Source organism: Arsenophonus sp. PmNCSU2021_1 (assembly GCF_036919435.1).
GTDB classification, from domain to species: Bacteria; Pseudomonadota; Gammaproteobacteria; order Enterobacterales; family Enterobacteriaceae; genus Arsenophonus; species Arsenophonus nilaparvatae.
On the sequence record NZ_JAZHPL010000011.1, the window covers coordinates 307,482 to 358,390 of the forward strand.

Genomic DNA, 50,909 nt, shown 5'->3' on the forward strand with positions numbered 1-50,909 from the left:
CAAGCATTTTTGAACTAGAGAGAAAACTATTTAATCTTCAATCTGACTGTTTCGGTCTCGGTGAGGTAATTCAATCGCAGAAAGAACAAATAGCGCATCTCAAAGCAAAAATTGCCGAGTTCGAAAACTTTGCGCGCGAGGCTGAAGGTTATATTTTGAATCAACTTGAATCGGGTACGTTTGTATATTCTAAGAAGGAAACCATGAATGGCACCGAGACAACAGTGCATCTTTGTCCAAATTGTTTTACACGCAAAGTAATATCGATACTTCAGCCGCACGAAAATCATTTTTGTGATAGCGAAAAAGAAAGATATTTTTCTCAATGTTGTTGTCATTCTTGCCGCTCCGTTTTTGCAATGCACAGGTCTTCTTGTGATCCAATGCGAGGCTTTACTGTCTAAATATAGTGAACGGGAATGTTCAGATTGTTAAGGATCGAAGCGTCTAGGGGGCGCTTGTCTTACTTTTCGTTTTCGGCGGCTCAGGTAACGGCATCCAATGGCTAGCTCTGCAAGTTTTCTGAATACCCTGGCAACAATCTGCATAGTGAAACTGAGAATTACCAAGATAAACACCCACCAGATATTCTTTTCTATCCTTTCGATAAATAAGTACTTTATTGTTTATCTCTGGCATACGTATACAACAATCAATCCAGTTCATTTATTCTTCGCTTCGTGTTGATGAGACAAGACGACTTGCCGCACATAGTTTTGCAAGCCGTTTATCTGCTCTTCCGCAACTTCGATTCTTCGTCTGAGGGTGAAATAATTTCGTTGAGCGGTGTAGTCAAGTCTGGCGCGGGTTGCATCATCCAGGCTGGAGGAGGTGGTATTGGCGGACACATTGGAACAGGTTGTGTTGACGCGCAACCGGCGACGATTAGCAGCCACATCGCGCTCAAGCTGGGCAATAAGGTTCTTGTCATGTTCAAGCTCTTTGGTGTGTTGTGTATCCAATGCTGAGATGGTCTGCATTTGATGGCTTAACTGCTCAAATGCAACCTGTTGTTTTTCCCTATCAGATACAGCAATCTTTCGTGCTTTTTCAGTGTCGTAATACAGTGTTCGATAATACAAGGTTGCACCTAGTACCGAGACAATGAGTCCAGCTACAATAGGGAATTGCCAACGCATCATGCTGCCAACCTGTGTTGCTCTTCAATCAATGGCTGGCGATGATTTTTGTCGAATATCCCCATTAACGTAGATTTACGCTGCTCAAAGTCCCACCCCATAGCAATGAATACCGTGTTGGCACGTTGCAATTCGGTAATGCAATGGATCTGCTCTGGTGTTAGATAGTCACGAATGGACTCTTTCTTGCCTATTTCATGGTGGACACGAAATTTTGCAGATGTCATACCAAGTGCAATGCGGTTTATTAAATCAGCCTCGTTACTGAAATGGTGTGGCGCGATGGTTTTCCCTTGTACTTCGCGTTCGTGTTTGATGGCATCGGTCATTGGACGGTACTCAATCCGGGCGGTATTGCGATCCATCTTCTTGCCCGCCAATGCCTTGCGCATACGGAAGAACTCGGAAACCAGCTTCTTCTTGAATACACGAACAGCATCATTGTTGCGCATGTAGGTAATTAAGAGTGTAGTTTGCTGCTCGTTGAGAAATGCAACACGAAGAGGCTTGCCACCGCCTTGGCTTCTCTCAACCATACGGATTTCAAATCCGAGTGGCCCAAACTCTTCCAGATCAGCTTTGTTACGGTCAACAAGCTTGATAATGGTGTCATGATCTTTCTCAACCCCCTCAGCAATCGCCATAGTATTCGCTACAAGATCAAATTTCTTTATTTCCACTAATTGCATTGCTTATTTCCTTTTAGTGATAGAGCCTCGTGCCCAGAAATAGCCAGCCCATGAGTCGGCGCGATGATTGCCACCGGCTATCCTCAAGGCTCTATCCCAAAAGGCTCATGGTTGATATGCACCGGGCATGGTGCGTAGAATGGTTTTGAACTGCTTGATTATTTATTGATTTGAGGCTGATACTTTCCAGCCCAGACTTTGGCAACATACAGACAATCTACAAACATCTTGCCTTTTGCACTGGCGGTATTTCGGCGATAATGTTCTTTCGCTATGTCTGCACTGATTCGTGCCACAGATTGGTCATATCCTTGCTTCATCAATTCAGTTATTACATGTTTTTCAATGAATTCTAGGTTGTTCATAATGATGGCTACTGTGCTTCCTTAAAAAGTTAACAACAATTGAGCTTCTTCAATTAAACCCTTAACCTTCTTCGTATGTGCTGCCTTAATATTTTTCCATTCACTCAATCCGGTACCGAATAAGCTGGCAATCGCCTTATCAGTTTTTAATTCCGCACATGCTGTATTAAGTTCCTGCATGATGCTGCGTTTACGAGGATTGACAACTTGCCCTTTAGTCCAGTATTCATAGAGTACGTCATCACACTCCTCTTGGTACTGAACGACTTTGTCACGGATTTCATGCTTGACCTTGTTGGGGTTAATTGTTTGAAGCCAACCAGCAAGTTTCCGAAGCGGAAGGCAAAGCATCTTTCGTGTTCTACCGTCTTCTGCAACCATTGTGATTTCCGCAATGGTTGTATTAAATCGTTGTTTTAACTTTGTAAATTGAGATGCCCAATCCATCTCCATGCCCTCAACAATAGGTTTCATCGGGGTATACGGTTCTCCGTTGTGGTTAACGATATACAGTGCGTTGCCATGAAAAGGAACAGTGATTGTGTTCATTACGTTTTCCTTAATTTGAAATGAACCTTTGCCGCACAGGAAATCAGTCCATCGAGGCTCGCCAGCACTAACCGACTTCCTCAAAGGCTCATTTCAAATGGTTCAGGTTCGATGTGATGCTTTACGCAGCGGGGCGTATAGAAAAGCCTTGAACGATAACCAAGGCTCATTGAGTTGGATTGATGAGTGCATTTGGATTTAAACAAAGTTCCCGTTCTACCTCCCGGCGTTTAATTAGCCCGTTTGATACCTTTCCTTCATCGTATTTCCATCGTCGCATCTGGTCACAAGCGCCTTGAATATCTCCGGTGTTCAACTTTTTGAGTAGCGTTGAATTGGTAAATGCTCCACTGCCGATGTTATAAACAAATGAAGTCAAGGCGGCTTTTTGTAAATCGGTGAGCGGCACAGTGACATAACGTTCAACGGTAGAGTGTGCTACCTGCAAATCCTGCTTCATCAAATCGTTGCATTCTTCTTCGCTATAAATTTCCCCTGTCGTAACGTCCTTGCCGGTATGACCGTGACAGACGGTGAGCACACCGCCACTATCACGATAGGGCTTATAGCGCTTACCTTCGTGCCACTGCACCAGGACGGCAGCCAGTGCTAATACCCCGCCAGCCGTTGCAGCCACAAGGCGTTTTTTAAGTTGGCTATTCATTAAGATTTCTCGTTCGATAACAATATTCCTTGTGCCGGTAATACCAGTTCAGCCCAACGGTCAACACTGAACAGATAATCCCCGTAACCAGCGCCCATTCACTAAGCGATAGCGCACCGCATAGAAACGTCGTCGCGCTGGCACCATAGGCAGTGCCCGTTGTGTATTTTTCAATATTATTCATAGGTAACTTTATTTATTTTCGAGTGTTTGAATGATGGGGTATGTTTCTTCTGCGCCAAGGTCATTGATTTATGAAAAGATAACAGGCCGCTCTGAGAGTCAAGCCATTTAAGTTATTTGCCAGTTATTTTTTTCTTAAGAAATCCGCGGTACTCTTGCGGATTTCACAACTAGGAAAGGATTTTTCATGCCAGAATTCACTATAAATGTTAAAAATAACATTTCTTCCCTAGATGATATAGACGGCGAGCTTAGAGCGCTAAAACTGGCTATATGTCTGTTAGCAACAAGAATTCCATCTGAGCAAGCTGCGGTAGTTCTTGAGGGTCTTAAGGGAACCAATAATAATTACTGCATTGAATTATCTGAAGTTATCGATAAATTCATAAAGTCGATGGATTCGATATCCTCACAGTCAGTTCTTTCGTTTGGCAAAAACCAGTAACGGGTGTTATCCCTGAAACTACTGCTTCAGCGGTAGTTTTAGCTGCATCAACTACCATCGCTCCCCTAAAACCATTCTTAACGAGATATGTGACGACATCTACCACGGCGACATGAACCGGATTAATTTGGCAGTCAGGGTCTCTTTTGTTTATGAATTTGTTATAAATCATTTTTTCTCCACTTAAATATATTCAGATTGCGTTATAATCGTTAATAACGACAATACACTTGCCGCCTTTTACACCGCCGTTGTTATCCATCTTCTCAACGGTCATCACGCGAACCTGGCTATCATCGTGCCAAATATCCGCTCCCGTTAAAGAATCGAGTACGCCTTTGGAATAATTGTCCACATCACGCTTTATTTTGTTGGGTAGATAGAGTTGCATCAATACGGAGACTTCCCCTTCAAATTTTTGACAGTCAGATTTCTGGCGCATCTCGTTGACAATTTTTGCCGTTGTTGCTTTAAATGCTTTAGCTTTATCACTTAAGTAGGGGCGTTTTGAATTATGTCGCCAATAGGTATTAACGCTGGGCGGGAAAGGGAGTTCGATTATCATGTTTTCATTCAAACCTTACTGGGAAATATTTATCTAAGAATATTTGCAATAATGAAAGGAGCTTTTCAGCCTTGGCTTCCCATCTACCAATAAAAAAACTCAAATCAGTATTTTGAACTACACCCAGGTAAAAAATGATAGGGAGAGCAAGGATAATAAATAAAAACCGGATAAAAATGTTGATATAGTTACTCATGCTTCACGCTCTTTTTAATAGTTTTTTTCTTTGGACATATGTCATTCTGCACCCAAGTCTTCTCCACGGTCGCCAGATAAACAACACACTGCCCTTGCTGTTGCCCGCCTTTCCTTCCTTGCCTGTTTCAGCAGAGATAAATGAGAGTCGCCCCTCGGTGATAAATCGCGCTTCATGAGAGGTTTTTATCGCTTCCTGAAACCATGCCGTAGACGTATCGGAAGGGAGTAACATCACTATCGTTTGATTCTGCTTTCGGTGTTGCTCGGCGGCTTTCTTCACCCAAGGCATAATCTTGCTATAGGGGGGATTGCAGAAAATGGCCCCGTCGCTATTCCAATCGCATCTCAGTGCATCTTGCTGTTCAGTTAAAAAGGCTTTGCATAGCGCGTTATTTTCATCGGCGGCGGCATCCAGTTTAAAACCAAATTCGGCATCCAGTGTGTTAAACACTTCAATAGGGGTACGCCACCTGTCTTTGAAAGACTTTGGTGTATTACTGATTAGCATAATTTTTAAACCACAGTAGGATTTTTGTATAACGGAGAGTTCCAGACTTTGTTAATCATGCAGCGTGGTGTGGGGGGATTATTACCGCTTTCGACCAGTTTAACGGCGACATCCCAAAGTTTGGGGTCAATATTTAGTGTTTTCTCAATATGATAGCCCTTCTCGGTGTATTTCTTAACCAGCCTATTTGCTTGTCGTGTGCTAATGGCTTCATGTCGAAACCAGCTTTTTCTATTGGTTGTCATGGTTGTTTTATCCGGTATACAGAATCAAAATTAACAATAGGTTTAATCTCTTTCTCTCGGCATAGACACGGTAAAATCATGTCTAGCTTAAGGTCTCCATTAGGAAATAACACACAGCATCTCGCCCATGCCATGACAGGATAATAATTTTCTTTGTAATCAGCATACCAACCAGATTCTGCACTGATTAATTCACGAATCTCTATTTTTTCTAATTCCATATTCTGAATCCTGTTTTTAACAAGTAGAAAAGGCGAACACTGCACCGTGTGGTGCTGATAATTTGCATTATTTGTTTACCCTTCTCGTTTTGTGCCGTGACCGACTGACTCGACTGGCGGATGTCGATGAGACCGAATTTATCATGTAAGCTTTTCTAAGCGATTTTCAATCCTATCTGGTACGCGCGGTTTTGGGTGCCTTGTGGTTAGAAAACGCCGTCACGGGCGTTCTAGGTGCCTTAAAATCGATTTATGCAGCCATGCGTGAACGGTAACTGCTCCACGTGAACGTCAAAGTGCAACCGCCCCCGTCGTTCATCCGGTCAATCACGCGCTCTCCGATAAATCCGGCCAGTTCGTTTAATGCCAGATTGCTGATGATTATCGTTGGCTTCATGCTCTCGTAGCGCGTGTTAATGACCTCAAATAAGATCATTTTTTCCGCCTCGCTACCAAACTGAACGCCCACTTCGTCGATGATGAGCAAGTCAGGTTGCGTATAGCGCTTGATAACATCAGCTTCTGAACATTCTGCGTTTTTGCTCCAGGTTGATTTAAATTCGCGGGCAATTCGCAGAACTGTCGTGAATAACGCTGAACTTTGATGTTCGTTGATAACGTGCTTGGCAATCGATAGGGCAAGGTGATTCTTGCCTGTACCGGGCTTACCGCACATTACCAAGCCACCACCCTGCTTAAGGCGTTCAGGCCAATGGGTGGCATAGGCATTGCAGAATTTTAAGCAACGTGCCGCATCAGGATTCACTGGCTCGTAGTTATTCAGGGTGACATCGGCAAAGCGTTCCGGCAGGTTCAGGTTATCCATGAGCATTTTAATTTTGCTGTGCTTGCGGTGTTTTTCCTGTTCTGCTTCGGCTTGCTCCAACTGGGTTAATTTTTCGGTCAGGCAAGCAGGGCATTCGCTTCTTGTTTCAATGCCTTTGCCGTGCAGTGCCATCTTGCGGCAACGCTGTTTGAACATGCCGTGCTTGTCGCAAATGGCTTCCTGTTCCTGGTAAACCGTGTGCTCTAGTGGCTTGGGTGGGGCATTCAGGTCTGCCAGTTTTTGACGCACGGTAGTAATTTCTGCGCTGTAGTTCATAGACCCTCCCTTGCTAGACACTCCCTCGCCCAATCAGGTAGCTGCGGTTCCCCATAGTCCTTGTCAGCAAAGCTATCTGCGACAGAGTGGGCCTTGGCCTGCTGAGTTCTTCCGGGTTGATTAGGCTCGAAGAGTCCTTGCCAACCGTTGGCGATACTGGCGTTAATAATTTCTTCAGGCTGATGTCCGTTATCGCGGCACTTGCCTAGCAGCTTGATAGCCTGAGTTACCGTCATCTGGGATTTAATCGGCTTGTTGATTTCCTTCCGGTACTGTACCCAAGAATCCCAGGTTGGTTTTGGTAGCCAAGAGGGAAGTTCTACCGAACTTGGGTCAAACGATTTTGATTTTTCCGCAAGGGGGACTATAGGGGGTTTATTTGGTTTTAATATATTGTCTTTTGTAGTTTGTCTTTTGTGTTTACCTGATTCGGGTAAACTCTTTTTTCCCGATTTGGGTAATTTTACCTGATTTGGGTATGTCTTTTTCTTACCTAATTCGGGTAAACTTTCTTTACCTGATTTAGGTATGTTGTTGTTACCCGATTGAGGTAAACTTACCTGATTCGGGTAAGATTTTATGTTATTACCTGATTGAGGTAACTTGTCATGACTTAATTGGGATAACTGTACCTCATTTGGGTAATCGTTCGGTTGATTACCTGATTCGGGTAATATTTCATTCAAGCAAGTTTTATCTTTCCACTCACTCAGGCATTGATTTATTCCTACAAACCGTCCTGATGAGATAAGGATTTTTCTTCTAAGTAATGCACCTTTAGCTGTTGAGCATTTATGCGGCAACAACCCTGTTAATTCCGATATCTGCCAATTACTCACCCAGTCTATTTTTTTGTTATAGCCATAGGTTTTTCTGATAATTGCCATAACAACCAAAAGTTGATGTTGTGTTAAACCTGCGGTCAGAATCCCCTCAAGAAGTTCATTGGAGATTCTTGTGTATCCTTCTTCTAGCTCAATAACATTAATTTTATTTTCTTCTTTCTGAGCTTCAAAATCAGCATAAGCAACGTTAGTCATAACAGACTCCTACAATTATTTTAAATCGATGTTGGATAACTTATGGTTCAGCTGTACTTATCAATTTCATGTAAAATGCAATCGATATCCGCACATAAGTAATCCAGTATTTCAGGGAGCCAAGGATTCGGTTTGCTGTAACATTCATTCGGATCAAAATACTTGTAAATGTTAGCAGCGACTTCTCTTGCTCTGATAAGCCTGCTATGACTTTCGTGACTAATTTCTAGCTTTATTTTTTCCTGCTGTGCAGTAGAGATATCAACAATTTTCATGTTAATTTCCCTCCATGCTTGCATGCACAGGTTGACGACCAGCCCAGATTAGGCGGCTGTCTTTGAATAGGGTGGTGAAGGTACGGAAGTCCCTATGCGTGAATGACACCTTGCCATAGGGACGATTTGAATCTAAACGGATAACCCAGTAAGTATCTGTAAATTTAGAGTGAGTATGACTAGGGATAGTCGCCATTGACGCGATCTCCTTGTACTTATTCAGGAAATCACCGCTAGAGGTTCCAATCTCTTTATGGGCGGTGACGCTATCAGGGTTGGAACTACTGGCGTACAAGGAGACCAGCCAATCCGAAGATTGCCCTGACAACGCCACCATTGAATGTTGCGAGGCATTGTCTACGACATAAAAAAAGACGCTATCTTCGGCGTCTATTGTCGCCTTGTACCAATTCAGGGTTCCAAACCTGTCACTAGGATTTACTAGTGCATGATTACTATAGGCGAAATTTGCCAAAATAGGCAAGGGATTTTTAATAAAATCAACACAATTATCGGCAGAGGTGCGGCGATCTTGACGTGTAAACGACACTTTGCCGTAAGGGGTAGTTGAGTATTCTTGGATAATCCAGTAGGTATCAATAAACTCAGGGCGAGTTTGGGTGGTAGCAACCATAGTGGCGGCCTCTTCTGTAAGGTTTTTCAACCTCACCAACCCGCGACTAAACGGGGTGGCGAGACGTATTGGGGTTAGTCGACTGGTACAGAAGAAACCAGCGAGCATTTCTGCTCCCCCGCTACGTCCCACCATAACAGGGGCGTAACGCTGATTTCAGACGTAAAAAAACCGCAAATTTAAGCGGCTTAACGTCCGCTTCTGTACTCGGGCGACTAAACCCGGCACCCGTTTTGTTAAGGTGCTGAGTACAATATAGCTCATTTTTGTCCTTGCCGTCAAACGAGTTCGCTTGCTATTGCTTCCTGCTCAGCAACAAGTATGTCATTGAATTTTTGAAGCGCTTTTTCGTTGTAGTGGAAGGACTCAACTTGTTTAGTGCTATAGCGTGACTTATCTAGATAGTATTTGCCGTATGTATCGTTTTTCATGTTGTTGTCATTGGCAATACGGCCAATCTTGTTAGCTGAAATATTAAACATCTTGCCAATTTGTGTTGCGGTATAACTCTTCTCTTCAAGCACAGGCAGAGGGATAACTTCATTGCCCGCTATAGGGTTAATCAGTCCAGCAATAACGGCTTGACGGGCGGCATCAGAAAGCCCCGTAGCCCACTGGAAAGTCTTTTCAGCTATCTCCATCTGGATTTGCATGGCTCGTGCTTTACGGTATTCTGGTAAGCCGCTACCTTCGTCACGGTGGACTGTTTTCATGCTGTAGCTTCCCTGCTGACGTAATGTAGGTAACACCTCTTCGCATACCCAATCCTGAACACGTTCAGCAGAGGGTAGTTTGCTTTTCAGTATCAGGCGATAGAGATCCGATTCCGGCGCAAGGATGATTCCTTTAGGGTAAAAGCCTAAATTCAATTCCGTTGTTTCGACGGAATCAAGTTTAATCAATGACTTACAGTGATTATTTAATGCCTGATGTGGGTCGCTATATCCAAGAGCCTTTGCAAGTTCGACTGCAAAGAACACAGGCTTGCCTTGGTAGAGCGTTCCCTGTAGCTCGACATCGGCATCAGCAGACTTAAATAGCATTAATTGTGTTTTGGTAATGTTGGTCATAACAATTTTCCATAGTTAAACGGATATGGTTAAAAGGCATTAAGGGTTGTTAACTTGCGAAATTTACAGATTGGGTTATGCCGCAATTCCGTTCATCATGACGCTTAAGAGCTTAGGAAACAGACTGTCGTAGAAGTGTGGCTGTGTCTGACGTGGGTTATTCGGATCGGTCAGATTCTTACCGAACTGCAAACCTTTCTCCGTTAGCGACCAGAACAGTTTTTCTTTATCAGGATGCTTGCTGCTAGGGCGAGATTTACGTTCAGCGAGTCCGAGCAATTGCAGCCGCCGATAGCCAGATTGTGGCGTGTAGGGTTTCCCGTGTAACAGTAAAAGCTCAGTGAGCGAATGTGTAACCTCACTTGATCCGGTGACATTGCCCTCTGGTGCGTCTACCGTGTAGGCTGGTAGAATATCTGGCATGCCGAGCGACGATTGGAGTTTTTTCATTGCTCCCAACATGGCGGAAGGTGCTATTCGTAGCTCTTGCTTGTAGAAAGCCAGCATTGCCAATCCAGCCTGTACTTTATCAGTTAGCGGTTGTATAGGTGTAGAAATCACTTCATCAAAAGTACGAATAACTTTGAGATGAAAAGCTGCACTAATCCACATTGCATAAGCGTAAACAAGTTCTTTGGCAACGTATGTTCCTTGCTCTGTACCTCCTCTAATAACCGATACCGGAATTCCGCCCTCGCTCAAAAATTGCTCAATTAATTCTTGAGTTTGTTTATTAGCAAGCCAATATGCAGGACTGTCTTTTTTAAGATCACCAGCGGCTTTATGCAAATCATTCAAACAGTAACGCCCGAAAACATCCTGACGGACGACGGTATTTTCAATCACAACTAACTTGGTCATAATAATTTCTTCACTATTAAATGAATTTCGTAAAAGTCTATTAACGAGCTACTTGTAAAATTTTGCTTGTTGACCCTCAAAAGGTTTAAACTAAAGAAAAAACAGGAGGATCCGCTATGGGCCAAGTTGCATTTGATACTCAAGAATTCGTTGAAACGCTAGAAAACGCAGGGTTGCCGAAAGATCAGGCCAGAGCGATCTCTATCGCTGTTCGCAAGTCTCATGAAGTGGCCGATGTTGCTACCAAAGCGGATATCGTTGAAGTGAAGCACGAAATTGCCGAAGTCAACCGGAACGTTGCCGATGTCCGCAAGGACTTATCTGCTGAGATTGCCAATGTTAGGCATGAGATTGCCGATGTTCGTAAGGATATTGAACATCGCTTTGAAAAAGTTGAAACGCAAATCGTCGATTCCCGTAAAGATACGGCAGCTCAAATTGCTTTACTTCGTAAAGATGTTGAAAGTATATCAACTTGGTTACTCATAAAAATGGCGGGTATGATGGCTGCTATCGTCGGTATCGCTACGGCCATTATGAAATTTCTTTAAACTAGCCTTCAAAAGGGGATCTCGTCGTCATAAAATGGGCCTGACGTTACATTTCCAGATTGACTTGCTAGCGGTTGATTTTGTTGGGGTTTACTTTCTTTCTTGCTAGAAAAATCAATCTCGTTGACAAGCACAACAGCGGTTGTTTTTTCTGTACCATCTTTGCCCGTCCAACTTTCGAGCCAAAATTGCCCGATAACAGTAACCTTGGTTCCTCGTGTCAGATAAATGGGTAACTTTTCAGCTTTGGCACCAAACATTCGACACTGCACCCAAGAGGTTTTCTCATGCTCGCCGTATCCTTGCTTGACCGGTAAAGAAAATGTGGCAATTAACTTGCCGCTTGAAGTGCTGCGAGTCGTGCAGTCACCACCAAGATTGCCGGAAAATATCACGGTGTTTATACTCATTGTGTTGGTTCCAGTTCTGATTTACGCAGGTCATAAACTTGTTTTGCTTTCTTCTGATGTTCACCAGACAAATTCTTAAAGGCATATCTGAACGACGTTTTCAAATCCTCATAAGAATTAGCCTGAATCGCGCCATCAGTGAATTTTTTTAAAATTTCGTCTGAGCTTGCGTTAATGGGTATACTCTGTTTTTGTTGTGAATATTCATTCGTATCCGCATCTTTAGCGTCATCAATAGCAAACAGTCCGTTTAACGCATACTTTCTGGCGTATGAAATGGTTGCGCCCGTTAACTGAGACTCATCAAATCCTTTTTTCTGTTCCGGTTCACGAGCAGAAGACGTTGCCGAAAACGTAAATTGCCCATCTGTTAATGTTGCCGTTGATTTCACATAATGGCGATTGCCAATATAGGTAATTTCATCATCTATTTTGATGTCCAATTGACACTTTAAGAGTAGCGGTTTAACGGCTTCAAGAATGCCTTCACAGGTTCTGTATTTATACTTTGCAAAGTTGTTCCATTCGCTTTTTGGTGCGTTCAAATCTCGCTGTATTTCTCTAATTTTTGCATGAAATGCTTTCTCTAAATCAATCACATTATTGGATGATGACATCGATTGTATCCTCTATTAAATTGAGAAAATCCTTTCGTCTCAGACGAAGTTGATTTATCTCGTCTTGATAGTCTTTTCTCGCTAGACGATAAATAATGAGCTGTTTGTCTTCTGGGAAATCAGCGCAGTAGCTAACGAAATCCACCCAATCACGCGCTGTACAATCGAGGTGGCCTATCAATTGCCACTTGTAAGCAGGGTCAAAAGTTCTACGTTTCAATGTTTCAAAATGCACAGCGGCGGTAACGGACTTGATTTCTATCACGCCATCGCTTCCTACAATGCCGTCTGGACTATCGCCATAATCACCGAGGTCGAAAAATCCGCCATTGGTGACATCAACACTCCTCTCAATCTCATAGAGCGTTCTAGCCATCGGTTCTTGTTCATGGCCTCGCTGCATGTGCGCATTAGTAAAGCTAAATTCAGACTTGTTGCCCTTGATAATCTCAAGCGCAATTTGTAGTGCATATCGTTTTGCCGGTTCACCAAAAGCCCTCCCTGCGTTCGCCATGAAACAGCCAAATTGAGACGCGGTCACCTTTCCTGTGCGCAGTTCATTCCATTCCTGAGTATTTTGTTCTACGTCATGCCACAGCATCATGCTGGCACCTCGTAGTAAGCATCACGGCATCGCATCAGATACAGAATTTGCGCCGCTGTCTGCATAACGTCATACAGCGCGTCATTAAAGCTATCAGTCGTTTCTAGTGCCAGCAATAAAGCATCATATTTTTCACCTGACTTTGAACCAGAAAATAGTTGAGCAATATAGGGATTAGTCAAAATCTCGTATAAGTATTCACCCTCTGGTACACATGCCTCTACTTCTTCGATTGTTAAGTGTTTCCTCGCCCGAAGAATTTCATTTTCAGTTTGAATGTCCATGTGGCTTCCTTCTTCGGCGGCAGATTACTACTTAATTTATTTTCCTTGCCCAAATGCGCCACCGCTGACTGTTCCAGTATATTTCTGGCAATGCTTGTTTTGCATGAGTACATCCGTCGCATTTATGGTTATTTTTTTCGTTATCTTTTTGTTTGGCTTACAGGTTGTGAGCGCAAACTTCGCCAATCTATGTACTGCATTCCTCTGTTCTGGGGTTGCTTCTAGATGTTCGTTATTGAGGTGCTGTTTTGCTTTTACCGCCTTAAATACTGATTTGCACAGCGGACAAAAAGCCGTCATTTCCCAAAATTTCACGTATATTCCTCCGTTTGACGTGAAGCAATCTCGTCGCCTTCTTCGGCGATAGCGGCTCTTGACCGTATAGAGATAAGCTTTTGGTAGGCATCGATTATTGATGCTGTCAGTAGGGTATCTGTCTACTTGATTTTTAAATGACGCGAGAAGGTTTACGATATCGCGTTCTTGTGTGTGATGTTCGGCGGGTTCACGCCATATGTTATTAATGATTTCTTCGGTTGAGCTTTTTTTTGAATTTTCTTGGTGTACAAGATGTAGTCTTAGTAAACGAATTGCGTCTTTCTGTCTGTACTGTTCGATATACATTGTTTTTCTAAGGTTATTGCGATTTTTCTTTGAATTCACAATGCCCCCTCCACAAGAAGATTTATGCTAAGCACGAAACGTACTTACTACAAATCCACCTATTGGTTATTTGGTGTTTGTGTACGCTGCCGTCAGCGTACCCCGTTCGGAAAGTCCCTACGTAAAGTAGGCTCAACTTCGCTTCACATAAACTTCATGCTCAGCTATCAGCAAATTACAGGCGTAACTTCCCTGCCATCCGTTTCACAGATTTTGTTTTACTGATACCGTATTGTTAAAGAGCAGTTCCGCAGGAAACGCTGGCTATGGACTTTTATTCAAATTTCTTGCTTGGTGATTACAACCCAAGCCATTTAAGCCAAGCGTCACGTTCTTCTGCGGGACGATTAAAGTAGGCTGCTCGCAGCCCTCTATTAAATTCGGGAATGTATATCAATCGTTCTCTCACTCGAGAATTCGGTTTACTTGGGTCTTGCAATGGAATGACCGGCAACTTGTTGTTTTCGATCATTTCCTGGACAGCGCTAGGGGTTTTGCCGATTAACTCTGCAAATTTTTTAACGTGCATGACATCTATCGGATATCTCATCTCGTAGTCGTCGTTAATCATTCCTTCCCTCGCTTTCATCTCTTTAAAACGCTTAGTACCGCTTAAAACCCCTTAAAACCCAAATTCTGGTATGCTTAATACTGGGTGCATTTGCCGCGATTTATCCAGTTTGTCTGATTTTAGAGGCAGTTGCAGAGCAATAAAGGTTCTATAACACAGACCTTTATTGAGAATATAGTCTATGATATGGAACCTTGTCAAATGAAAATGTCTCAAAAGATTAAAGCCATCAGAAAAGCAGAGGGGTTAACACAGATCACGTTCTGTAAAATTACCGGGATAGCATTAAGTTCGTTAAAAAATTATGAAGGAGGACACGCGGAGCCAGGTCTTCAACCTATACTCCAAATTACAAATACAAGTCTTTTTGAAAAATATACATTCTGGCTGATGACCGATAAGGTAAAGCCAGAAGCCGGGCAAATCGAACCGGCTTTCTCTCTCAGTGGCTCGGAAGTCTCGGAGAAGAAGGATCAAAGAAAATCCTTCCATACGAAGGTGAATTGATGTTAGCACTACATGATTTTTGGATGGTGAGTGAAACAATAGTTGTCTAACTAAAAGGGAGTTTTTCGCCCCATATAGCTATTCATTACAGTTAGTTATAATACATATCAAGATATCAAATTATCATTATATCTTGATATCTAAACGTTATCTTGATAGAATGATATCTATATATAAAGATATCTAGAGGTAGGGGTAATTATGATTTATGCTGTAGTTAATACAAAAGGTGGAGTAGGGAAAACAACTACCGCAGTTCATTTAGCTACAATGCTATCCCGAAACGGTAAAGTCCTACTTATTGATGGTGATCCACAAGCAAGCGCCGCTAGTTGGGCAGCTTGGCGTAGAGATAATCAGACCTATACTCCTAGCCCCACAACTACTTGTCTTACAGGAAAAGCCATACTTAATGAAGGAAAAGCATTAGCTTTGAATTTTGATCATACCGTTGTTGATGTTGGTGGGCGTGACGCTTCGGGATTACGCTCTGCCTTACTGCTAGCTAATAAAGCAATTATACCTATTGGGGCTTCTAATCTAGATGCCGCAGCGATGGCAGATATGTTAGAAATTTTAGAATTAGCGAAAGATTATAATCCTAATTTAGACGTGCGAGTGTTACTGAGTCGTGTAGATCCAAGAACGAAAGATACAAAAGAGATGTTAGAGTTTTTAACTGAGCAAAACATCGCGGTACTTAAAAGTTATGTTTGTGAGCGTGTAGCTTTTCGTCGAGCAATCGGAGAGGGAGCAACAGTCTTTGAATTCGGAAAAGATAGCGCAGCGATAAAGGATATTGAATCATTTTTCGTGGAGGTTGAAAAATGAAAAAAAAACCGGATTTAAAGCTGTTTAAAGATCCTGAAAATTTTCTGAATGGGGGTGCGGCTGATATAGCTGAAAAAGATTACACAGTTAAACATAAAGGTAAATTTTCAGAAAAAAAATTAACACAACAAAAGATATTTCGGTTATCAGTTGAAGTTTCAAATGCTCTTAAGCTTTATATTGCTCAATCTCAAGCAAATACAGGAATTAGGATCACAGAAACAGAAATAGTAGAAAAACTATTAAGAGAGTATTTAGATTTAAAATGATATCAAGTTATCTAACTATCTTAATATCAAGATATCTTATTTAAAATCAATGACTTAATTATTTTTTAAGAAATTAATTTATTTAACAATGTTTTTTTAAGCTTATACACCTCTTTCTTACCTTTTTCTCTTTTGCGTGAAGCTTCTGCTTGAGGAGTATTTTGATTGCGGTTTTTGAAAGTTACTTTGTCTGTAGAGGCATCTAGGAAGATTTCATAATCTGGAAGATCATTAATTTTAGTCAGTTGCTTGATATCAAATTTAAATTTTCTAATCTCCCTAGATGACCCTGTTTTCTCATGAAGCTTTTCAAGACAGATAGTAAATTCAGCTTGATTACCACAATGCTTACGAGCAATTTCGTACAATCGTCTATCAATAGCTTTTCGTATGCGAAAATAGTCAGGGCTAATTTTTAACACTTTAGTTTTAGTTATCGCTTGATAAAGCCAATCTGGTAGAGTTATTTCTACCATACCTATATCTAATTTACCTTTTTTTTCTTCTAAAATTCTCCAGCTATCAATTAATCCAAAACCAATTGTTTCTTGTTTGTCTTCAGAATAAATAATATTTGTTGTAATACGAGTACCTGAAAGCCTCTCTAAAGTTTTTTCTAATTCTTTGTATGACTTACCACCTTTATCTCTATTGGTCGTGATAAAAAAATCATACGGAGTGAAAGTTATAGTACGACTAATCGGTTGATTACTATTAATAGCTTCTTGCAATTTTGAAATAGCATAAATCCAAATATCTTTATCAAAAATAGTTGCCAAACCTATGCCCGCTAATGATCTTACAACAACAGTAACATCACCACTTCTATATTCCCTAAGCTTCGTATCACCGCCTTTTAAAGCAAAAAAAGGATGCTCCATACTTGCTAGTTCATCCCGAAAACTCGAAATATCAACTTCATCAGCAATAAAAAATTCTAATGGTTTATGTTTATGTGGACGCAATGTTTTCATATTTTTTGATACCAAAAGGCAATATTTTAATAAAAACAATAAGTTATAGTTTTCGGGATTTACGGACACTAAAAACGTCAGTAAGCCAGTCATAAAAGTCGGGATTTACGGACATTATATCGGGACTTGCGGACTTTGCAAAAAAAATAGACAAAAAAATTGTGAATAACTCGAAATTGCAGTCGGGATTTACGGACAAACTATCGGGATTTACGGACAAACTATCGGGATTTACGGACAAACTATCGGGATTTACGGACAACCAAGATTTTTTTTATTATTATAATTAAATGCTTACAACCTGTTTTTCGGCCTTTAACTCTTTTAACTTATACATAACTATATTTAACTACGCGCGCGCGAGGCTTGTCTGTGGATAACTTTTTTGACTATCGACACAGGAGGCTATCGTGTGAACCTGCTAAATGTGACATCTAATGCTCTTCCGCTTCCTCGCCAAGACAGACTCGCTTTGCTCGCTAATCTTGGCGAGCGGCGAGCGGTGGGGGTTAAAATGAAATGACTATCGGAAGTCCTAGTTAAAAATCGAATTTAAGCGGCCTAGAACGCTCTGTACGACGTTTTCACCTTCAAGACAAAACCCTACCACTTCAACCCTAGAATCGCTTACAAGGCCATACGCGCTGTAACCTCCTTTCGTCTTCGACCCTTAACATCCGTATCGCTGAACAGCCTGTTAAAAACAAAACCCGCTTACCAGCAGCGGCGCAAGCGCCTTAAGGTCAACAGCACTCGCAGTTCGCACGGCTCACTGCTCCAACCCACAGCTTTGTATTGCTTAAGAAAATCAGTTACAATTAACAAAAAATGAGGAACATCACTTATGGGCCAAGTTGCATTTGATACACAAGAGTTCGTCGAGACATTAGAGAACGCAGGCATTACGAAAGAACATGCTAGGGCTATCTCTCTTGCTGTACGGAAATCTCACGAGGTAGCCGATGTAGCAACGAAAGCTGATATTGTTGAGTTGAAACATGAAATTGCAGAAGTAAATCGGAATGTTGCAGATGTTCGCAAAGATTTATCTGTTGAAATTGCAGATGTTCGCAAGGACATGGAGCATCGTTTTGAGAAAGTTGAAACACAAATAACTGATGCAAGGAAGGAAGCCGCGGCTCGCGCTGATAAAACTGATGCAAAGATAGCCCTGTTGCACAAAGATATTGAAAGTATATCAAACAAGCTAATCATTAAAATGGCTAGTATTATGGCTGCTATTGTCGGGCTTGCAACAGCCATCATTAAACTGGTTTAAATTGATTAATACTAAAACCGCCTGTAAGACTTTCTGCGGCATTTAAATTCAAAAGTGCTACCATTGGGTTACCTATATCGAGAAAACACCGTAGAGGGCTTTATAGGTGCCTTAAAATCGATTCCTGATGCCTACTCGAAGTCAAATCTGGCACTGAACGCGATAACACTCATCAGTTAACTGGAAAATACTTGTATATACTAGCCAGTGAAACTCCATACAGTAATGCCAACTGTTTTCTACTATTGCCGGACTCAAGTAATTTTTTAGCCTGCTCTTGCTGTGCGGAAGATAATGAGCAAGGTCTCCCCCCGATACGTCCCTTGCTTCTTGCTGCGGCTAAACCTGCCTTAGTACGCTCAACAATCAGTTCTCGCTCCATTTGCGCCAACGCACTCATCACATGAAAGAAAAAACGACCTGCTGACGAAGAGGTGTCGATAGAATCCGTCAAACTATGAAAATGAATGCCTTTATCTTCCAGTTCAGAGATTAAGCCGATTAAATGTTTGATGCTGCGCCCCAGCCTATCGAGTTTCCAAACAACTAACGTATCGCCCGCTTTTAAGAAATTTAAAGCGCGGTTTAATCCGGGTCTCTGGTCTGTTTTTCCGCTGATTTTATCCTCAAAAATCTGGTCACAATTTGTACAAATGAGTGATTTTCGCTGTAAATCGGTGTTTTGGTCATTTTTTGACACCCTAATATAGCCTATTTTTGCCATTTTAGCCCCTTAGCTACCCTCTAAAAGCCTAGTCATTACTGGTTTTGGTCAAAACTTAAGCCAAATTCTAAATTACAAAAAACCTTGGTTTGTTGGAAACGGTGGATTGTGCAAAAAATGCACTGGATAAACGGACTGGCGGAACGGTCAATGGCAACCTCCATGTGACCCAATCAGTGCATATTGGCGATAACGACTCAGGGCTACGAGCCAATGGTGACGGCAAGGTGGCGTTTTATGCCAATAGTGCAAAAGTCGGAGATTGGAGTAATGCCAGTCTCCATTGGTTAGGCAATGCTGAAGTTGATGGCACCATCAATACCCATAGCAATTTGGTTGTCTCATGGGGTGGCAGAACCGCGGTTTATCATGAAAACGGTAATATTACTGGCCCAATCTGGGGAGGGACTTTAAGAGGATGGCTTGATAATACCTTTGTAAGAGATATCAGACTGGGGAATCCCCAGCATGCCGTATGGGGTTCACGCGGAGGCCAGGCTCCAAATGGTCATGTACTGATAGGGGGAAATTTTGATGATGATAGAGAGTGGCCAATTTACGCACCTATACAGAAAAACATTAACGGAAAATGGATAACCATCAGCATGTGGGAGTGAAGTCGCATGACAGAAATACACAATTTCAGCCTTTATTTGCCTGATGACGAAAATTTACTCAAACTTAATGCATTGTTTCTGAAAAGTGAGGATGGGCGAGACTGGTATGAATCTCAACAATTATTTTCACCGGATAGCGTAAAAGTTGTCTTTAATCAGGCTGATGGAGTTATCGTCAGTTTTTCCCGTGATGTATCAACCCTGTGGCCAGTCGGATTGAGTGTAGCTGAAGTATCCGAATGGCCTAAAGAGGCCGCCCCTAACCGAAAATGGTGTTTTATCGATGGTGAGGTTGTTCCACGCATCTACACGGCAGATGAACTCAGGGAGCAAGCAATCCATAAACGCGATTATCTGCTTGAGCAGGCAGCAAAAATTATAGCGCCGTTGCAAGATGCGGTAGACCTTGACATGGCTACAGAAGCCGAAAAAGCCGCACTGCTGGCCTGGAAAAAATACCGGGTGCTGCTAAACCGTGTCGATATCAGCACCGTGCCAGATATTGACTGGCCAGAGTTACCGCAAAGATAAAAATCTCATGCTTCTCTTACAATATAGTTAAAAGCAATATTGCGTGGTCGGTTTTCATTTGCGGTGGGTACGACACGAGAGGGATCAAAAGAAGCGACAGAACCCCAATTGTCATTTTTACCGGACGCCACGTTTGCATTGAAAGTTCGCTCTTGCATAAAAGCACCGTCAGCGATAACAGGTGGACTACTTCCTCCTTGTCGCACATACCCAATGCGCCCCGTGATATTGCGGATAGCATCACCTTGAGGGCTTAATATCTTGCGTCCGTTATCCACTTTTCGTCCAGCATCCCAGCCCCGAATAAATTCGCCACGTAAATCAGGGAGCTTTCCCGACGGGTAAGCCAGCGCTAAAAGTGGACATTGTTTTTTATCGAAGTGCTCACCGTTACAGATACGCCAACCTATCGGCGGGTTTTCAGTAGGCCAAGGCAGAGGAACGCCGACAGGGATTTCGACACGCAATACTTCGGGAGTAACAGCATGAACATCTGTAGCGGTTAGCTTCACATCCTGAATCAGCGTTTTGCCGTTAATTTTACGCTGATTGGGTGTTGCATTTTTAGCTAGATTTATTATTTCCAACAAACCAAGGTTTTTTATAAAAAGATTCTTGTCCGGGATGTCTGCGCCATTTTGATTTTTTGCTAATTTTTGATTTAATAAATTAATCACTGTTTCCGAAAATTTCGCATCATTGCCAAGGGCTTTTGCAAGTTTGTTTAGCGTATTCAAATCTACTGTCGCACCATCAACTAACGCGAGTTTCGCTTTATTTGCTTCTGCCTCAGACAATTGTTTCACCGCTTGATAAAGCTGGTCATGCTGGCTTTTATTCAGCCGAATACCGGCACGCTCGATAACGGTACAAACTTCCTCTTGTAGCGCATCACAAATATCACTATTCAATTTAGTTGACGGTGTGCCAGTAGTGGGATCGCCGTTGGTAAACCCGTTTTTCCCCTGCCCAAATTTATCTTTTTGGGCGGTAGAGGTATCAATTCGATGCATCATTTTCTCCTTTAGTGTAGGCAAACAGGACTTGGGTATGTGAAGGACACTGGCGCTCAATAACACATTCCACGGCGCTATCTCCCCACGTCCTAATCGACTCATTGCAAGAACTGGTACAGCTAATCCAGCGTACATTCGCTTCAGCAGGAATATTTACCCGCCAGTAATAGCGCCACTTATCGCCCCAAGTCGGATCTGGCGTACTATCAAGATATTGAAATTGTTCTATTGTTGCTGTTGGATAGCCCAATATTTCTAACTGCTTTTTGAAAAAAGCCGCATTAATACCGCCCACGGTATTCACCTTGGCATCAAGAACCCGTTGCCTTTCTTCTAGCGTTTGCGTTCTATTAGCGAGGCATTTATCCGGCAGCCCGCATAATTTTTCGTAACGGTTAATTAATTCAACCGATTGGGCTGGGTTAATTTCAATCATCAGGCTATCAGCATGTTGATGAGCTTGTGCCAGTGAAGGGGCTAGCCCTTTAATGAGCGGATCTTCTTCATCCCATGCTGGGCCGGGCGGTAATAACGTTCGCAACAATTGCGTATATTCGTCGTCAAGATTTGTCATGATGCTCATTCCTTATATTTTGCCCACGTTACTTCACCCAATACCGGCACTTCCGTCTGGGCTAATTCAATATCTCCCGTTGGCGCAATAAGACGATGGGCGACCTCACCTGCTGCAAGACTGATGGCTTCAGCGAATCTTGAAAGAAAAAGCTTGCTGCCAGGTTCGCCTTCTCGCTGTAAGAAGGCTTTGATTTCTGCGATAACCGCTGCCCGTATTTCTGGCGTATCCGTTGATAAGGCTATCGAAATGGGAACAGTTTTTGCCGTAACCGGAAAGACCGTTAAACCACTACCGGCAACAGGGGCAAGGGGTAATATATGCTCTCTGACTTTGGTTAAGATTTCCTGTGTGGGGGCAGGATGGTCTACATCATCACTCGCCACCATCACCCCAACCGTGCCGATACCGTTTTTATGTCGATGTGTCCATGCGCGACTTATGCCCAGGACTTCTTTAGCCCAGCGAACATAATCACTATCCGCACCGCCTTGTGGCGTATCGTACCAGCGCGCCATTATACGTTGTCGCCAGCTATCCAGGTCTTCAATATCGGTTCCTGTCCTGATGTTATCGGCATAACCGGTCGAAGATAAACCAGAAATAGGCGTAGCAAGTCGTAGCGCGATGCCGTCTTCACAATTGCCAGCCTGACCGCTGCTTTTTGCAACGACGGGCACGCGAAGTACACCCTTTGCTGAGGTTATTGAGGCCGTGGTGGTGTATATTTGACCATCATCACGGTGTATTTCAGTGTCAGAGGCCACCGATATGGCATTTTGTACACCCTCCCAGCGAACAAATCCGCTGGCTTTGGTTGCCCCTTTTCGTGGACAGCGCTTGATATTACCGTGTCGTGTCAACCAGTCTTCATCGGCTAAATCCGGCAAGATATTGCGCGCTAAATAATCGATATAGCCGTATAGAGTATGAATAGCGGCGGCCTGTACTCTTGCGTAGACTTCGGCATCGAGACGGCGCAACACGCTATCTTCATTAAATCGCGTGAGCAAATCACCGCGAATCGTGTCTATCAGTTGTGGCAGTGTCGGGCGCGAAAAGCCGCTACTTTGCATGGATTATGCTCCACAAGTTATTGATGTTCATTGTTTTTGTGTTATGGTCAGGTAGGGTAAGGATAACGGTTGCAGTTAATTTATCGATGCCTGAGCGTACTACCTCAATATCAACCCGAAGCGCGATACCGTCGTCTGTCATCCATGTGAGCGCCTGAGCGATATATTCTTTCGCCTTTTGCACTGTCTGGTTAGTTAAAGTGCTACGTTTTAACAAGTGCAATCGAGAGCCAATCCGGTCATTTTGTACGGTCGGCCACGTATCGCCCCACCACCCAAACGGCGTATCTGTGTCATCATCCGGTTCAGCGCGTCGCCAGGTGAAAAGCGATATCATCACTGCCCGCCTGAGCCGTTCCTGATCGGGTAACACTGTATTCACTTTTTTATTCATCAGCATATTATTTACATCTGTTGATTGGGCTTGCCTGTTATGCCACCGCTATCACCTTTGTGATCGTGGGTATTGTACTGCGCTCGCATGGTGCTCAATGAGCCGGTTTTGTCCTGTACTTCTGCCTGTGAAACGATGGATTGTGCCGCCGTGATCTTTCCAGGCGTTTCTACTTGTTGAGTGTTGAGTACCACCTTATTTTTTGCATTGATAACAAAGGTTTCTGTGGTGGCTTCTATCAACCGTCCACGCTTGAGCACGATGCTATCGCCCTCATCGGTATAGATTGCCACCTCACCACTTTTGAGGCTTTTTAATCGAGAACGTCGGTCAGCAACGTTAATCACAATGCCGTGAGAGCGATCCCCCGCGAGGAATAGCGCTATACCTTCTGCACCGGCATGGGCCGTCGAGGTGAAACCGTAAGGCTCCAGGTACTCCATACCGGCTTTCGTTTCGCCTGCCAGTAATGCCACGTCCACGCTCTGGCAAGCTTTACCACTGTCGAGTCGTTGCACTACCCCCCGCGACCATAGACGCGCAAGGCCGCGCTGCAAAGTAGAAAAAATATTTTGCATAATTCACTCATTAATAGGTTAAACTAAGAAAAACAGGAGATTGTGGAATGGGCCAAGTTGCATTTGATACACTACAAGCATCAGAAGAGCTTCAAACCGCTGGACTTACCAGTCAGCAAGCCAAGGCTATCTCGCTTGTCGTACGCAAATCCCATGAGGTTGCTGATGTGGCAACTAAAGCGGATATTGCAGAAGTTAAGCGTGATATATCTGATGTTAGAAAAGAAATAGCCGATGTCCGTAAGGATTTATCTGCTGAAATAGCCGATGTCCGCAAGGATTTATCTGCTGAAATAGCTGATGTCCGTAAGGACATGGAACATCGCTTTGAAAAGGTTGAATTACAAATACTAGATGTACGTAAAGATATCAGCATAATAAGCAAAGATTTACTTTTTAAACTGGGTGGGTTGATGGTTACATTGTTTGGCTTGACCATTGCTGCGATGAAGTTTCTTTAAATATCAGTTTCTTCCTCTAGTGCTTTCAATTTCTCAAGTGGTGGAATATAAGCAGCTTCCGGTGCAACACGTAATTCACATAACGTACCACTCTCATCCTGCGTATAAACAACTTCGCTAATGACCAGTTCCCGATTGTTAAAGCCGAGCACGGGATCAAAAACAATAACCCGCTGGTTAGGTTTCCACAGACTGCCGTCACCTTGCCGCCAACCTTGCACCGTATAAGTGGTTTCCTCGGTTCTGGCTGCCCGTTGCTGCGCTTCAAATTGACTCCGAGCGCGACAACTGGCTCCAGTTGCATTGCCGGATTGCTGGATATGTTGCGGACGATAGCGCGTTATCTGGCTATCCCTGGCTCTGGCGCGGAGTGCTGTCAGCGTGGCTTCCCCGAAATCGTCATCATCACCCGATCGTTGACCCGCAACCTGATATTCCGAAAAGCGTTCACGGATACTCTGTTCCGTATCACAGGTGAGAATATTTTCTCCCCAGACAAGCGCCGTTGTCGCACGATCATTGCCGACTGTACCAATTAACAGATTGCCCTCTTCATCATCCCAGGCGAGCGCCTGTTGGCTTCCTAGCGCCTTGTTTAATACTTCGTGTACTGTTTCGCCGTAATCGGCCTGAAAAGCCTGTAGCGGCGTTTTTGGGGCCTTTTGGCTAATGACCTTAATGCTAAACGGTTTTGCCAGTTCTGACGCGATTTGATGTAAGGTTTTGCCCGTAAAAAGCGTCGTATTCGCAGCACAGTCGATTAAATCTGCTGTCTTACTACGACCACTGATACCAACCTGGATACTTTTAGCGTCATAACGTATCGGTGTGGCTTCAATCCAGCCGGTGAGGACTTTATCCTGACCGATGAGGACTTCGACAAGTTCACCTTTTTTAATTCTGGGTTGTAACGGTACGCTTCCTGATCCACCAGGCCATTGGCGGGTGATTTCGACATTGAAATCGCGTGAGAGTCGCTCTATGCCTGCTGAAATCTGAACACGTGTCCAGCCGCCCCATTCGCGCCCGTTGACGCGCAATGTCACGTGATCGCTCATCTTGCAGGTACTCTCAAGGGTTTAACCGGTATAAAGCCAGGATGATTAACGGCATTTCGGCTGGTGATATCGGTTTCTCGTGCGGCATTATCATACCAGTTGGCCGCCAACACCAGTGCGGGTAGCACCGTTTCGGGTGTTCGAGTAACCGTTTTTTCAACTTGTGCCAGTCGTGTTGCAATATCCCGGTTGGCATCGGTTTTCACCTGTTGCAAGGCAAGGAACAGCGCATCATCAAGCGTTAATGCCTGTTCGTGCTCGATAGCCTGATTCAGGGTTTCTCGCACCGTGACCAATGCATCCCACGTGACCGCCGCGAGTCCTTCTGTGTGGCTGCCTGCCGCATGAGAAACCGCGTGTAATGCGGGATGGGAAATATTGACGTGTATCTGACGTTTCTCACGTTGATTAATCGGTAACATGGCGGTACGTGGTGGGGGGAGTTGGGTTAATCGCCACGTCGCCTCGTGGATGGCCGTGGCACGCAACAAAGCTGCAATACGATTACTGCGCCTACGTTCAGACTGTATACTTGGCCTGTCGCTTTTCCATACTCCACGCGGCGCTAAATCATGCCCCAGAGTTACACCGGATAGCGTCTTGATTTGCTGTGCCAGTGTTGCTGCATCCTGAATAGTACGCCTGCCAGATCGCCACATCCGCTGTATGGCTTCCACAAACCCTTTACCCGATGAGCCAGATTTAAGCAGCACAGAAATATCACCGTGTAGCAGTCTTGATGCTGCGGTAATGCCGCTATCGATAGTATCAAAAGCTTTGGTAACATGGCTTATCATGGATTTAGCCTGATTTAACACACCATTCTGGCTAAAATCTGCCAATCCTTTTAACCCTAAATCAGCAAAAACAGCCCCAATTCGATCATTGAGCGTGGAACTGGAAGAAATCAGTGTGTGACTCGTGGCGATACCCGCAATAGGGAAAGATAATTCACCGGCTTCGACCACGCTAAAACTGACGCGGCACATGCGGCCTTCGCGTCCGCTATGGCTCACTCTCACTTCACCATCGATACAGACCGCGATTTCACCGTAATAGGGATGCACCAACGTTCCAGGCCCTGGCGTGTCGATAGCCGCAATAAGCCGATCTCTGGCCTCGAAAAAATCATCACCGACCAGATAAGCACCAATGTTAAAACGCCGTGTGGCACGCCCTAAATCTTCTGTATACGGCTTATCTCGATTCGGGTATTCGTGAACCTGTACACGCCGTCCGAACGTCCCCTCGTCGTCTTCTACCTGGAACGGTACGCCGCGAAAAGACGCTGGACGCAAGTTATCTTTCCAGCTCGTCATCTAACCCTCTATATTTAAATAAATGTGATTTTAATCAACAAATGTTATTGTATTACCAGGGCTTATTTTTCAGATCAACAGTACGAAGTTTTTCCATCACATAATTAAAATAATTATCGGCATCTGCTTTGTTATTAAATTTTAATCGATAAAATCCGCCCCCTGGCGCAGCAAATAAAATGTCATAAGTAAGATTAGGATTGAGCTTATTGGGAAAAGTCCTATCAATACGAGGGATTTTTGATAAGTTAACTATCACATCTTGGTTTTCATCATCTTCACGATATTTTATTCTTACAAATTTCATGATTGTCACTCCTTATTATTTTCTTTTGGTGATAAATCAATCGCCTCTAATTTACTAGCTATATACTCGAAATAATTATCACGTTCTTTTGTATTTTTAAAAGATTTCCTTTCGGAAAGAATTAATATCTCAGGAAGAGATACACCTTCCAATTTTCTTATTTCTCCTATAGCCTCAAAATTAATCCCTATCGTTTTCGTTGGCTCGTAGGCGTTTCCATTATCGTAATTATCAACGTCTATTGTTAAAAAACTCATATGACTTCTCCTTTATTTTACTCACTGTTTGGAAAATCGGTTATAACCGACATCGTAACTCAGCCAGGGTAGGGCATTACCAACTGGGGCGACACGCATACTCTGTGGGGTATTTTCAAAGATAAGCCTGACTTCACCGTCTCGGGGCTCAGTTTTGCTAAATGAATCCAGGGTCTTTTTGGGATCTTCCGTAAATTGCCAGTTACCCTTGTCATCTTTAAGTAAATGACTGTTGCCAATAATTGAACGACCAAATTCGCTCCAATCCCGCGCTGTCCGGAGGTTTTGAAACCATTCATTACCCCCAAATACCGCATTAAGACCCTTGTCGACAAGCGGTTCGACGCCCATTGATATCCCCCCAATCAGCCCGGGTTTTCCCAGTACGCCCTTGATGCCAGAGGGACTGTTTTTAGCCAATGTTTTCATCTCACGGGTGACATTCCGAATCGATTTCACCATATCGACCGACCATTTCGTCGTCACAAAAATTAGAATGCCTGCGAGCACGGTTTCCCAACCGCCCATTGCCTGAATAACGCCATCAATATCTTGCCAGACCGCTTTAATAATCGGGCCGATCGTTTCCCAGTTGTCGACAATAAGTCCACCGGCTATTACCATTAACGTGACCAGTTTACCTAGCCTCGACATTTTCATCACACTGTTAAAAATCCTGAAAGCACGGGTGACAACACCGACTGCTGTTGCGCTGCCCAGTAGATAAACACCCCACTTGGCGAAGGATTTAATCAGTTCTGGATTAGCTTTTACCCAGGTGCGAAATTGTTCAATCAACGGCTGGATTTTCTCTGTCGCTTCAACAATTGAAGGCAGAAAAATACTACCAATACTCACGCTGGCCACATGCATCTGATTTTTAAACAGTTGGATAGCATTTGCCGTGGTTGCTGCACGGCTAGCGTATTCCTTCTGCATTGAGCCGCCGTACTTTTGTTTATCGGCGACGCGATCCAGGTTAACTTCCAGTAATTTAAGGTTGGTGAGTAGTGGCGCAATGGCTCCAAGGGATTCAGAGCCAAACAAATCATTTAATAATGCCATCTGATCTTTTTTAGGCAATTTTTCAAGGGCTTTCAGCACCATCAACATGGCGCCTTTCGCATCTTTCTGCATCTGTGCGGCCAGTTTTTTCGGGCTGATTTTTAAGGTGTGTAGCGCTACTTTTTGTGATTTTGTCGCTGATTTCCCTTTGGTTAACGCCAGCATAAAGTTCTTGATGCCGGTTGCCGCCACGTCTGACTCAACACCCATTCCGGCAATGGTCGCGCCAAGGGCCGCTATCTCACCGGAGGCGAGACCGCCCACTTCACCCAGTGGGCCAATGCGGGTCACAATGTCAGAGATTTTTGCAGCATTGGCTGGCCCGTTATTGCCAAGGGTGTTGATTTTATCGGCCAGCGAGACGACATCATTTTGCGTCAACCGAAATGCCGTCCGCCACTGTGCCATCATTTGCCCAGATTGCTCAGCCGTCTGGTCAAAGGCGATACCCATTTTCACAGCGGATTGAGCGAAGGACATTAATTCTTCTTTCGCTATCCCGGCCTGACCGCCTGCGGCCACAATCTGACCAATGCCATCTGCGGCCATCGGCAATGCTGCCGACAGCTTAAGAATATCTTCCGACATCTGTTTAAACTGCGCAGGCGTATCAAAATCAACCACCTTGCGGACATCGGCCATCGTTGATTCAAAGTCTATCGCTTGCTTGATAGGGCCAGCCATTGCGGTAACAACGCCAGCCCCTAATGCAGCAGCCCCTGCCAGTCCTGCGCTAAACTCCTTCTTGAAGGACTTCATTTCACGCCGCATCCCCTTTAACGGGGCAGAGAGTTTATCGACGGCAGTGATGATTGCTTTTAACTCAAAACTATTAGCCACCCTGTCGCTCCTCGTTGATGCGAACCGCCTCCGCTTCCAGATCAAAGAACTGGCTTAGCGGATGCTGGCGTAATTCAAGGGGATTCAGTCGCCAGAACCAGGCAACGTTGTAAAATCGTCGTCTGAGACTACCAAGTTCTGGGCACCGGTAAAAAAACTCACGATGGTCATTGAGGCGACAAATACATCATGTAACGATAACTGTTGCGCTGAAGAGCGTGGGATATTAGCAAGCTCAGGAAGATAAGCGAGCGCTGAGCGCGTATCCAGGCGTGTATCGCCTCGCTCCGAATAACTAAACGGAATACCAAATTTTTCTACCTGATCAAACGTCGGTTCCTGAATATCCAATACCGATATTTCTTTGTTCTGTACCTTAATTGGCTTACTGAGTGTAATTGATTTCATTGATAAAATCCTTCATCTCCGTGAAATTCCATCTCGACTGTTCCTTCAAGTGGGTTATAGGTAGATTCACCTGACAACCATGCGCCAGACAATACGTACACCATGCCGTTAGCTAATTCGGCGGTAATCGTCATTTCATCAGCAGAGGTTAATTTTTGTATGGGAAAACTGCGTTCTACTTTGAATTCAGCCTTAATATACGGTGCCTTGTGCGTTTCTTTGTAATGTACACTGCCATCAGCGCCGACAATGTCCTCTCGAATGACGGTATTGATAGGTAATTCAAGCGTACCGTTCAGTGATAATTGATTACCATCTACTTTAACATACAAGACGCCGCCTATTTTTCTTGTACCCGTCATTACATCACCTCACCATTGTTATATTGCAGACGAAATTGATTCACTAACGCAAATACCCGCAGTTGGTTGATATAATCCGCAGGAAAGACGACATCAATCCGGTTAGGGTCATCCTTGTTACTCTCGACAATCAGCTTTTTACGAAAAGCATCGAAATTTTCGACAATCCCTTCATTTTCCAGTTGGCGATAAACCGCACAGAGTTCGCCTTTAATCACCGCTGGCGTAGCAATCGCTTGCCCTGCGCCGAATCGTGTACCATCACTAGCCAGTTTTTGCCGCCCGTATTTGCTGGTTATGACGGATTTTAATCGCCGCAAAACATAGGCACTGGTATAGAGTGTTTCACTGTCCAGGTAGCTGTTATCAGCCACCCCGTAACTGTTTTTCTGATACGTCGTTACATCGCGCTGAATGCGTAATACGCCACCTTCGACATTGGCGGTGGCGATACCGTGTGAAAGCAGTGATTGCTGCTCTGTCAAGGTGAAGCGCTTGCCAGACGGTGCGGGTAATACCCCGTTTAACTCACCTGTGTGGGTGGGTCTGGCCGGATCATTTCGCAAAAATATCGCGCACCGTGCCAGTCGTGCCGCAACCAGTTCATCAAGCACGGTTTGGATTGCGGGTTCGTATCCAGCGATGGTGAGATGCGGATCATTAATGGGGGCACCAAAAGAGACCAGTTCGCTGACTGTCCCTTTTTTGGCGGTATAAACATGTCCGTACAACTGCTGATAGGGACTCCAACGCCCATTATCGTTGTTCATCGCCGCACCCATCTTTTGCAGTGAAGCAGAATCAGCGAAAGGCAAACCAATAAAATCAAATAACAAGTCACCCATTGCGCTGATAACGCTATCCATATCGGGTGAGCCAGCGCCACCACTCATGGCAGTAATGGTAATATTAAGACCATGCGGAGTATGCTCACCACCTGTCGGCGAATAATAGTTCAGCATCAAGGGAATATCGTTGCCCGTTAACCCTTTATGTTTTGCCGTCAAGCTGATTTTGTCAGCATCCATCGTCGCGGTGACGGGTAAGTCCCCGTTATCGTTAATGGCCTTGCCAAGGGCGGCGGCAACCGTATTCGCCGTATCCGATTTCTTAATGGCCGCTAAAATACGCTGATTGCCAATATAGAGTGTGACGACACCGGAATCGGTTGCAGTGCCACTTATCACAATCTCACCTTTTGCTGCGGTGCCCGTCGTTTCAGGTACGGCAATGACAAACAGTTCACCGACAGCATCAATCCGGCGATACGCTTGCACCATGCGGTGTAACTGGCTGCCCCGACCGGCTAATTGTTGCATCTTTTCTGCCGAGGGCATGATAATGGGTGAATTTAAGGTTATTTGTGAATGGGGTAATGCATGGCCAATAAGCAGCGCCGGCCCACTGGCTTGCATCGTATTGGCAGCACTGTTATCCATTTCTGGAGAAAAACCAGGTACACGCAGATTGGCGTTCACGGTATTAAAGCTAATGGTCATTCCTGCGTCTCCTCTTTCGCTTTTTTATCTTGGTTTTTTGCGGTATTAGTCATCTCTTGCACAATTGGGGGACTATCAGATTGACTCACTTCTTCAATATCATCGTCCTGTTTTCTTCTGATCCAAAAAAGCGTTTTTTGAACATACAATCCTTCTTCGGGTAAATATTTACCGAAATATTCTTGGGTATCGTGCATATATTGTGGAATAGGCACTTTTCGCCCGTGCTTAGGCTTAATAAAAACAATCTCTGGTTGAGTACCCATCATTTTATATTTATCTCCAGGTGCGATTTTACGTTGCCTGACTGTTCGTTCACATCAATAGCAACGGTATGTAAATCGGGTAAATTATTGAGATCCGCGTATTGCCGTGTGTCTTCGGCGTTGATTTCTGTTTCTACTTTAAAATTAAATTGCCAGATCAATTCATCCTGGTTCATATCAAGATATTCATCGTCTGCATATTCAATCGCACCGTAGGCCGGATCGGGTATCCAACCCAGGAGTGCGCGCCAGATTTCACTGCGTATTTCATCAATCAAATCACAGGAGGCGTATTGACCGCGTTTATCGCTGTTATTAATAATGACAATCACAGAAAACTGGTCAGTTAACACTTGCCAATAATCGGTTTGCGAACGTTGTTCGCCAACAGTAGATCCAACAGGGACTACATACGCCGACGGTAATTCTAGGTGAGTACATTCGAGAGCCGCGCCATATTCAGCAGCGCCGCCTATCCGTTGTTCAAAGCGAGGGCAATAAGTACGCAGCGCGATAATAACCGGGCTGAGTTTCATTATTTCTTCCTTTTTCGGGGTTGAGGCCGAAGTGATTGTCGAAGTTCGTCGCTGAGTGTGTGCTGTGTCCAACCTTTCAGTTTTTCCAGAGCTTCAACCATATAGTTTTCACGCGGCTCAATACGCCAACCTCCATTCATTGCATGGTGGCGTTTGTGTCGACGATCCTTTTTTGACATGCCATAGGAAGCCTGCTTGACACCATAATGAAGGATAGCGGGATAATAAGTGCCCTGTATGGGTACTCCTCCTCTTCCCCATAGGTTTTTACGCTTTTCTCCTTTCCAGCTAGGCGCAATCTTGACCATCAGCCCTGGACGTTTTTTCGAGGATCTCGGGACGTTATATGCAATGGAACGTGCTAGCGCTCCCGTTTGACTTGCTGGCGTTTCGCCTGCTCTGGAAGAACGCCCGCGTATGCGTCTGGCTAACCGTCTGGCAACATGAGCATGCGCCTGACCGATTTTTGCGAAGCCTTTTCTCAACCGCGCACGATTAAAAACCAGTTCTTTGGGTTGTTCAAAATCAATATGTAAAATGTCCATGCGTCAGCCTCCTTGGCGGTTCATGCCCTAATTCTTTACATTCCAGCAGCCAAAAACGGTGGGCATAATTCAAATCACGGACTCGCTTAACCTGGAACACCTTATCTTGAATAATCACTTGATAATCACGCTTAATATGACGGTCGTGGCGATAACGAAGCGTAATAAAATGGGTGATTAAATCATTAAGTTGCGCAGAGTTTTGATAGATTGTTGCGCCAACCTGCATGACCTTTGCCCATGCCTTAAAGCCGTCAGGATAGCTATCATCAAATCCCACCTTGTCATCAGGCGTATTCCGATGACGACGAACCGTAATCCGCGTATTGAGTTCCCCTGGATCGGGATACCTATACGTGGCACTGGTTTCTACATGTCGTAGTTTCATAGCGGGATAATCCGATAAGGCTGCACATTCCATTTAAAACTCATCGGCAACTCGATTTTTTGTACCTCCGATACTGTCGAGCGATTTTCGGTGTAATACGAGACCAGTAACAACATGGCGAGTTTGATATCATCCGTGAGATGCATGCCGGTAGGGTCATCAGCAGGGATTGCGGCTTTGGGTGCGTACAATTTTCGATTCAAATACGTTTCGGTTCTGGCTTGTACAGCGCTGCCATAAAATTCAAGCAAAGCATCTGCATCCGTCATATCGGGTTCCACTCGGCATTGTGCCTTAATTTCTTCCAGTTTTAGCAACATAAGTAGCTCCTATGCCCGCCGAATGACGGGCATAAAAAAACCGCGAATGGCGGTCATCTTGGTTTTTTAAGTCGTCCAGGGATTAAGTGGACTTGCCAACCAGCGCCTTGATAGCGGCTGTATCTTCCAGCACACAATCAAATCGATGGAAAGCGACAAAGGCGGTCTGGTCATACTCGGCATAGCGTTCAACCAGACGTTTTAACGTCATCGTGCTAACGCGCCGGACGATAAAGCGGTTAAAATCCCCGCAGTAAATGAACTTTTTCCCTTTACCGATATCAGCAATAGCAGGATCAATCACATAAGGGATATTGAGCACAGTCGCTGGCGCGACACCGACAATTTCAGGTAGCCATAGGGGACGCTTCTGGGCATCTTCCATTCCACTGAGCATTTTTAACGTATTATCGTTAAACACCAAACGGAAGGTGCCGCCATTGCGATAAGCCGGATCAATGCTGTGTTTTAATGCCAATATTTCTTGCCACGTGAACTTGTCTACTGCTGCGGTATTCGTTGTCCCAGTCACCGAAGCTTCGAGTCCTTTGGGTTCCAGCGGGGTACCCGAACCGCTACCTTGCACTAAATATTTTGCTTCGCCGCGTCCCAGCCGTTGGGCAATACGCGCAGCCAAGTAGCCTTCAATATCAACGCCACTGTCTTGCAATAATTCATTGGAAACTTTAATCATTTTTGATGATAACTTTTTTGCGCCCAGGCTTGCCGTGCCAAAGGTAACATCCCCTTCGCTGACCGCTGTATTTTCTGCAAGCAGTTCCCCCTCTTCGGCCGTGCCATCTGATGTACTCCAGGTAATCGGCTGGCCGTCAGAGGTCATGAGAATTTGCGCGACACTGGCGATCCCACCATACGCTTTCATTGAATCGACGATTTTGTTTAACATCACTTTAGGAACGGTATAGCCGCCCTTGTCGTCGGGTGTTGTACCCTGTGCGCGAAGCTCTCGCAATGCTTGACGTTCTTCTGAACTCATCTCACCCAGCCCGCAACGCAAGAATTTGTCGAATGCCGCTGTGCGCCGTTCACCTTCATATTCTGGGTTGCTTTTGTCCAAACTTTTGCGCTGTTCTGTCGCTTGTTCATCGACAACCGCCTGATCCAGTTGGCGCAATTCCTCTTCACGGGCAATCTGTTCATCGAGCCTTTGTAACGACGTTTTGGCCTTATTCCACTCAGTACGTTGTTCATCCGTCCAGGCGTTATCGCCAATTTTTTCATTGAGCGCCCGCATCTCGGTCGCTACAGTCTGGCGTTTTTGTTGCAACTCGTGGAGTTTCATCTTGTATCCTTTAAACATTTAATAAAGTCAATAGACGCTCGCGCGCCATTCTTTGGTTGATGGCGTGTTGAAGCACACCGGTTTCTTTTGCTTGCTGCCAGGCTTTTAGTGATCGGACAGCCGAGTCCGTATCCTGATAGGCCGGATAAGTGACGGGACTGACATCGAAAAGCCGGGAAAACCGATGGATTTCACGTATTACCATGCCTTCGTCGTCCTCATACCAATGCTCACCATCGTGAGCAACGCGAAATCCAAAGGATGATTGGTCAATATCGCCTCTTCGCATTGGCTCCAGCACCAAATCGCGGATTGTCTGGGTATCGGGTGCACAGATGTCGTACTGCAAACCGCGTTCATCCACCGATAACGCCAGTGTTCCGGCTACCGTACGACCCAAAATAAAATTAGCATCATGATTAAATAACGCTCTGACATCATCATTGAGCACACCATCAAATGCGTTGGGCTTGATAATCTCTCTAAATCCCCATAATGGCTCTGAGCGACTATTAAAAACAGAGCCATAGCCAATAATTCGTGATGGCTGGGCATCCTGCTGTTCCGCCCTGATTTCTCCGCTGTAACAGCGCGTTTCCCTGTCAAACATCGGCAATTTCCTCTTTGATTTTTTCTTTTGTCTCTTCATCGGTCGTTAAAGGGATTGGGTTGGCGGCATTGACGCTGACCAGCATCTCATCTAGCCCATCTACCGGATTCATGTCCTCAAAGGCCCGTGCTTCATTGCGACTCATCCAACCATCAATAATGGCGTAATGATAGAATTGAGCACGTTCTTGGGGGGTTCCGCGCATCAAACCAGCCAGATTAAAACGCACGTAAAAGCCTGCACGTCGCTCAGCGCGAGTAAATAGACGCCGGTTAAGCTCCTGCTCCCAGTTGGCCACCCAGGGCATGATGCTATAGCGTACAAAGTGAATGGCTTGCGCAGTGATATTGCTGTAGGTGGCTTTCTCCAAATCGTTAATCATATGTGACGGCAAATTAAAAATACCGGCAATCATTGAACGATTGAGTTTCATCATGTCAATAATTTGTGCATCGACTGGCGAAACGGTCAGCGCCTTGTAATCTAAATCCGCTGGCAAAAGTAGCGTTTTATTCTCTTCGCGCCGTAATGCCAACATAGCATTAGTCCATAGCGCTTTTAATCGTAACCAGCCGTCGTCTTTAATTTCTCCTTTGACTGAAACGATGCCGCTAGGTCGTCCATTACCTGCAAAGAAACTAGCCGTATAGTGTTGTCCACTCATGCCGATGCCAATCGTATCAGCATGTTGCAAAATCGGACTTAACCCCATTTTCTGGTTATTGCCCAGTGCTTGAATGTGGATCATATCGTCCATCGATACTGCAAAATGGCCTTGTTCGTTGTAAACGCCGTAGGTATAGCGTCCTCCCGTATTCATCAGTGTGGTTTCCCACGGCATACAGGCTTCCAGTGATAGCACTTCGCCCCGACGAGAGCGTATTACTCGCGTAAAACCATTGCCCCAGCCCAAAATATGCCGTTGAGTTAATTCACGCCACTTGTAACTCGTTTGCCACGTATTTGGCTCATCATGAACCAGATAGAAAGCCGGATGATCGCGGGCAATATCGACGCCTTTATCCGTTTTTCTCATCACATGAAGCGGCATTTGGGCAATGTTTGACGCTAGCACGGTGATACAGGAATAGACGGCAGCCAGTTTCAGCGCGGTTTCAGGATTAACGTAGGTGCCTGATCGGAATAGTCCGTCTGTCTCTGCCATCTCTGTACTCATGCCCGTTTTGGGGTTTTCCAGTGGTTCATGGCGGAAAATGGCATCAAGTAGCATGTCTCCTCCTCATGGCGGCTAATAGCGCCCATGCCAGCACGAGAGTACCGGAAAACATCAGTGAACAGGGCAGACCAAATTGCAGGTACACTCCAGCGGAGAGCAAGCCAAAACCGACCAGCCCGATAATATCAATGATTAAATGTTTCATAGCATTAGGAGATCTTCGATAGGATCCAGTGTTGAGAGAAAATCAGTTTTGTTGCCACCATTAACTAATACGCGACTCATCGCGGTAAATAAGGCCACAGGGCCATCAATTTTTGCTTCAGGTGTTGATTTATTGGGGAAAATATTGTCGTTTTTATCGATTTTCACCGTGATATTCGACATCATCCAGTTCATTAACGGATTTTGTGTATGATGCAGACGTTCGCTATAAACCAGCGCCTCCACCTCTTTCATGGCTTCGGATAAGTTTTTTACCGTTTGCGGCACCTCAACCAGCGGCAAACCCGCTTCAGCAAGCGATAAACTGAATTGGGTCGCACTCCACGGATCGACAGCAATTTCTTTCAAACTTTCGCCTGACACCCAAGCCTGTAGCGCTTCCTTGATTTGCGCATGGTCGATAACATCCCCCTCCGTCAAAGTAAGCATGTCCAGCGCCGCCCACTTGCGGTACATTTCTGCCATTTGGCGTGAGCAGCGCGCTAGCCGTCCCTCTGGGAGCCAGAATTTACCATCGAGAGGAACATGACCCTCATTCGTCCGCCAGACTTTAACTGCCGCACAAATGTCAATTTTGTTTGATAGATCAACGCCTACCCACAGTGGATAGGTGTTTAATTCATACTGTGGCGCGATATATTTGCATTTTTCCCACTTGATCATGTCCATCCATGCTGATTCCGCCGTCACCCACATATTCATATGCTTGGTAAAAAAGTTCACACGGGCGGAAACCTGCTCTTGTGCTTTTTTTGCCAAGCGGCGTAAATCATCCCAGCGTTTACAGATACCCAATCCGGGATTCGCTTTTAACCAGACGCTTTCATCAAAGGGATCGTCGTTTTCATCGAGCGTATAGATGATGGCAAAAAAGGTATCATCTTTGATTGCCCCTTCAACCTTGCTATCAACACCGCGCAATACCTTAATGGCGTAGTCTCGAAGTTCGTAGCAAATGCCTTCCTTGTTAAATCCCGCCGTGGTGATACCAAAAATTAGCGATTGCAGACGAGCCCCGGTTGCTGTTTCCAGTACATCCCACACATCACGGGTTTTGTGAGCGTGAAGTTCATCCACTATGCCACAGTGAATATTTAAACCATCCAGGCTGTGAGCATCTGAGGATAGCGGTTGAAAACGAGAGGTAGAATGTTCCTGATAGATAGCCAGCTTGTTAAATTCAAAAAAACGTCCAAGTGTTAATGGAGCCTTTTTAATCATGCTCTTGGCATCATCAAATACAATGCGAGCCTGATCTCGCGTGGTCGCTGCGGAATAGACTTCTGCACCCCCTTCGCCGTCCGCCCCCGTCATGTACAGGGCAATCCCCGATGAAAGCGTGGACTTGGCGTTCTTTCGCGCCACTTCGTTGTAGGCAGTACGAAAACGCCGTACCATCACAGGCTTGCCGCTGCCGTCAGACTTAAGAACCATTTCACCGGTTTTCTCGTCAATCAATGGAATAACGAAACCAAAAATATTGATCAGAATAAAGGTGTGCCAATCCATCAGATCAATCGACTGACCAGCAAGATTACCTTTGACGTGGGGGATAACTTTATAGAAATTAAGTACATGCTGGGCGCGAGGCTGGCTGAAATAAATGCCGCGCTCTTCGCCGTTTTTAAGGTCATCCAGAAAGCGTAGACAGGCCAGACGGACATATTGACACGCTAGTATCTCGCCAGACACCACGCGCTCGGCATAGCGGATACCTTCGGCAACCGTTGCCATCAGTCCTCCCTTTTGCTTAACAAGGCCGCGAACGGATCTATGGTCTCTGCTTCGTTAACATTGACTTTTGAGCGACTCGCTGGCGTCATGCCGAATTCGGCTTGCATCCTGCAAATACGCTTCCACGCATCAGCCATCATGGCAACTTGCGGATGAGGACGGATCATCACGCTGCCATCAGCCGAGGTGGTTTTGTAAGACTCCCCCTCCTGCTCGATAACGTCACGGTGACGTCTCCACTCGATATAAGCACCAACCAACAATTCAAGCGCCATAGCATCAAGCACGGTGAGCACTCCGATACTATCGAGACGCTCGCTCAAAACCTTAAACCAACCTGAGTTCGGGATAAGAAATAAAGAGAAAGTCTTGATATTCAAATAGTTGAATGAGCCTGTTTTGTTAAAATACTCTAACAGTCTGGTTAAAGAGTAGAGCATTGTTAAACAATTATGGAAAATCTTACTGAACTTTATTGCCTGATGGATGATTTTTGCAAAGACTTCGAGCCAAAAATGCATGAATATTTGCTGACTAACGGTACTAAGCGTCGTAGACGGTCTACTCAGCTTTCGTTGGCGGAAATGATGACACTGGTTGTGTTGTTTCATCAACTCCGATTCAGGCAATTCAAGGTATTTTATCTCTATTATGTCCGCTTATATCTCCGGAAGGAATTTCCTAACTTGCCATCCTATTCACGCTGTGTAGAGTTACTTCCGCGTAGTGCCTTAGCGTTAACGGCACTGTTTGAGTCAATTAAGGGAAAATGCACGGGGCTATCGGTTGCCGATTCTACTCCGATAGCGGTGTGTGATAACTTACGGATCCGCAGACATAAAGTCTTCAATGGGATAGCTGAACGGGGAAAAAATTCAACAGGTTGGTTCTTTGGTTTCAAGCTTCATGTAATTATCAATCATTTGGGGGAAATACTCAGTTTTCGACTCACACCAGGAAACACCGATGATCGGAAACCATTGCCTGAGCTGACAAAGGATCTTTCTGGTTGTTTGTACGCAGATAAAGGGTATTTATCGGCTTCACTGAAACAGCAACTCAAAACGATGGGAATTAGCCTTATAACGAATATCAAGAAGAAAATGAAGCCTATTAAACAGACTTGTTTCGACAAAGCCATCTTGCGTCATCGTTCTGTCATTGAAACGGTATTTGATGAGTTAAAAAATCTTTGTCAAATAGAGCATACGCGACATCGCTCTCCGGCTAACTTTGTAGTGAATTTATTAGGCGGACTGGTTGCATATTGTTTAATGCCATCTAAACCAAAGATACCTGTTGCAGGTACGTATCTTCAAGTATAATTGATAATGCTTATCCCGAACTCAGGTTAAACCAGTATTTTTCCTGCTTGTTGAAATGTTTTGGTGTTGGGGGAACCCCTTTTGTGGGTTGTGGCTCGCTTTTATTAATTGGGCGTTTTGATGGGTTCCCCCTAACCAAACGTAGATGGGTCGGGGTTTTAGGTGGCCCAGACATAATTGAAAACTCCTATTAATCACGCGGTGGGGGTACCGATAAAAAGGTTTTCTAACCTGCGGGGATGTAAGAAAAGGAGGCCGTCCGCTCCTAACCTGTTGTTTATATAGTGATTTTACCTCCCCCTACCATTGATATAATGATGTGCTTGTTGACAAATTATCGTTTATAAACGATAGTGTTAACTATGCATCATATAAGGCACTACCTTGATAAAAACGGACGGGATCACTTTAGCGAGTGGCGAGATCAAATTAGCGACACAAAAGCCAAGATCGCTATTGACCGACGTATTATGCGCATAGAACTAGGAAATTTCGGTGACCATAAACCTGTCCGTGAGGGCGTGTGGGAACTACGTATAGACGTAGGCCCAGGCTATCGTGTTTATTACACTAAAATTAACCTAACTGTCGTTTTACTGCTCTGCGGAGGTGATAAACGCAAACAAAACGCAGATATAGACCGAGCATGTTCCTACTGGCATGACTGGCAACAACGGACAGGAGATTAATAAATGAGAGACAGAGCGCACGACATAGCTATGGCAGAAGTTTTCCGCAACGATCCTAACTATGCTATCGAGCTATTAAATAGCATTTTGGAAGATGGAGAACAGGGAGAACTCTTAATTGCTCTCCGTCAAATGGCGGAAGCATTAGGTGGTGTTAGGAAAGTAGCCAAATCAGCAGAATTAAATCCAAACCAACTGTATCGCACTTTATCAGAATCAGGTAATCCTGAAGTACGCAGTTTGACTGCAATTCTGCGTGCTATGGGACTACGTTTAGCGATTCAACCTATACATACGGCCTCTACTGCAACTCAATGAATTATATAATTTAATGTTCTTTTGCTGTTTTAGCTCGGTGGCAAGCCTGACAAATTGCTTGTAGATTGGCTTCGTCATCTGTGCCGCCGAAGGCTTTTGCCTTAATGTGGTCAACGGCTTTAGCTTCAGTAGCAATCCCTTGTCGTAGGCACGTTTGGCAAAGGTACTTATCGCGTTTCAGGATTCTGGCTCTAAGAATTTCCCACTGTCGACCATAACCTTGTTGTTGCCGCGTTCTACCGCGTTGATGCTGAACCCAGCCTTCGTTTTTGTGCTGCTCACAGTAGCCATATTGTGCTGTCGTGGTATTAGGGCAGCCGTGTTTACGGCAAGGTCTAGGAATTCGGCTGGGCATATTCTATCATCCGTTGTTGATGGTTCATGCTGTGGTGGCGTCTGTTATTTCCCAACAAAAAAAGAGTAATCAAAGTGATAACTGAATTATCAGCGGCTATGGTCGCACTTAAAGAAACTATTAGTCTCGCGAAAACCATAAGTGAAGCTAAAACTGATGCTGACGTTAAAGCAAGCATTTTTGAACTAGAGAGAAAACTATTTAATCTTCAATCTGACTGTTTCGGTCTCGGTGAGGTAATTCAATCGCAGAAAGAACAAATAGCGCATCTCAAAGCAAAAATTGCCGAGTTCGAAAACTTTGCGCGCGAGGCTGAAGGTTATATTTTGAATCAACTTGAATCGGGTACGTTTGTATATTCTAAGAAGGAAACCATGAATGGCACCGAGACAACAGTGCATCTTTGTCCAAATTGTTTTACACGCAAAGTAATATCGATACTTCAGCCGCACGAAAATCATTTTTGTGATAGCGAAAAAGAAAGATATTTTTCTCAATGTTGTTGTCATTCTTGCCGCTCCGTTTTTGCAATGCACAGGTCTTCTTGTGATCCAATGCGAGGCTTTACTGTCTAAATATAGTGAACGGGAATGTTCAGATTGTTAAGGATCGAAGCGTCTAGGGGGCGCTTGTCTTACTTTTCGTTTTCGGCGGCTCAGGTAACGGCATCCAATGGCTAGCTCTGCAAGTTTTCTGAATACCCTGGCAACAATCTGCATAGTGAAACTGAGAATTACCAAGATAAACACCCACCAGATATTCTTTTCTATCCTTTCGATAAATAAGTACTTTATTGTTTATCTCTGGCATACGTATACAACAATCAATCCAGTTCATTTATTCTTCGCTTCGTGTTGATGAGACAAGACGACTTGCCGCACATAGTTTTGCAAGCCGTTTATCTGCTCTTCCGCAACTTCGATTCTTCGTCTGAGGGTGAAATAATTTCGTTGAGCGGTGTAGTCAAGTCTGGCGCGGGTTGCATCATCCAGGCTGGAGGAGGTGGTATTGGCGGACACATTGGAACAGGTTGTGTTGACGCGCAACCGGCGACGATTAGCAGCCACATCGCGCTCAAGCTGGGCAATAAGGTTCTTGTCATGTTCAAGCTCTTTGGTGTGTTGTGTATCCAATGCTGAGATGGTCTGCATTTGATGGCTTAACTGCTCAAATGCAACCTGTTGTTTTTCCCTATCAGATACAGCAATCTTTCGTGCTTTTTCAGTGTCGTAATACAGTGTTCGATAATACAAGGTTGCACCTAGTACCGAGACAATGAGTCCAGCTACAATAGGGAATTGCCAACGCATCATGCTGCCAACCTGTGTTGCTCTTCAATCAATGGCTGGCGATGATTTTTGTCGAATATCCCCATTAACGTAGATTTACGCTGCTCAAAGTCCCACCCCATAGCAATGAATACCGTGTTGGCACGTTGCAATTCGGTAATGCAATGGATCTGCTCTGGTGTTAGATAGTCACGAATGGACTCTTTCTTGCCTATTTCATGGTGGACACGAAATTTTGCAGATGTCATACCAAGTGCAATGCGGTTTATTAAATCAGCCTCGTTACTGAAATGGTGTGGCGCGATGGTTTTCCCTTGTACTTCGCGTTCGTGTTTGATGGCATCGGTCATTGGACGGTACTCAATCCGGGCGGTATTGCGATCCATCTTCTTGCCCGCCAATGCCTTGCGCATACGGAAGAACTCGGAAACCAGCTTCTTCTTGAATACACGAACAGCATCATTGTTGCGCATGTAGGTAATTAAGAGTGTAGTTTGCTGCTCGTTGAGAAATGCAACACGAAGAGGCTTGCCACCGCCTTGGCTTCTCTCAACCATACGGATTTCAAATCCGAGTGGCCCAAACTCTTCCAGATCAGCTTTGTTACGGTCAACAAGCTTGATAATGGTGTCATGATCTTTCTCAACCCCCTCAGCAATCGCCATAGTATTCGCTACAAGATCAAATTTCTTTATTTCCACTAATTGCATTGCTTATTTCCTTTTAGTGATAGAGCCTCGTGCCCAGAAATAGCCAGCCCATGAGTCGGCGCGATGATTGCCACCGGCTATCCTCAAGGCTCTATCCCAAAAGGCTCATGGTTGATATGCACCGGGCATGGTGCGTAGAATGGTTTTGAACTGCTTGATTATTTATTGATTTGAGGCTGATACTTTCCAGCCCAGACTTTGGCAACATACAGACAATCTACAAACATCTTGCCTTTTGCACTGGCGGTATTTCGGCGATAATGTTCTTTCGCTATGTCTGCACTGATTCGTGCCACAGATTGGTCATATCCTTGCTTCATCAATTCAGTTATTACATGTTTTTCAATGAATTCTAGGTTGTTCATAATGATGGCTACTGTGCTTCCTTAAAAAGTTAACAACAATTGAGCTTCTTCAATTAAACCCTTAACCTTCTTCGTATGTGCTGCCTTAATATTTTTCCATTCACTCAATCCGGTACCGAATAAGCTGGCAATCGCCTTATCAGTTTTTAATTCCGCACATGCTGTATTAAGTTCCTGCATGATGCTGCGTTTACGAGGATTGACAACTTGCCCTTTAGTCCAGTATTCATAGAGTACGTCATCACACTCCTCTTGGTACTGAACGACTTTGTCACGGATTTCATGCTTGACCTTGTTGGGGTTAATTGTTTGAAGCCAACCAGCAAGTTTCCGAAGCGGAAGGCAAAGCATCTTTCGTGTTCTACCGTCTTCTGCAACCATTGTGATTTCCGCAATGGTTGTATTAAATCGTTGTTTTAACTTTGTAAATTGAGATGCCCAATCCATCTCCATGCCCTCAACAATAGGTTTCATCGGGGTATACGGTTCTCCGTTGTGGTTAACGATATACAGTGCGTTGCCATGAAAAGGAACAGTGATTGTGTTCATTACGTTTTCCTTAATTTGAAATGAACCTTTGCCGCACAGGAAATCAGTCCATCGAGGCTCGCCAGCACTAACCGACTTCCTCAAAGGCTCATTTCAAATGGTTCAGGTTCGATGTGATGCTTTACGCAGCGGGGCGTATAGAAAAGCCTTGAACGATAACCAAGGCTCATTGAGTTGGATTGATGAGTGCATTTGGATTTAAACAAAGTTCCCGTTCTACCTCCCGGCGTTTAATTAGCCCGTTTGATACCTTTCCTTCATCGTATTTCCATCGTCGCATCTGGTCACAAGCGCCTTGAATATCTCCGGTGTTCAACTTTTTGAGTAGCGTTGAATTGGTAAATGCTCCACTGCCGATGTTATAAACAAATGAAGTCAAGGCGGCTTTTTGTAAATCGGTGAGCGGCACAGTGACATAACGTTCAACGGTAGAGTGTGCTACCTGCAAATCCTGCTTCATCAAATCGTTGCATTCTTCTTCGCTATAAATTTCCCCTGTCGTAACGTCCTTGCCGGTATGACCGTGACAGACGGTGAGCACACCGCCACTATCACGATAGGGCTTATAGCGCTTACCTTCGTGCCACTGCACCAGGACGGCAGCCAGTGCTAATACCCCGCCAGCCGTTGCAGCCACAAGGCGTTTTTTAAGTTGGCTATTCATTAAGATTTCTCGTTCGATAACAATATTCCTTGTGCCGGTAATACCAGTTCAGCCCAACGGTCAACACTGAACAGATAATCCCCGTAACCAGCGCCCATTCACTAAGCGATAGCGCACCGCATAGAAACGTCGTCGCGCTGGCACCATAGGCAGTGCCCGTTGTGTATTTTTCAATATTATTCATAGGTAACTTTATTTATTTTCGAGTGTTTGAATGATGGGGTATGTTTCTTCTGCGCCAAGGTCATTGATTTATGAAAAGATAACAGGCCGCTCTGAGAGTCAAGCCATTTAAGTTATTTGCCAGTTATTTTTTTCTTAAGAAATCCGCGGTACTCTTGCGGATTTCACAACTAGGAAAGGATTTTTCATGCCAGAATTCACTATAAATGTTAAAAATAACATTTCTTCCCTAGATGATATAGACGGCGAGCTTAGAGCGCTAAAACTGGCTATATGTCTGTTAGCAACAAGAATTCCATCTGAGCAAGCTGCGGTAGTTCTTGAGGGTCTTAAGGGAACCAATAATAATTACTGCATTGAATTATCTGAAGTTATCGATAAATTCATAAAGTCGATGGATTCGATATCCTCACAGTCAGTTCTTTCGTTTGGCAAAAACCAGTAACGGGTGTTATCCCTGAAACTACTGCTTCAGCGGTAGTTTTAGCTGCATCAACTACCATCGCTCCCCTAAAACCATTCTTAACGAGATATGTGACGACATCTACCACGGCGACATGAACCGGATTAATTTGGCAGTCAGGGTCTCTTTTGTTTATGAATTTGTTATAAATCATTTTTTCTCCACTTAAATATATTCAGATTGCGTTATAATCGTTAATAACGACAATACACTTGCCGCCTTTTACACCGCCGTTGTTATCCATCTTCTCAACGGTCATCACGCGAACCTGGCTATCATCGTGCCAAATATCCGCTCCCGTTAAAGAATCGAGTACGCCTTTGGAATAATTGTCCACATCACGCTTTATTTTGTTGGGTAGATAGAGTTGCATCAATACGGAGACTTCCCCTTCAAATTTTTGACAGTCAGATTTCTGGCGCATCTCGTTGACAATTTTTGCCGTTGTTGCTTTAAATGCTTTAGCTTTATCACTTAAGTAGGGGCGTTTTGAATTATGTCGCCAATAGGTATTAACGCTGGGCGGGAAAGGGAGTTCGATTATCATGTTTTCATTCAAACCTTACTGGGAAATATTTATCTAAGAATATTTGCAATAATGAAAGGAGCTTTTCAGCCTTGGCTTCCCATCTACCAATAAAAAAACTCAAATCAGTATTTTGAACTACACCCAGGTAAAAAATGATAGGGAGAGCAAGGATAATAAATAAAAACCGGATAAAAATGTTGATATAGTTACTCATGCTTCACGCTCTTTTTAATAGTTTTTTTCTTTGGACATATGTCATTCTGCACCCAAGTCTTCTCCACGGTCGCCAGATAAACAACACACTGCCCTTGCTGTTGCCCGCCTTTCCTTCCTTGCCTGTTTCAGCAGAGATAAATGAGAGTCGCCCCTCGGTGATAAATCGCGCTTCATGAGAGGTTTTTATCGCTTCCTGAAACCATGCCGTAGACGTATCGGAAGGGAGTAACATCACTATCGTTTGATTCTGCTTTCGGTGTTGCTCGGCGGCTTTCTTCACCCAAGGCATAATCTTGCTATAGGGGGGATTGCAGAAAATGGCCCCGTCGCTATTCCAATCGCATCTCAGTGCATCTTGCTGTTCAGTTAAAAAGGCTTTGCATAGCGCGTTATTTTCATCGGCGGCGGCATCCAGTTTAAAACCAAATTCGGCATCCAGTGTGTTAAACACTTCAATAGGGGTACGCCACCTGTCTTTGAAAGACTTTGGTGTATTACTGATTAGCATAATTTTTAAACCACAGTAGGATTTTTGTATAACGGAGAGTTCCAGACTTTGTTAATCATGCAGCGTGGTGTGGGGGGATTATTACCGCTTTCGACCAGTTTAACGGCGACATCCCAAAGTTTGGGGTCAATATTTAGTGTTTTCTCAATATGATAGCCCTTCTCGGTGTATTTCTTAACCAGCCTATTTGCTTGTCGTGTGCTAATGGCTTCATGTCGAAACCAGCTTTTTCTATTGGTTGTCATGGTTGTTTTATCCGGTATACAGAATCAAAATTAACAATAGGTTTAATCTCTTTCTCTCGGCATAGACACGGTAAAATCATGTCTAGCTTAAGGTCTCCATTAGGAAATAACACACAGCATCTCGCCCATGCCATGACAGGATAATAATTTTCTTTGTAATCAGCATACCAACCAGATTCTGCACTGATTAATTCACGAATCTCTATTTTTTCTAATTCCATATTCTGAATCCTGTTTTTAACAAGTAGAAAAGGCGAACACTGCACCGTGTGGTGCTGATAATTTGCATTATTTGTTTACCCTTCTCGTTTTGTGCCGTGACCGACTGACTCGACTGGCGGATGTCGATGAGACCGAATTTATCATGTAAGCTTTTCTAAGCGATTTTCAATCCTATCTGGTACGCGCGGTTTTGGGTGCCTTGTGGTTAGAAAACGCCGTCACGGGCGTTCTAGGTGCCTTAAAATCGATTTATGCAGCCATGCGTGAACGGTAACTGCTCCACGTGAACGTCAAAGTGCAACCGCCCCCGTCGTTCATCCGGTCAATCACGCGCTCTCCGATAAATCCGGCCAGTTCGTTTAATGCCAGATTGCTGATGATTATCGTTGGCTTCATGCTCTCGTAGCGCGTGTTAATGACCTCAAATAAGATCATTTTTTCCGCCTCGCTACCAAACTGAACGCCCACTTCGTCGATGATGAGCAAGTCAGGTTGCGTATAGCGCTTGATAACATCAGCTTCTGAACATTCTGCGTTTTTGCTCCAGGTTGATTTAAATTCGCGGGCAATTCGCAGAACTGTCGTGAATAACGCTGAACTTTGATGTTCGTTGATAACGTGCTTGGCAATCGATAGGGCAAGGTGATTCTTGCCTGTACCGGGCTTACCGCACATTACCAAGCCACCACCCTGCTTAAGGCGTTCAGGCCAATGGGTGGCATAGGCATTGCAGAATTTTAAGCAACGTGCCGCATCAGGATTCACTGGCTCGTAGTTATTCAGGGTGACATCGGCAAAGCGTTCCGGCAGGTTCAGGTTATCCATGAGCATTTTAATTTTGCTGTGCTTGCGGTGTTTTTCCTGTTCTGCTTCGGCTTGCTCCAACTGGGTTAATTTTTCGGTCAGGCAAGCAGGGCATTCGCTTCTTGTTTCAATGCCTTTGCCGTGCAGTGCCATCTTGCGGCAACGCTGTTTGAACATGCCGTGCTTGTCGCAAATGGCTTCCTGTTCCTGGTAAACCGTGTGCTCTAGTGGCTTGGGTGGGGCATTCAGGTCTGCCAGTTTTTGACGCACGGTAGTAATTTCTGCGCTGTAGTTCATAGACCCTCCCTTGCTAGACACTCCCTCGCCCAATCAGGTAGCTGCGGTTCCCCATAGTCCTTGTCAGCAAAGCTATCTGCGACAGAGTGGGCCTTGGCCTGCTGAGTTCTTCCGGGTTGATTAGGCTCGAAGAGTCCTTGCCAACCGTTGGCGATACTGGCGTTAATAATTTCTTCAGGCTGATGTCCGTTATCGCGGCACTTGCCTAGCAGCTTGATAGCCTGAGTTACCGTCATCTGGGATTTAATCGGCTTGTTGATTTCCTTCCGGTACTGTACCCAAGAATCCCAGGTTGGTTTTGGTAGCCAAGAGGGAAGTTCTACCGAACTTGGGTCAAACGATTTTGATTTTTCCGCAAGGGGGACTATAGGGGGTTTATTTGGTTTTAATATATTGTCTTTTGTAGTTTGTCTTTTGTGTTTACCTGATTCGGGTAAACTCTTTTTTCCCGATTTGGGTAATTTTACCTGATTTGGGTATGTCTTTTTCTTACCTAATTCGGGTAAACTTTCTTTACCTGATTTAGGTATGTTGTTGTTACCCGATTGAGGTAAACTTACCTGATTCGGGTAAGATTTTATGTTATTACCTGATTGAGGTAACTTGTCATGACTTAATTGGGATAACTGTACCTCATTTGGGTAATCGTTCGGTTGATTACCTGATTCGGGTAATATTTCATTCAAGCAAGTTTTATCTTTCCACTCACTCAGGCATTGATTTATTCCTACAAACCGTCCTGATGAGATAAGGATTTTTCTTCTAAGTAATGCACCTTTAGCTGTTGAGCATTTATGCGGCAACAACCCTGTTAATTCCGATATCTGCCAATTACTCACCCAGTCTATTTTTTTGTTATAGCCATAGGTTTTTCTGATAATTGCCATAACAACCAAAAGTTGATGTTGTGTTAAACCTGCGGTCAGAATCCCCTCAAGAAGTTCATTGGAGATTCTTGTGTATCCTTCTTCTAGCTCAATAACATTAATTTTATTTTCTTCTTTCTGAGCTTCAAAATCAGCATAAGCAACGTTAGTCATAACAGACTCCTACAATTATTTTAAATCGATGTTGGATAACTTATGGTTCAGCTGTACTTATCAATTTCATGTAAAATGCAATCGATATCCGCACATAAGTAATCCAGTATTTCAGGGAGCCAAGGATTCGGTTTGCTGTAACATTCATTCGGATCAAAATACTTGTAAATGTTAGCAGCGACTTCTCTTGCTCTGATAAGCCTGCTATGACTTTCGTGACTAATTTCTAGCTTTATTTTTTCCTGCTGTGCAGTAGAGATATCAACAATTTTCATGTTAATTTCCCTCCATGCTTGCATGCACAGGTTGACGACCAGCCCAGATTAGGCGGCTGTCTTTGAATAGGGTGGTGAAGGTACGGAAGTCCCTATGCGTGAATGACACCTTGCCATAGGGACGATTTGAATCTAAACGGATAACCCAGTAAGTATCTGTAAATTTAGAGTGAGTATGACTAGGGATAGTCGCCATTGACGCGATCTCCTTGTACTTATTCAGGAAATCACCGCTAGAGGTTCCAATCTCTTTATGGGCGGTGACGCTATCAGGGTTGGAACTACTGGCGTACAAGGAGACCAGCCAATCCGAAGATTGCCCTGACAACGCCACCATTGAATGTTGCGAGGCATTGTCTACGACATAAAAAAAGACGCTATCTTCGGCGTCTATTGTCGCCTTGTACCAATTCAGGGTTCCAAACCTGTCACTAGGATTTACTAGTGCATGATTACTATAGGCGAAATTTGCCAAAATAGGCAAGGGATTTTTAATAAAATCAACACAATTATCGGCAGAGGTGCGGCGATCTTGACGTGTAAACGACACTTTGCCGTAAGGGGTAGTTGAGTATTCTTGGATAATCCAGTAGGTATCAATAAACTCAGGGCGAGTTTGGGTGGTAGCAACCATAGTGGCGGCCTCTTCTGTAAGGTTTTTCAACCTCACCAACCCGCGACTAAACGGGGTGGCGAGACGTATTGGGGTTAGTCGACTGGTACAGAAGAAACCAGCGAGCATTTCTGCTCCCCCGCTACGTCCCACCATAACAGGGGCGTAACGCTGATTTCAGACGTAAAAAAACCGCAAATTTAAGCGGCTTAACGTCCGCTTCTGTACTCGGGCGACTAAACCCGGCACCCGTTTTGTTAAGGTGCTGAGTACAATATAGCTCATTTTTGTCCTTGCCGTCAAACGAGTTCGCTTGCTATTGCTTCCTGCTCAGCAACAAGTATGTCATTGAATTTTTGAAGCGCTTTTTCGTTGTAGTGGAAGGACTCAACTTGTTTAGTGCTATAGCGTGACTTATCTAGATAGTATTTGCCGTATGTATCGTTTTTCATGTTGTTGTCATTGGCAATACGGCCAATCTTGTTAGCTGAAATATTAAACATCTTGCCAATTTGTGTTGCGGTATAACTCTTCTCTTCAAGCACAGGCAGAGGGATAACTTCATTGCCCGCTATAGGGTTAATCAGTCCAGCAATAACGGCTTGACGGGCGGCATCAGAAAGCCCCGTAGCCCACTGGAAAGTCTTTTCAGCTATCTCCATCTGGATTTGCATGGCTCGTGCTTTACGGTATTCTGGTAAGCCGCTACCTTCGTCACGGTGGACTGTTTTCATGCTGTAGCTTCCC

82 protein-coding genes and 1 pseudogene (1 of these 83 only partly in view) are annotated in these 50,909 nt (G+C 44.3%); 15 read left to right on the forward strand and 68 right to left on the reverse strand.

Features of this window, described 5'->3' with window-relative positions; translation table 11 throughout:
- Window positions 1-404, forward strand: a 404-nt coding sequence (locus V3224_RS27220; RefSeq protein ID WP_334473591.1) for a hypothetical protein, incomplete at its 5' end; no start/stop codon positions are given.
- Between the two features lie 43 nt (window positions 405-447).
- Here V3224_RS27220 and V3224_RS30410 read toward each other — a convergent pair.
- The 7 genes from V3224_RS30410 to V3224_RS27250 form a co-directional block, all read right to left on the reverse strand.
- Window positions 448-666, reverse strand: a complete 219-nt coding sequence (locus tag V3224_RS30410) for a DUF551 domain-containing protein (protein WP_442891109.1) — start codon at window positions 664-666, stop codon at window positions 448-450.
- A complete protein-coding gene (locus V3224_RS27225) occupies window positions 663-1,142 on the reverse strand; it encodes a lysis protein (RefSeq protein WP_334473592.1) in 480 nt (159 codons plus the stop codon). The genes V3224_RS30410 and V3224_RS27225 overlap by 4 nt, the downstream gene beginning before the upstream one ends.
- Window positions 1,139-1,828 carry a Rha family transcriptional regulator gene (locus V3224_RS27230; RefSeq protein ID WP_334468946.1) on the reverse strand — a complete coding sequence of 230 codons (690 nt, stop codon included), beginning with the start codon at window positions 1,826-1,828 and terminating at the stop codon, window positions 1,139-1,141. Before V3224_RS27230 ends, V3224_RS27225 begins: the two co-directional genes overlap by 4 nt.
- Window positions 1,829-1,986: 158 nt before the next feature.
- Entirely contained in the window at window positions 1,987-2,193 is a 207-nt protein-coding gene (locus V3224_RS27235) for a hypothetical protein (protein ID WP_334473594.1), read from the reverse strand.
- Between the two features lie 21 nt (window positions 2,194-2,214).
- Entirely contained in the window at window positions 2,215-2,742 is a 528-nt protein-coding gene (locus tag V3224_RS27240; protein ID WP_334473596.1) for a phage antirepressor N-terminal domain-containing protein, read from the reverse strand.
- 166 nt (window positions 2,743-2,908) lie between these two features.
- On the reverse strand, window positions 2,909-3,406 hold the full coding sequence (locus V3224_RS27245; RefSeq protein WP_334473597.1) for a lysozyme: 498 nt from the start codon (window positions 3,404-3,406) through the stop codon (window positions 2,909-2,911).
- On the reverse strand, window positions 3,399-3,590 hold the full coding sequence (locus V3224_RS27250) for a phage holin family protein (RefSeq protein ID WP_334473598.1): 192 nt from the start codon (window positions 3,588-3,590) through the stop codon (window positions 3,399-3,401). Before V3224_RS27250 ends, V3224_RS27245 begins: the two co-directional genes overlap by 8 nt.
- 186 nt (window positions 3,591-3,776) lie before the next feature.
- Between V3224_RS27250 and V3224_RS27255 the strand changes: the two genes are divergently transcribed.
- Window positions 3,777-4,034 carry a hypothetical protein gene (locus tag V3224_RS27255; protein WP_334473600.1) on the forward strand — a complete coding sequence of 86 codons (258 nt, stop codon included), beginning with the start codon at window positions 3,777-3,779 and terminating at the stop codon, window positions 4,032-4,034.
- Between the two features lie 193 nt (window positions 4,035-4,227).
- On the opposite strand, the gene V3224_RS27260 is transcribed toward V3224_RS27255, so the two are convergent.
- From V3224_RS27260 to V3224_RS27310, 11 genes are all read right to left on the reverse strand, one after another.
- Complete coding sequence (locus V3224_RS27260; RefSeq protein WP_334473601.1) at window positions 4,228-4,599, reverse strand: RusA family crossover junction endodeoxyribonuclease; 372 nt, start codon at window positions 4,597-4,599, stop codon at window positions 4,228-4,230.
- Window positions 4,600-4,603: 4 nt separating this feature from the next.
- Entirely contained in the window at window positions 4,604-4,795 is a 192-nt protein-coding gene (locus tag V3224_RS27265; RefSeq protein ID WP_334473603.1) for a hypothetical protein, read from the reverse strand.
- A 3-nt stretch (window positions 4,796-4,798) separates the two neighbouring features.
- The gene (locus V3224_RS27270; protein WP_334473605.1) at window positions 4,799-5,305 is read right to left on the reverse strand and encodes a phage N-6-adenine-methyltransferase; all 507 of its coding nucleotides are present in this window, start codon (window positions 5,303-5,305) and stop codon (window positions 4,799-4,801) included.
- 5 nt (window positions 5,306-5,310) lie between these two features.
- On the reverse strand, window positions 5,311-5,550 hold the full coding sequence (locus V3224_RS27275; RefSeq protein WP_334473606.1) for a hypothetical protein: 240 nt from the start codon (window positions 5,548-5,550) through the stop codon (window positions 5,311-5,313).
- A complete protein-coding gene (locus V3224_RS27280; protein WP_334473608.1) occupies window positions 5,547-5,771 on the reverse strand; it encodes a hypothetical protein in 225 nt (74 codons plus the stop codon). The genes V3224_RS27275 and V3224_RS27280 overlap by 4 nt, the downstream gene beginning before the upstream one ends.
- A 250-nt stretch (window positions 5,772-6,021) precedes the next feature.
- Complete coding sequence (locus V3224_RS27285; RefSeq protein WP_334473610.1) at window positions 6,022-6,873, reverse strand: ATP-binding protein; 852 nt, start codon at window positions 6,871-6,873, stop codon at window positions 6,022-6,024.
- Window positions 6,870-7,913 carry a replication protein gene (locus V3224_RS27290; RefSeq protein WP_334473612.1) on the reverse strand — a complete coding sequence of 348 codons (1,044 nt, stop codon included), beginning with the start codon at window positions 7,911-7,913 and terminating at the stop codon, window positions 6,870-6,872. Before V3224_RS27290 ends, V3224_RS27285 begins: the two co-directional genes overlap by 4 nt.
- Window positions 7,914-7,960: 47 nt before the next feature.
- A complete protein-coding gene (locus V3224_RS27295; RefSeq protein ID WP_334473614.1) occupies window positions 7,961-8,188 on the reverse strand; it encodes a hypothetical protein in 228 nt (75 codons plus the stop codon).
- 1 nt (window position 8,189) lies between these two features.
- On the reverse strand, window positions 8,190-8,822 hold the full coding sequence (locus V3224_RS27300; RefSeq protein ID WP_334473615.1) for an ash family protein: 633 nt from the start codon (window positions 8,820-8,822) through the stop codon (window positions 8,190-8,192).
- A 278-nt stretch (window positions 8,823-9,100) separates the two neighbouring features.
- Window positions 9,101-9,892 (reverse strand): BRO-N domain-containing protein, encoded by a 792-nt coding sequence (locus V3224_RS27305; protein WP_334473616.1) that lies wholly within the window; start codon window positions 9,890-9,892, stop codon window positions 9,101-9,103.
- A 75-nt stretch (window positions 9,893-9,967) separates the two neighbouring features.
- The gene (locus V3224_RS27310; RefSeq protein ID WP_334473617.1) at window positions 9,968-10,753 is read right to left on the reverse strand and encodes a KilA-N domain-containing protein; all 786 of its coding nucleotides are present in this window, start codon (window positions 10,751-10,753) and stop codon (window positions 9,968-9,970) included.
- A gap of 116 nt (window positions 10,754-10,869) precedes the next feature.
- On the opposite strand from V3224_RS27310, the gene V3224_RS27315 reads away from it, so the two are divergent.
- Entirely contained in the window at window positions 10,870-11,304 is a 435-nt protein-coding gene (locus V3224_RS27315; RefSeq protein WP_334473618.1) for a hypothetical protein, read from the forward strand.
- An 8-nt stretch (window positions 11,305-11,312) separates the two neighbouring features.
- On the opposite strand, the gene V3224_RS27320 is transcribed toward V3224_RS27315, so the two are convergent.
- From V3224_RS27320 to V3224_RS27345, 6 genes are all read right to left on the reverse strand, one after another.
- Complete coding sequence (locus V3224_RS27320; protein WP_334473619.1) at window positions 11,313-11,714, reverse strand: single-stranded DNA-binding protein; 402 nt, start codon at window positions 11,712-11,714, stop codon at window positions 11,313-11,315.
- On the reverse strand, window positions 11,711-12,331 hold the full coding sequence (locus V3224_RS27325) for an ERF family protein (RefSeq protein ID WP_334473621.1): 621 nt from the start codon (window positions 12,329-12,331) through the stop codon (window positions 11,711-11,713). The genes V3224_RS27320 and V3224_RS27325 overlap by 4 nt, the downstream gene beginning before the upstream one ends.
- Complete coding sequence (locus V3224_RS27330) at window positions 12,315-12,935, reverse strand: YqaJ viral recombinase family protein (RefSeq protein ID WP_334473623.1); 621 nt, start codon at window positions 12,933-12,935, stop codon at window positions 12,315-12,317. Before V3224_RS27330 ends, V3224_RS27325 begins: the two co-directional genes overlap by 17 nt.
- Complete coding sequence (locus tag V3224_RS27335; RefSeq protein WP_334473625.1) at window positions 12,932-13,219, reverse strand: hypothetical protein; 288 nt, start codon at window positions 13,217-13,219, stop codon at window positions 12,932-12,934. Before V3224_RS27335 ends, V3224_RS27330 begins: the two co-directional genes overlap by 4 nt.
- 36 nt (window positions 13,220-13,255) lie before the next feature.
- On the reverse strand, window positions 13,256-13,882 hold the full coding sequence (locus tag V3224_RS27340; protein ID WP_334473627.1) for a hypothetical protein: 627 nt from the start codon (window positions 13,880-13,882) through the stop codon (window positions 13,256-13,258).
- 298 nt (window positions 13,883-14,180) lie between these two features.
- The gene (locus V3224_RS27345) at window positions 14,181-14,453 is read right to left on the reverse strand and encodes a Cox family DNA-binding protein (protein WP_334473629.1); all 273 of its coding nucleotides are present in this window, start codon (window positions 14,451-14,453) and stop codon (window positions 14,181-14,183) included.
- Window positions 14,454-14,654: 201 nt separating this feature from the next.
- Between V3224_RS27345 and V3224_RS27350 the strand changes: the two genes are divergently transcribed.
- The 3 genes from V3224_RS27350 to V3224_RS27360 all read left to right on the forward strand — a co-directional run bounded on the left by V3224_RS27350 (window position 14,655) and on the right by V3224_RS27360 (window position 16,060).
- Window positions 14,655-14,960 (forward strand): helix-turn-helix transcriptional regulator, encoded by a 306-nt coding sequence (locus V3224_RS27350; RefSeq protein ID WP_334473630.1) that lies wholly within the window; start codon window positions 14,655-14,657, stop codon window positions 14,958-14,960.
- Window positions 14,961-15,161: 201 nt separating this feature from the next.
- The gene (locus tag V3224_RS27355) at window positions 15,162-15,791 is read left to right on the forward strand and encodes a ParA family protein (RefSeq protein ID WP_334473632.1); all 630 of its coding nucleotides are present in this window, start codon (window positions 15,162-15,164) and stop codon (window positions 15,789-15,791) included.
- Window positions 15,788-16,060 (forward strand): hypothetical protein, encoded by a 273-nt coding sequence (locus tag V3224_RS27360; RefSeq protein WP_334473633.1) that lies wholly within the window; start codon window positions 15,788-15,790, stop codon window positions 16,058-16,060. Before V3224_RS27355 ends, V3224_RS27360 begins: the two co-directional genes overlap by 4 nt.
- A 65-nt stretch (window positions 16,061-16,125) precedes the next feature.
- Here the strand turns inward: V3224_RS27360 and V3224_RS27365 are convergent, their stop codons facing one another.
- Window positions 16,126-17,034: a replication initiator protein A gene (locus V3224_RS27365; protein WP_334473634.1), complete on the reverse strand. Its 909-nt coding sequence runs from the start codon at window positions 17,032-17,034 to the stop codon at window positions 16,126-16,128.
- 844 nt (window positions 17,035-17,878) lie between these two features.
- Here V3224_RS27365 and V3224_RS27370 point away from each other — a divergent pair.
- Window positions 17,879-18,313, forward strand: coding sequence for a hypothetical protein (locus tag V3224_RS27370; protein WP_334473636.1), 435 nt, complete (start codon window positions 17,879-17,881; stop codon window positions 18,311-18,313).
- A 172-nt stretch (window positions 18,314-18,485) separates the two neighbouring features.
- Here V3224_RS27370 and V3224_RS27375 read toward each other — a convergent pair whose 3' ends face one another.
- Window positions 18,486-19,037, reverse strand: coding sequence for a recombinase family protein (locus V3224_RS27375; protein WP_334473638.1), 552 nt, complete (start codon window positions 19,035-19,037; stop codon window positions 18,486-18,488).
- A 92-nt stretch (window positions 19,038-19,129) separates the two neighbouring features.
- Here V3224_RS27375 and V3224_RS27380 point away from each other — a divergent pair, with 92 nt between their 5' ends.
- Entirely contained in the window at window positions 19,130-19,654 is a 525-nt protein-coding gene (locus tag V3224_RS27380; protein ID WP_334473639.1) for a hypothetical protein, read from the forward strand.
- Between the two features lie 6 nt (window positions 19,655-19,660).
- Window positions 19,661-20,185 carry a tail fiber assembly protein gene (locus tag V3224_RS27385; RefSeq protein WP_334473640.1) on the forward strand — a complete coding sequence of 175 codons (525 nt, stop codon included), beginning with the start codon at window positions 19,661-19,663 and terminating at the stop codon, window positions 20,183-20,185.
- A 5-nt stretch (window positions 20,186-20,190) separates the two neighbouring features.
- Here the strand turns inward: V3224_RS27385 and V3224_RS27390 are convergent, their stop codons facing one another.
- The 5 genes from V3224_RS27390 to V3224_RS27410 are packed head-to-tail and all read right to left on the reverse strand — an operon-like array spanning window position 20,191 to window position 23,823.
- Window positions 20,191-21,198, reverse strand: a complete 1,008-nt coding sequence (locus tag V3224_RS27390; protein ID WP_334473642.1) for a phage tail protein — start codon at window positions 21,196-21,198, stop codon at window positions 20,191-20,193.
- Window positions 21,185-21,775, reverse strand: coding sequence for a YmfQ family protein (locus V3224_RS27395; protein ID WP_334473643.1), 591 nt, complete (start codon window positions 21,773-21,775; stop codon window positions 21,185-21,187). Before V3224_RS27395 ends, V3224_RS27390 begins: the two co-directional genes overlap by 14 nt.
- A gap of 5 nt (window positions 21,776-21,780) precedes the next feature.
- The gene (locus V3224_RS27400; protein ID WP_334473644.1) at window positions 21,781-22,851 is read right to left on the reverse strand and encodes a baseplate J/gp47 family protein; all 1,071 of its coding nucleotides are present in this window, start codon (window positions 22,849-22,851) and stop codon (window positions 21,781-21,783) included.
- Window positions 22,841-23,251 carry a phage GP46 family protein gene (locus tag V3224_RS27405; protein WP_334473646.1) on the reverse strand — a complete coding sequence of 137 codons (411 nt, stop codon included), beginning with the start codon at window positions 23,249-23,251 and terminating at the stop codon, window positions 22,841-22,843. The genes V3224_RS27400 and V3224_RS27405 overlap by 11 nt, the downstream gene beginning before the upstream one ends.
- A gap of 5 nt (window positions 23,252-23,256) precedes the next feature.
- Window positions 23,257-23,823, reverse strand: coding sequence for a phage baseplate assembly protein V (locus V3224_RS27410; RefSeq protein WP_334473648.1), 567 nt, complete (start codon window positions 23,821-23,823; stop codon window positions 23,257-23,259).
- Window positions 23,824-23,870: 47 nt separating this feature from the next.
- Between V3224_RS27410 and V3224_RS27415 the strand changes: the two genes are divergently transcribed.
- Window positions 23,871-24,284, forward strand: coding sequence for a hypothetical protein (locus tag V3224_RS27415; protein ID WP_334473650.1), 414 nt, complete (start codon window positions 23,871-23,873; stop codon window positions 24,282-24,284).
- Here the strand turns inward: V3224_RS27415 and V3224_RS27420 are convergent.
- The 18 genes from V3224_RS27420 to V3224_RS27505 all read right to left on the reverse strand — a co-directional run bounded on the left by V3224_RS27420 (window position 24,281) and on the right by V3224_RS27505 (window position 38,883).
- Complete coding sequence (locus V3224_RS27420; protein WP_334473651.1) at window positions 24,281-25,342, reverse strand: phage baseplate assembly protein; 1,062 nt, start codon at window positions 25,340-25,342, stop codon at window positions 24,281-24,283. The two genes, V3224_RS27415 and V3224_RS27420, sit on opposite strands and share 4 nt — an antisense overlap.
- On the reverse strand, window positions 25,339-26,661 hold the full coding sequence (locus V3224_RS27425; RefSeq protein ID WP_334473652.1) for a DNA circularization protein: 1,323 nt from the start codon (window positions 26,659-26,661) through the stop codon (window positions 25,339-25,341). Before V3224_RS27425 ends, V3224_RS27420 begins: the two co-directional genes overlap by 4 nt.
- A 52-nt stretch (window positions 26,662-26,713) precedes the next feature.
- Window positions 26,714-26,968 carry a hypothetical protein gene (locus V3224_RS27430; RefSeq protein ID WP_334473653.1) on the reverse strand — a complete coding sequence of 85 codons (255 nt, stop codon included), beginning with the start codon at window positions 26,966-26,968 and terminating at the stop codon, window positions 26,714-26,716.
- Window positions 26,969-26,973: 5 nt separating this feature from the next.
- Window positions 26,974-27,225: a hypothetical protein gene (locus V3224_RS27435; protein ID WP_334473655.1), complete on the reverse strand. Its 252-nt coding sequence runs from the start codon at window positions 27,223-27,225 to the stop codon at window positions 26,974-26,976.
- Between the two features lie 21 nt (window positions 27,226-27,246).
- Window positions 27,247-29,130: a phage tail tape measure protein gene (locus V3224_RS27440; RefSeq protein ID WP_334473656.1), complete on the reverse strand. Its 1,884-nt coding sequence runs from the start codon at window positions 29,128-29,130 to the stop codon at window positions 27,247-27,249.
- Window positions 29,131-29,214: 84 nt separating this feature from the next.
- Window positions 29,215-29,538, reverse strand: a complete 324-nt coding sequence (locus V3224_RS27445; RefSeq protein ID WP_334473658.1) for a phage tail assembly protein — start codon at window positions 29,536-29,538, stop codon at window positions 29,215-29,217.
- Window positions 29,535-29,900 (reverse strand): phage tail tube protein, encoded by a 366-nt coding sequence (locus V3224_RS27450; protein WP_334473660.1) that lies wholly within the window; start codon window positions 29,898-29,900, stop codon window positions 29,535-29,537. The genes V3224_RS27445 and V3224_RS27450 overlap by 4 nt, the downstream gene beginning before the upstream one ends.
- Window positions 29,900-31,399, reverse strand: coding sequence for a phage tail sheath subtilisin-like domain-containing protein (locus tag V3224_RS27455; protein WP_334473662.1), 1,500 nt, complete (start codon window positions 31,397-31,399; stop codon window positions 29,900-29,902). The genes V3224_RS27450 and V3224_RS27455 overlap by 1 nt, the downstream gene beginning before the upstream one ends.
- Window positions 31,396-31,668: a DUF2635 domain-containing protein gene (locus V3224_RS27460; protein ID WP_334473663.1), complete on the reverse strand. Its 273-nt coding sequence runs from the start codon at window positions 31,666-31,668 to the stop codon at window positions 31,396-31,398. Before V3224_RS27460 ends, V3224_RS27455 begins: the two co-directional genes overlap by 4 nt.
- Entirely contained in the window at window positions 31,665-32,201 is a 537-nt protein-coding gene (locus V3224_RS27465; protein WP_334473665.1) for a phage tail terminator protein, read from the reverse strand. Before V3224_RS27465 ends, V3224_RS27460 begins: the two co-directional genes overlap by 4 nt.
- Window positions 32,201-32,746 carry a hypothetical protein gene (locus V3224_RS27470; protein ID WP_334473667.1) on the reverse strand — a complete coding sequence of 182 codons (546 nt, stop codon included), beginning with the start codon at window positions 32,744-32,746 and terminating at the stop codon, window positions 32,201-32,203. The genes V3224_RS27465 and V3224_RS27470 overlap by 1 nt, the downstream gene beginning before the upstream one ends.
- The gene (locus V3224_RS27475; protein ID WP_334472416.1) at window positions 32,727-33,134 is read right to left on the reverse strand and encodes a phage head closure protein; all 408 of its coding nucleotides are present in this window, start codon (window positions 33,132-33,134) and stop codon (window positions 32,727-32,729) included. The genes V3224_RS27470 and V3224_RS27475 overlap by 20 nt, the downstream gene beginning before the upstream one ends.
- Window positions 33,131-33,454 (reverse strand): head-tail connector protein, encoded by a 324-nt coding sequence (locus V3224_RS27480; protein WP_334473668.1) that lies wholly within the window; start codon window positions 33,452-33,454, stop codon window positions 33,131-33,133. The genes V3224_RS27475 and V3224_RS27480 overlap by 4 nt, the downstream gene beginning before the upstream one ends.
- An 82-nt stretch (window positions 33,455-33,536) precedes the next feature.
- Window positions 33,537-34,757 carry a phage major capsid protein gene (locus V3224_RS27485; RefSeq protein ID WP_334473669.1) on the reverse strand — a complete coding sequence of 407 codons (1,221 nt, stop codon included), beginning with the start codon at window positions 34,755-34,757 and terminating at the stop codon, window positions 33,537-33,539.
- Window positions 34,758-34,767: 10 nt separating this feature from the next.
- A complete protein-coding gene (locus tag V3224_RS27490) occupies window positions 34,768-35,367 on the reverse strand; it encodes an HK97 family phage prohead protease (RefSeq protein WP_334473671.1) in 600 nt (199 codons plus the stop codon).
- Entirely contained in the window at window positions 35,360-36,598 is a 1,239-nt protein-coding gene (locus V3224_RS27495; RefSeq protein ID WP_334473673.1) for a phage portal protein, read from the reverse strand. Before V3224_RS27495 ends, V3224_RS27490 begins: the two co-directional genes overlap by 8 nt.
- Window positions 36,599-36,745: 147 nt before the next feature.
- Complete coding sequence (locus tag V3224_RS27500) at window positions 36,746-38,503, reverse strand: terminase large subunit (RefSeq protein WP_334470720.1); 1,758 nt, start codon at window positions 38,501-38,503, stop codon at window positions 36,746-36,748.
- Window positions 38,503-38,883 (reverse strand): phage terminase small subunit P27 family, encoded by a 381-nt coding sequence (locus tag V3224_RS27505; protein WP_334470719.1) that lies wholly within the window; start codon window positions 38,881-38,883, stop codon window positions 38,503-38,505. The genes V3224_RS27500 and V3224_RS27505 overlap by 1 nt, the downstream gene beginning before the upstream one ends.
- Window positions 38,884-38,955: 72 nt before the next feature.
- On the opposite strand from V3224_RS27505, the gene V3224_RS27510 reads away from it, so the two are divergent.
- On the forward strand, window positions 38,956-39,828 hold the full coding sequence (locus V3224_RS27510; protein ID WP_334467716.1) for an IS982 family transposase: 873 nt from the start codon (window positions 38,956-38,958) through the stop codon (window positions 39,826-39,828).
- Window positions 39,829-39,856: 28 nt separating this feature from the next.
- On the opposite strand, the pseudogene V3224_RS27515 reads toward V3224_RS27510, so the two are convergent.
- Window positions 39,857-40,003, reverse strand: a pseudogene (locus tag V3224_RS27515) (phage terminase small subunit P27 family); the annotation flags it as partial.
- Window positions 40,004-40,190: 187 nt separating this feature from the next.
- Here V3224_RS27515 and V3224_RS27520 point away from each other — a divergent pair.
- Window positions 40,191-40,517 carry a type II toxin-antitoxin system RelE/ParE family toxin gene (locus V3224_RS27520; protein ID WP_334473674.1) on the forward strand — a complete coding sequence of 109 codons (327 nt, stop codon included), beginning with the start codon at window positions 40,191-40,193 and terminating at the stop codon, window positions 40,515-40,517.
- Window positions 40,518-40,547: 30 nt separating this feature from the next.
- Window positions 40,548-40,835: a helix-turn-helix domain-containing transcriptional regulator gene (locus V3224_RS27525; protein WP_442891128.1), complete on the forward strand. Its 288-nt coding sequence runs from the start codon at window positions 40,548-40,550 to the stop codon at window positions 40,833-40,835.
- A 10-nt stretch (window positions 40,836-40,845) separates the two neighbouring features.
- Here the strand turns inward: V3224_RS27525 and V3224_RS27530 are convergent, their stop codons facing one another.
- The gene (locus V3224_RS27530) at window positions 40,846-41,190 is read right to left on the reverse strand and encodes an HNH endonuclease (protein ID WP_334473678.1); all 345 of its coding nucleotides are present in this window, start codon (window positions 41,188-41,190) and stop codon (window positions 40,846-40,848) included.
- Window positions 41,191-41,216: 26 nt separating this feature from the next.
- On the opposite strand from V3224_RS27530, the gene V3224_RS27535 reads away from it, so the two are divergent.
- On the forward strand, window positions 41,217-41,765 hold the full coding sequence (locus V3224_RS27535) for a hypothetical protein (protein ID WP_334473679.1): 549 nt from the start codon (window positions 41,217-41,219) through the stop codon (window positions 41,763-41,765).
- 43 nt (window positions 41,766-41,808) lie between these two features.
- On the opposite strand, the gene V3224_RS30415 is transcribed toward V3224_RS27535, so the two are convergent.
- From V3224_RS30415 to V3224_RS27565, 7 genes are all read right to left on the reverse strand, one after another.
- Window positions 41,809-42,027, reverse strand: coding sequence for a DUF551 domain-containing protein (locus V3224_RS30415; RefSeq protein WP_442891109.1), 219 nt, complete (start codon window positions 42,025-42,027; stop codon window positions 41,809-41,811).
- Window positions 42,024-42,503, reverse strand: a complete 480-nt coding sequence (locus tag V3224_RS27540) for a lysis protein (RefSeq protein WP_334473592.1) — start codon at window positions 42,501-42,503, stop codon at window positions 42,024-42,026. The genes V3224_RS30415 and V3224_RS27540 overlap by 4 nt, the downstream gene beginning before the upstream one ends.
- Window positions 42,500-43,189: a Rha family transcriptional regulator gene (locus tag V3224_RS27545; protein ID WP_334468946.1), complete on the reverse strand. Its 690-nt coding sequence runs from the start codon at window positions 43,187-43,189 to the stop codon at window positions 42,500-42,502. Before V3224_RS27545 ends, V3224_RS27540 begins: the two co-directional genes overlap by 4 nt.
- Before the next feature lie 158 nt (window positions 43,190-43,347).
- Window positions 43,348-43,554 (reverse strand): hypothetical protein, encoded by a 207-nt coding sequence (locus V3224_RS27550; protein WP_334473594.1) that lies wholly within the window; start codon window positions 43,552-43,554, stop codon window positions 43,348-43,350.
- 21 nt (window positions 43,555-43,575) lie between these two features.
- Window positions 43,576-44,103: a phage antirepressor N-terminal domain-containing protein gene (locus V3224_RS27555; RefSeq protein ID WP_334473596.1), complete on the reverse strand. Its 528-nt coding sequence runs from the start codon at window positions 44,101-44,103 to the stop codon at window positions 43,576-43,578.
- A 166-nt stretch (window positions 44,104-44,269) separates the two neighbouring features.
- Entirely contained in the window at window positions 44,270-44,767 is a 498-nt protein-coding gene (locus tag V3224_RS27560) for a lysozyme (RefSeq protein WP_334473597.1), read from the reverse strand.
- Entirely contained in the window at window positions 44,760-44,951 is a 192-nt protein-coding gene (locus V3224_RS27565) for a phage holin family protein (protein ID WP_334473598.1), read from the reverse strand. The genes V3224_RS27560 and V3224_RS27565 overlap by 8 nt, the downstream gene beginning before the upstream one ends.
- A gap of 186 nt (window positions 44,952-45,137) precedes the next feature.
- Between V3224_RS27565 and V3224_RS27570 the strand changes: the two genes are divergently transcribed.
- Window positions 45,138-45,395, forward strand: coding sequence for a hypothetical protein (locus V3224_RS27570; protein WP_334473600.1), 258 nt, complete (start codon window positions 45,138-45,140; stop codon window positions 45,393-45,395).
- A gap of 193 nt (window positions 45,396-45,588) precedes the next feature.
- Here V3224_RS27570 and V3224_RS27575 read toward each other — a convergent pair whose 3' ends face one another.
- From V3224_RS27575 to V3224_RS27620, 10 genes are all read right to left on the reverse strand, one after another.
- The gene (locus tag V3224_RS27575) at window positions 45,589-45,960 is read right to left on the reverse strand and encodes a RusA family crossover junction endodeoxyribonuclease (protein ID WP_334473601.1); all 372 of its coding nucleotides are present in this window, start codon (window positions 45,958-45,960) and stop codon (window positions 45,589-45,591) included.
- A 4-nt stretch (window positions 45,961-45,964) separates the two neighbouring features.
- Entirely contained in the window at window positions 45,965-46,156 is a 192-nt protein-coding gene (locus tag V3224_RS27580) for a hypothetical protein (protein ID WP_334473603.1), read from the reverse strand.
- A gap of 3 nt (window positions 46,157-46,159) precedes the next feature.
- Window positions 46,160-46,666 carry a phage N-6-adenine-methyltransferase gene (locus V3224_RS27585; protein WP_334473605.1) on the reverse strand — a complete coding sequence of 169 codons (507 nt, stop codon included), beginning with the start codon at window positions 46,664-46,666 and terminating at the stop codon, window positions 46,160-46,162.
- 5 nt (window positions 46,667-46,671) lie between these two features.
- On the reverse strand, window positions 46,672-46,911 hold the full coding sequence (locus V3224_RS27590) for a hypothetical protein (RefSeq protein WP_334473606.1): 240 nt from the start codon (window positions 46,909-46,911) through the stop codon (window positions 46,672-46,674).
- The gene (locus V3224_RS27595; protein ID WP_334473608.1) at window positions 46,908-47,132 is read right to left on the reverse strand and encodes a hypothetical protein; all 225 of its coding nucleotides are present in this window, start codon (window positions 47,130-47,132) and stop codon (window positions 46,908-46,910) included. The genes V3224_RS27590 and V3224_RS27595 overlap by 4 nt, the downstream gene beginning before the upstream one ends.
- Before the next feature lie 250 nt (window positions 47,133-47,382).
- Complete coding sequence (locus V3224_RS27600) at window positions 47,383-48,234, reverse strand: ATP-binding protein (protein ID WP_334473610.1); 852 nt, start codon at window positions 48,232-48,234, stop codon at window positions 47,383-47,385.
- Complete coding sequence (locus tag V3224_RS27605; protein ID WP_334473612.1) at window positions 48,231-49,274, reverse strand: replication protein; 1,044 nt, start codon at window positions 49,272-49,274, stop codon at window positions 48,231-48,233. Before V3224_RS27605 ends, V3224_RS27600 begins: the two co-directional genes overlap by 4 nt.
- A 47-nt stretch (window positions 49,275-49,321) precedes the next feature.
- Window positions 49,322-49,549 carry a hypothetical protein gene (locus V3224_RS27610; protein WP_334473614.1) on the reverse strand — a complete coding sequence of 76 codons (228 nt, stop codon included), beginning with the start codon at window positions 49,547-49,549 and terminating at the stop codon, window positions 49,322-49,324.
- A gap of 1 nt (window position 49,550) precedes the next feature.
- Window positions 49,551-50,183 (reverse strand): ash family protein, encoded by a 633-nt coding sequence (locus V3224_RS27615; RefSeq protein ID WP_334473615.1) that lies wholly within the window; start codon window positions 50,181-50,183, stop codon window positions 49,551-49,553.
- Window positions 50,184-50,461: 278 nt separating this feature from the next.
- Window positions 50,462-50,909, reverse strand: the 3' portion of a protein-coding gene (locus tag V3224_RS27620; protein WP_334473616.1) for a BRO-N domain-containing protein. It continues 344 nt past the right edge of the window; only the last 448 of its 792 coding nucleotides appear in the window; its start codon lies beyond the right edge, outside the window; the stop codon is at window positions 50,462-50,464.

Bases quoted from the DNA above. Each gene is read 5' to 3' on its own strand.
- V3224_RS30410 (WP_442891109.1), bottom strand. From the start codon at position 666: ATGAACTGGATTGATTGTTGTATACGTATGCCAGAGATAAACAATAAA.
- V3224_RS27225 (WP_334473592.1), bottom strand. From the start codon at position 1,142: ATGATGCGTTGGCAATTCCCTATTGTAGCTGGACTCATTGTCTCGGTA.
- V3224_RS27230 (WP_334468946.1), bottom strand. From the start codon at position 1,828: ATGCAATTAGTGGAAATAAAGAAATTTGATCTTGTAGCGAATACTATG.
- V3224_RS27235 (WP_334473594.1), bottom strand. From the start codon at position 2,193: ATGAACAACCTAGAATTCATTGAAAAACATGTAATAACTGAATTGATG.
- V3224_RS27240 (WP_334473596.1), bottom strand. From the start codon at position 2,742: ATGAACACAATCACTGTTCCTTTTCATGGCAACGCACTGTATATCGTT.
- V3224_RS27245 (WP_334473597.1), bottom strand. From the start codon at position 3,406: ATGAATAGCCAACTTAAAAAACGCCTTGTGGCTGCAACGGCTGGCGGG.
- V3224_RS27250 (WP_334473598.1), bottom strand. From the start codon at position 3,590: ATGAATAATATTGAAAAATACACAACGGGCACTGCCTATGGTGCCAGC.
- V3224_RS27255 (WP_334473600.1), top strand. From the start codon at position 3,777: ATGCCAGAATTCACTATAAATGTTAAAAATAACATTTCTTCCCTAGAT.
- V3224_RS27260 (WP_334473601.1), bottom strand. From the start codon at position 4,599: ATGATAATCGAACTCCCTTTCCCGCCCAGCGTTAATACCTATTGGCGA.
- V3224_RS27265 (WP_334473603.1), bottom strand. From the start codon at position 4,795: ATGAGTAACTATATCAACATTTTTATCCGGTTTTTATTTATTATCCTT.
- V3224_RS27270 (WP_334473605.1), bottom strand. From the start codon at position 5,305: ATGCTAATCAGTAATACACCAAAGTCTTTCAAAGACAGGTGGCGTACC.
- V3224_RS27275 (WP_334473606.1), bottom strand. From the start codon at position 5,550: ATGACAACCAATAGAAAAAGCTGGTTTCGACATGAAGCCATTAGCACA.
- V3224_RS27280 (WP_334473608.1), bottom strand. From the start codon at position 5,771: ATGGAATTAGAAAAAATAGAGATTCGTGAATTAATCAGTGCAGAATCT.
- V3224_RS27285 (WP_334473610.1), bottom strand. From the start codon at position 6,873: ATGAACTACAGCGCAGAAATTACTACCGTGCGTCAAAAACTGGCAGAC.
- V3224_RS27290 (WP_334473612.1), bottom strand. From the start codon at position 7,913: ATGACTAACGTTGCTTATGCTGATTTTGAAGCTCAGAAAGAAGAAAAT.
- V3224_RS27295 (WP_334473614.1), bottom strand. From the start codon at position 8,188: ATGAAAATTGTTGATATCTCTACTGCACAGCAGGAAAAAATAAAGCTA.
- V3224_RS27300 (WP_334473615.1), bottom strand. From the start codon at position 8,822: ATGGTTGCTACCACCCAAACTCGCCCTGAGTTTATTGATACCTACTGG.
- V3224_RS27305 (WP_334473616.1), bottom strand. From the start codon at position 9,892: ATGACCAACATTACCAAAACACAATTAATGCTATTTAAGTCTGCTGAT.
- V3224_RS27310 (WP_334473617.1), bottom strand. From the start codon at position 10,753: ATGACCAAGTTAGTTGTGATTGAAAATACCGTCGTCCGTCAGGATGTT.
- V3224_RS27315 (WP_334473618.1), top strand. From the start codon at position 10,870: ATGGGCCAAGTTGCATTTGATACTCAAGAATTCGTTGAAACGCTAGAA.
- V3224_RS27320 (WP_334473619.1), bottom strand. From the start codon at position 11,714: ATGAGTATAAACACCGTGATATTTTCCGGCAATCTTGGTGGTGACTGC.
- V3224_RS27325 (WP_334473621.1), bottom strand. From the start codon at position 12,331: ATGTCATCATCCAATAATGTGATTGATTTAGAGAAAGCATTTCATGCA.
- V3224_RS27330 (WP_334473623.1), bottom strand. From the start codon at position 12,935: ATGATGCTGTGGCATGACGTAGAACAAAATACTCAGGAATGGAATGAA.
- V3224_RS27335 (WP_334473625.1), bottom strand. From the start codon at position 13,219: ATGGACATTCAAACTGAAAATGAAATTCTTCGGGCGAGGAAACACTTA.
- V3224_RS27345 (WP_334473629.1), bottom strand. From the start codon at position 14,453: ATGATTAACGACGACTACGAGATGAGATATCCGATAGATGTCATGCAC.
- V3224_RS27350 (WP_334473630.1), top strand. From the start codon at position 14,655: ATGAAAATGTCTCAAAAGATTAAAGCCATCAGAAAAGCAGAGGGGTTA.
- V3224_RS27355 (WP_334473632.1), top strand. From the start codon at position 15,162: ATGATTTATGCTGTAGTTAATACAAAAGGTGGAGTAGGGAAAACAACT.
- V3224_RS27360 (WP_334473633.1), top strand. From the start codon at position 15,788: ATGAAAAAAAAACCGGATTTAAAGCTGTTTAAAGATCCTGAAAATTTT.
- V3224_RS27365 (WP_334473634.1), bottom strand. From the start codon at position 17,034: ATGAAAACATTGCGTCCACATAAACATAAACCATTAGAATTTTTTATT.
- V3224_RS27370 (WP_334473636.1), top strand. From the start codon at position 17,879: ATGGGCCAAGTTGCATTTGATACACAAGAGTTCGTCGAGACATTAGAG.
- V3224_RS27375 (WP_334473638.1), bottom strand. From the start codon at position 19,037: ATGGCAAAAATAGGCTATATTAGGGTGTCAAAAAATGACCAAAACACC.
- V3224_RS27385 (WP_334473640.1), top strand. From the start codon at position 19,661: ATGACAGAAATACACAATTTCAGCCTTTATTTGCCTGATGACGAAAAT.
- V3224_RS27390 (WP_334473642.1), bottom strand. From the start codon at position 21,198: ATGCATCGAATTGATACCTCTACCGCCCAAAAAGATAAATTTGGGCAG.
- V3224_RS27395 (WP_334473643.1), bottom strand. From the start codon at position 21,775: ATGACAAATCTTGACGACGAATATACGCAATTGTTGCGAACGTTATTA.
- V3224_RS27400 (WP_334473644.1), bottom strand. From the start codon at position 22,851: ATGCAAAGTAGCGGCTTTTCGCGCCCGACACTGCCACAACTGATAGAC.
- V3224_RS27405 (WP_334473646.1), bottom strand. From the start codon at position 23,251: ATGCTGATGAATAAAAAAGTGAATACAGTGTTACCCGATCAGGAACGG.
- V3224_RS27410 (WP_334473648.1), bottom strand. From the start codon at position 23,823: ATGCAAAATATTTTTTCTACTTTGCAGCGCGGCCTTGCGCGTCTATGG.
- V3224_RS27415 (WP_334473650.1), top strand. From the start codon at position 23,871: ATGGGCCAAGTTGCATTTGATACACTACAAGCATCAGAAGAGCTTCAA.
- V3224_RS27420 (WP_334473651.1), bottom strand. From the start codon at position 25,342: ATGAGCGATCACGTGACATTGCGCGTCAACGGGCGCGAATGGGGCGGC.
- V3224_RS27425 (WP_334473652.1), bottom strand. From the start codon at position 26,661: ATGACGAGCTGGAAAGATAACTTGCGTCCAGCGTCTTTTCGCGGCGTA.
- V3224_RS27430 (WP_334473653.1), bottom strand. From the start codon at position 26,968: ATGAAATTTGTAAGAATAAAATATCGTGAAGATGATGAAAACCAAGAT.
- V3224_RS27435 (WP_334473655.1), bottom strand. From the start codon at position 27,225: ATGAGTTTTTTAACAATAGACGTTGATAATTACGATAATGGAAACGCC.
- V3224_RS27445 (WP_334473658.1), bottom strand. From the start codon at position 29,538: ATGAAATCAATTACACTCAGTAAGCCAATTAAGGTACAGAACAAAGAA.
- V3224_RS27450 (WP_334473660.1), bottom strand. From the start codon at position 29,900: ATGACGGGTACAAGAAAAATAGGCGGCGTCTTGTATGTTAAAGTAGAT.
- V3224_RS27455 (WP_334473662.1), bottom strand. From the start codon at position 31,399: ATGACCATTAGCTTTAATACCGTGAACGCCAATCTGCGTGTACCTGGT.
- V3224_RS27460 (WP_334473663.1), bottom strand. From the start codon at position 31,668: ATGATGGGTACTCAACCAGAGATTGTTTTTATTAAGCCTAAGCACGGG.
- V3224_RS27465 (WP_334473665.1), bottom strand. From the start codon at position 32,201: ATGAAACTCAGCCCGGTTATTATCGCGCTGCGTACTTATTGCCCTCGC.
- V3224_RS27470 (WP_334473667.1), bottom strand. From the start codon at position 32,746: ATGGACATTTTACATATTGATTTTGAACAACCCAAAGAACTGGTTTTT.
- V3224_RS27475 (WP_334472416.1), bottom strand. From the start codon at position 33,134: ATGAAACTACGACATGTAGAAACCAGTGCCACGTATAGGTATCCCGAT.
- V3224_RS27480 (WP_334473668.1), bottom strand. From the start codon at position 33,454: ATGTTGCTAAAACTGGAAGAAATTAAGGCACAATGCCGAGTGGAACCC.
- V3224_RS27485 (WP_334473669.1), bottom strand. From the start codon at position 34,757: ATGAAACTCCACGAGTTGCAACAAAAACGCCAGACTGTAGCGACCGAG.
- V3224_RS27490 (WP_334473671.1), bottom strand. From the start codon at position 35,367: ATGTTTGACAGGGAAACGCGCTGTTACAGCGGAGAAATCAGGGCGGAA.
- V3224_RS27495 (WP_334473673.1), bottom strand. From the start codon at position 36,598: ATGCTACTTGATGCCATTTTCCGCCATGAACCACTGGAAAACCCCAAA.
- V3224_RS27500 (WP_334470720.1), bottom strand. From the start codon at position 38,503: ATGGCAACGGTTGCCGAAGGTATCCGCTATGCCGAGCGCGTGGTGTCT.
- V3224_RS27510 (WP_334467716.1), top strand. From the start codon at position 38,956: ATGGAAAATCTTACTGAACTTTATTGCCTGATGGATGATTTTTGCAAA.
- V3224_RS27520 (WP_334473674.1), top strand. From the start codon at position 40,191: ATGCATCATATAAGGCACTACCTTGATAAAAACGGACGGGATCACTTT.
- V3224_RS27525 (WP_442891128.1), top strand. From the start codon at position 40,548: ATGGCAGAAGTTTTCCGCAACGATCCTAACTATGCTATCGAGCTATTA.
- V3224_RS27530 (WP_334473678.1), bottom strand. From the start codon at position 41,190: ATGCCCAGCCGAATTCCTAGACCTTGCCGTAAACACGGCTGCCCTAAT.
- V3224_RS27535 (WP_334473679.1), top strand. From the start codon at position 41,217: ATGCTGTGGTGGCGTCTGTTATTTCCCAACAAAAAAAGAGTAATCAAA.
- V3224_RS30415 (WP_442891109.1), bottom strand. From the start codon at position 42,027: ATGAACTGGATTGATTGTTGTATACGTATGCCAGAGATAAACAATAAA.
- V3224_RS27540 (WP_334473592.1), bottom strand. From the start codon at position 42,503: ATGATGCGTTGGCAATTCCCTATTGTAGCTGGACTCATTGTCTCGGTA.
- V3224_RS27545 (WP_334468946.1), bottom strand. From the start codon at position 43,189: ATGCAATTAGTGGAAATAAAGAAATTTGATCTTGTAGCGAATACTATG.
- V3224_RS27550 (WP_334473594.1), bottom strand. From the start codon at position 43,554: ATGAACAACCTAGAATTCATTGAAAAACATGTAATAACTGAATTGATG.
- V3224_RS27555 (WP_334473596.1), bottom strand. From the start codon at position 44,103: ATGAACACAATCACTGTTCCTTTTCATGGCAACGCACTGTATATCGTT.
- V3224_RS27560 (WP_334473597.1), bottom strand. From the start codon at position 44,767: ATGAATAGCCAACTTAAAAAACGCCTTGTGGCTGCAACGGCTGGCGGG.
- V3224_RS27565 (WP_334473598.1), bottom strand. From the start codon at position 44,951: ATGAATAATATTGAAAAATACACAACGGGCACTGCCTATGGTGCCAGC.
- V3224_RS27570 (WP_334473600.1), top strand. From the start codon at position 45,138: ATGCCAGAATTCACTATAAATGTTAAAAATAACATTTCTTCCCTAGAT.
- V3224_RS27575 (WP_334473601.1), bottom strand. From the start codon at position 45,960: ATGATAATCGAACTCCCTTTCCCGCCCAGCGTTAATACCTATTGGCGA.
- V3224_RS27580 (WP_334473603.1), bottom strand. From the start codon at position 46,156: ATGAGTAACTATATCAACATTTTTATCCGGTTTTTATTTATTATCCTT.
- V3224_RS27585 (WP_334473605.1), bottom strand. From the start codon at position 46,666: ATGCTAATCAGTAATACACCAAAGTCTTTCAAAGACAGGTGGCGTACC.
- V3224_RS27590 (WP_334473606.1), bottom strand. From the start codon at position 46,911: ATGACAACCAATAGAAAAAGCTGGTTTCGACATGAAGCCATTAGCACA.
- V3224_RS27595 (WP_334473608.1), bottom strand. From the start codon at position 47,132: ATGGAATTAGAAAAAATAGAGATTCGTGAATTAATCAGTGCAGAATCT.
- V3224_RS27600 (WP_334473610.1), bottom strand. From the start codon at position 48,234: ATGAACTACAGCGCAGAAATTACTACCGTGCGTCAAAAACTGGCAGAC.
- V3224_RS27605 (WP_334473612.1), bottom strand. From the start codon at position 49,274: ATGACTAACGTTGCTTATGCTGATTTTGAAGCTCAGAAAGAAGAAAAT.
- V3224_RS27610 (WP_334473614.1), bottom strand. From the start codon at position 49,549: ATGAAAATTGTTGATATCTCTACTGCACAGCAGGAAAAAATAAAGCTA.
- V3224_RS27615 (WP_334473615.1), bottom strand. From the start codon at position 50,183: ATGGTTGCTACCACCCAAACTCGCCCTGAGTTTATTGATACCTACTGG.